Genomic DNA, 57,671 nt, shown 5'->3' on the forward strand with positions numbered 1-57,671 from the left:
GTTGATCGCGCAATTGCACGACATCCGGCGCGGCGCCTTCGTCGGCCAGCCAGTACGCGACCAGACGCTGATCGCCGGGGCTGTCTTCGCGGGCGATCACCACGGCTTCGCGCACGCCTGCGCAGGCAGACAGGCGTGCTTCGATTTCGCCCAATTCAATGCGGAAACCGCGAATTTTCACCTGATCGTCGTTGCGCCCCAGGTATTCGAGGCTGCCGTCGGCGGCCCAGCGCGCCAGGTCGCCGGTTTTATACAAACGCGCTTGGCCGTTTTCGCTGAACGCATCATTGATAAAACGCTCGGCGGTCAGCGCTTCGCGATTCAGATAACCGCGCGCCACGCCGGCCCCGCCGACGTACAACTCGCCAATCACGCCGACCGGCACCGGTTCGCGCAGCGCATCGAGGACATACAGTTGCAGGTCGGGAATGCGCACGCCAATCGGGCTGACGCCGAGCAACTGCGCGTCGGCGGCCTGCAGCGGCCGATAGGTCACGTGCACCGTGGTTTCGGTGATGCCGTACATGTTCACCAGCCGTGTACCGGCGTTGCCGACCCGCGCGTACCACGGTTTGAGCAGGCCCGGTTCCAGCGCTTCACCACCAAAAATCACTTCCCGCAAGGAGTGCTGCAACTGACTGCGACCCTGCGCGGCGATCAGTTGGCGAAACGCACTCGGCGTCTGGTTGAGCACGGTCACGCCGGTTTGGCAGAGCAATGCATAGCAGTCGTCCGGCGAACGGCTGACAGCTTGCGGGACCAGCAGCAATTGCCCGCCGAACGCCAGCGCGCCCCAGATTTCCCACACCGAAAAGTCGAAGGCGAAGGAATGGAACAGCGCCCAGGTGTCCTGTTGATTGAACTGAAACCAGTCATGGGTGGCAGAAAACAGCCGCGCCACGTTACGGTGCTCGACCATCACACCTTTGGGCAAACCGGTGGAGCCCGAGGTGTAGATCACGTAAGCCAGATGCGCCGGGGTCAGTTCGGGGATCTGCGGATTGCTGTCGAGTTCGGCCTTGAGCTGGCCGCTGTCGAGGTCGATCTGCGGCACGTCGAGATCGGCGACGCACTCGCGCGTCGCGGCTTGCAGGAGCACTGCTGCCGGGGCGCTGTCCTGCAAGGTGAAATGAATACGCTCCAGTGGATAGGCCGGGTCGATCGGCACGTAACCGGCGCCAGCCTTGAGTATGCCGAGCAGGCCGATGATCATTTGCGGGCCGCGTTCGACGCAGATGGCCACGCGGTCGTCAGGGCGAATGTTCAGAGCCAGAAGGTGATTGGCGACCTGATTGGCGCGGCGGTTGAGTTCGCCGTAGCTGAGCGTCTGCCCGTCGAAAATCAGCGCTGTGGCGTCAGGTCGGGCCTGCGCGTGGGCTTCGAATTGCTGGTGGATCAGCGGCTTTTCGGGGAACTGCGCCAGCGGGGAATTGACGCCGCGCAGCAGTTGTTCGCGTTCGCTGGCAGGGAGGATGTTCAGCGCTTGCAGTGCCACATCGGCGCTGGATTGCAGGACCGCCGTCAGACTTTCCAGCGCCGTGTTCAGGTAGGCGACCATGCGCTCGGCACCCAGTGCCTCATCCGCCAGCGCGGTGATGCGCAAGTCTTCGCCAAGGTCATCGATATTGATCGTCAGCGGATAGTTGGTGCGCTCGCGGGCGCCGAGCACCTGCACACCGGGGGCGATATCGACCACGTCAGCGACTTCTTCGACGCTGCTGTGCCGGTAGTTGAGGATCGCGCTGAACAATGGCGTCGGTACCGCGACGGCGCTGCAGCGTTGGGCCAGGGCCAGCGAGGCCTGCTCATGCGCCAGCAACGCTGTCAGGCGTCGATGGGTCGCCAAGCCCCCCGCGCGCACGCTTTGCTCGCCGACATCAACGCGCAGCGGCAAGGTGTTGATGAACATGCCCAACGCCTGCTCGCCGCCCTCGCCCGCGTCCATGCGCCCCAGCAGCACGGTGCCGAACACCACCGCCGTGCGCCCGGACAATTGCCCGAGCACGCGGGCCAGGGCCAGATGCGTCAGGCTCGCGACACTCACGCCGAGCTGCCGCGCCTGCTCGCGCAACCGCCGGCTCAAGCGACTGTCGAGCAGCAACGCGGCTTCCTCGATGGCGTGGCCGTCACCCTGCACATCCTGCAAACCACACGGCAGCGTCGGCTCGTCGATGTCGGCGAGCATCTCGCGGAAAAACGCCTCTTTCGCCTGTTCATTGCCGGCACTGCGCGCCATCGCCAGGTGATCACGGTACGGCACGGCCGCAGGCACTTGCGTGGTTTGCCCGAGCAGAAATGCCTGGATTTCCCGGCGCAGCACATCCAGCGCCACGTGATCCATGATCATGTGATGAAACAGCAACAACGCAACTACGCGGCCCTGAGCGGGATCCTGCGCGTAGACCATGCGCAGCAGCGGTGCTTGCTGCATGTCGAGGCGGAAATGCTGCGGGTCGTGACGCTCCAGCAACTGCGTGAGCACATCGCGGTCGCCGTCGACGCTGATTGCCTGACACACCAGCGGCGCCTCGCGCCAGACCACTTGCACCGCTTCGTCGAGGTATTCCCAGACAAACGAGGTGCGCAGAATATCGTGACGCTTGACCACCCAGCGCAGCGCGTCGGCGAAGGCGTTCAGCCGTTGCTGACTGTCGAACACGAAGCGCGCCTGAGAGATGTAGGGATCGCCGGCAACCGCCGAGAGATGGTGATAAAGCATGCCCTCCTGCAACGCGGACAGCGGATAAATGTCCTGCACGTTGGCCGCACCACCCGGCACTGTGGCGACGATGCGGTCGAGGGCATCCTGCGCCAGGTTCACCAGTGGCAGCATGTCCGGGGTAATGCGAAAGGCCGGGCTCAGCCAGTCACCGCCGTGTTCGGCGACCAGTTCCAGCAATTGCGCCTTGTGCGCCGAGAGGCTGTCCCACAACGCGTCATCCAGCGCGTCGTCGCTGCCCAGAATGACCAGGTCTTCATCTTCCTGTTGAAGGCGGATCGCATGGGTGGAAATAACAGCCATCAGTTCGCTGAAATGCATGAGGTAACCTGCTGTAAATACGAAAAAAAGGAGCGCGCAGCAGCGAGTCCGTGCACGCGGCGCGCAGCCTGGAAAAACTAAAACATCGGGGCGTGGGTGTCTGACATGGGAAGCGGGGACAAGCCGCCCTGCCCGCTGTTCGCCTCTGTAGGAGCTGCCGCAGGCTGCGATCTGTTGATTTGCTTTTAAAAACAAAATCAACAGATCGCAGCCTGCGGCAGCTCCTACAGGGAGAGGTCAGAGGCGGCGTTTGCGGTTGAGGTTGGGGATGGTGGTCTGGGCGATCTCGACCTGCCTGGCCTGCCGCGAGGTCTGGGCCGCCAGCGCGGCCAGTGTCGGCTGGCTGAACAGCGTCCGCGCATCGACATGCAGCCCGGCCAGACGCATGCGCGCAACCAGACTCACCGCCAGCAACGAATGCCCGCCCAGTTCGAAGAAATTGTCGTCGCGCCCCACCTGCTCGACCTTGAGCACCTGCGCCCAGATCTGCGCCAAAGCCGTTTCAACGTCCCCTTCGGGTGCGGCATAAGGCCGACTGAGCAGTGCCTCCGCCCCCGGTTCCGGCAAGGCCTTGCGATCAATTTTGTCGTTGGGTGTCAACGGCAGCGCCGCCAGCAGCACGTAAGCGCCGGGCACCATGAACTCCGGCAACCGCGCCAACACATGCGCGCGCAACGCTTCAAGCGTCGGAGCAGCCAGCCCGGCACGGACGCTGTAATAAGCCACCAGTCGCTCATCGCGCACCAGCACCACCGCCTCACGAATGGCCGGGTGTTCGAGCAGACGCGCTTCAATCTCGCCCAGCTCAAGACGAACCCCGCGCAGCTTGACCTGAAAGTCATTACGACCGAGGAACTCGAGATTGCCGTCAGCGCCGTAACGCACCAGATCCCCGGTGCGATACAAACGATCTCCGGCCACGAACGGGCTGTCGATAAAACGCTCGGCCTGCAGTTGTGGCAGTCCCAGGTAGCCGCGCGCCACGCCCACTCCGCCAATGTGTAAATGCCCGCTGACGCCAAGCGGCACCGGTTGATCGCAGGCATCAAGGACATACAGCCGCGTGTTGCTCAGGGCCTTGCCTATCGGCACCAGTGTCGGCGGCAGCGGCTCGCCGGGCTCCAGGGTCCAGCCGCTGCTGTCGACCGTGGTTTCGGTCGGCCCGTAGACGTTGTGCAGGCGCACCCACGGCAGGCGTTCACGCACTTGCCGGGCCAGCGCAACAGTCAACTCGCCACCACCGTTGAGCACGTCGGTGAGGCTGGTGCACTGGCTGACGTCGTCCTGTTCGATGAACTGCTGCAACAACGCCGGGACGAACTTGACCACCGTGATGTTCTGCTCGCGAATCACTTGCGTCACATAGGCCGAATCGCGATTGCCATCGGCGCGCGCAAGGACCAGGCGCATGCCCGAACACAGCGGCCAGAAAATCTCCCACACCGAACTGTCGAAACTGTACGGGGCCTTTTGCAGCAACGCGCCGTGTTCAGTCGGCGGAGCCAGTTGCGAGCCCCAGTGCACCATGTTGCAGGCACTGCGGTGCTCGATCATCACGCCCTTCGGCGTACCGGTGGAGCCGGAGGTGTAGATCATGTAGGCCAGATTGGTCGCGCCGAGACCCGGCACCTGCGGATTGTCGTGCGGCTGCTCCTGCCAGGCGCCGAGGTCGAGATCGATCAGCGGCACGCCGGGTTCGCCGAGCAGATCGCGCGTCGCGGCATGCACCAGCAGCACGACCGGCGCGCTGTCCTGCAGCATGTAGTTCAGCCGTTGCAGCGGGTAATCCGGATCGAGCGGCACATACGCACCGCCAGCCTTGAGAATGCCCAGCAGACCAATCACCAGTTCCAGCCCGCGCTCGACGCAAATGGCTACCCGCGAATCTGGCTGAACGCCCAGCCCGCGCAGGTGATGGGCCAAGCGGTTGGCTTGCTCGTTCAGTGCGCGATAGGTCAGGCACTTCTCGGCGAATTGCACCGCAATGGCATCCGGCTTGCGCAGAACCTGTTGTTCGAACAGCGCCTGCAGCGGCTGATCCATCGGGCAATCGACTGCCGTATCGTTGAACTCGATCAGCAGTTGTTGTAGCTCGTCTTGCGGCAGCAACGGCAGACTGCTCAACGGCCATTGCGGGGTAGTTTCCAACGCCTCGACCAAACCGTTCAAAGCGGCCTGCACGTAAGCGCAAATCCGCTGCGCGCCAATGCTCGACAAGGTTCTGCTGGTCAGCCGCAAGCCGCTGCCGAAGTCATCGACACTCAAGGTAAACGGGTAGTTTGTGCGTTCCTCGTTGGCCAGCGTCTCGATGCCCTGCCAGGTCTGCCGGGAGGTGTCTTGCTCGACATCATCGCTGTGCCGGTAGTTGAGCAAGGCGCTGAACAGCGGCGCGGGTGCGGCGACGCCACTGCAACGCTGGGCCAGCGCCAACGAGGCATGTTCATGGCCGAGCAAAGCGCTCAGCCGTGCATGGGTGGATTTCACCGCGTTGCGTGCGCCTTCGCCGACATCGACCCGCAGCGGCAAGGTGTTGATGAACACCCCCAGCGCACGGTCGGCCCCCGCGCCACCCTGCATGCGGCCCATCAGCACCGTGCCGAACACCACACTTTGCTGGCCGGACGTCGCCGCCAGCACCTGCGCCCAAGCGAGGTGGATCAGGCTGGCAACGCTCACGCCGGCCACACGCGCCTGTTGTTGCAGGCGCTGGTAAAGGTCGCTCGCCAGGGTTTGCTCGGCTTCTTCGATGTTGCTGCCGTCGCCCTGGACGTTCTGCAGCGCGAACGGCAAGGTCGGTTCGTCGATGTCGCCGAGCATCTGCCGAAAGAACTGCTCATGCTCCTGCTCGCTGACGCCGAATCGCGTTTGCGCCACATAGTTGCGGTACGGCACCGGTGCTGCCAGCGGTTCGCCGTGCCCGGACAGGCTGGCGTGAATTTCTTCGCGCATTGCCTCCAGTGCGACGTGATCCATCGCCAGATGATGGAACAGCAAAATGCCGACCACGCGGTTATGTGCGGGATCGCGGGCAAACATCAGGCGCAGCAGTGGAGCCTGACTCACATCGAGGCGATAGCGCCGCGCGTCAAAACGCTCGTGCAATTGATCGATGATCGCGCCGTGAGCAGGATCCAGTTCGACCTCCTGCACCGGCAAAATCGCCTCGCGCCACACCACTTGCACCGGTGATGTCAGCCCTTCCCAGACCACTGCCGTGCGCAGGATGTCGTGGCGCGCCATGACCTGACGCAACGCAGCGGCGAAGGCCTCGACCCGCTCGATGCTGTCGAACGCCAGCAGTGATTGCAGCAGGTACGGATCGCCCTGTGCGGCGGTGATGTGGTGATAGAGAATGCCTTCCTGCAACGGCGCCAACGGGTAGATGTCCTGCACATTGGCGGCACCGCCTGGCACGGTTGCGACGATACGCTCGATCATCGCCTGATCCAGTTGCACCAATGGCAACAGGTCCGGCGTGATGTGCGTGCAATCGGCGGCAATGCGGTTGGCCGGCACCTCGACTTCACGGCCGCTGCCCTCCGCCGCGGCCAACGCGGCCAGAGTCGGTTGGTTGAACAGCACCCGAACGTCGCTGCTCATGCCGATCTGACGCATGCGTTCGATCAGGCCGACGGCCAGCAACGAGTGGCCGCCCAGCTCAAAGAAATGATCGTGACGCCCTACCCGCTCGACCTGCAGGACTTCGGCCCAGATCTGCGCCAAAGCGATTTCGACATCACCCTGTGGCGCCTCGTATTCGCGACGGATCAACGCTTCCGGCCCCGGTGGCGGCAGGGCCTGGCGGTCAAGCTTGCCGTTGGCGGTCAGGGGCAGACTCGCCAGACGAACGTAAGCGGCCGGCAACATGGCGGCTGGCAAGCGCGAGGTCAGGTGCGCATGCAGTTGCAGGATGTCCAGCGATTCACGTTCGGTGAACCACGCCAACAGCTGGCCGTCACGCACCAACACCACGGCTTCCTGCACAGCGTCATGGCTGGCGAGTGCCGCTTCGATTTCACCCAACTCGACACGCACCCCACGGACTTTCACTTGGTCATCGTTGCGGCCGACGTATTCAAGGTTGCCGTCGGCGCGCCAACGGGCGAGATCGCCGGTGCGGTACATGCGCGCGCCTGGCAGTGCGCTGAACGGGTCGTCGAGGAAGCGTTCGGCCGTCAACTGCGGGCGATTCAGATAACCCCGGGCCACCCCGGCGCCACCGACATACAGCTCGCCGATGATGCCGATCGGCAGTGGGCGCTGCTGATCATCGAGCAAATAAGCCGTGGCATTACTCACCGGTTTGCCGATGTGCAACGTCTGCCCCGGCATGATCAGTCCTGAGGTGGCGACCACTGTGGCTTCGGTCGGGCCATAGTTGTTGATCACCGCAAAACCCTGCGCGCGGTTGAACTGACGCAGGCGATCGCCGCCGATCAGCAAGGTGCGCAAGGTCGGATGATCGAGTTGTTTGCTGAAGGCGTATTCGGCGACCGGCGTGGGCAAGAAGCTGACATCCAGCGGCTGCGCCCGCCACCACGCCAGCAGCGCATCGATGACTTCGCTGCCGTCGGATGCCGGTGAAAAATGCACCGTTGCCCCGGCACACAGCGCCGGCCAGACCTCCCACGCCATCGCGTCGAAACCGAACCCGGCCAGGCTCGACGTGTGCTGCCCCGGGCCGAGACCGAAAGCCTCACAGTGCCAGTCGACCAGATTGCACAAGGTGCGGTGTTCGACCATCACGCCCTTGGGCAACCCGGTCGAGCCCGAGGTGTAAATCACGTAGGCGAGGTTGCCAGGGTTCAGCCCGGCCACCTCAGGATCGGTGACGCTGTCGAGCGCCCACTCGCGCCGATCAAGCTCAATCACTGGCAGCGCTGTGGCGGGCAAACGCTCGCGCACATCGCTTTGCGTCAGCAGCGCCACCGGCTCGCTGTCGCCGAGCAGATAACTCAGGCGCTCGGGTGGATGCGCCGGGTCGATCGGCACATAAGCGGCGCCAGCCTTGAGAATCGCCAGCAGCCCGACCAGGGTTTCCAGGCCTCTGCGGGCGACAATCGCCACCCGGTCATCGGGCCGTACGCCGAGGCCCAGCAAATGATGGGCCAGCGCATTGGCTTGCCGGTTCAGCTCGGCGTAACTCAGCGACCGCCCCTGATAAGTCGCGACCACGGCGTCCGGCTGTTCGGCCACGCGCGACTCGAAGCGTTGATGAATTGTCCGGTTTTGCGGATAGCTGACTCGGGTGTCATTCCACTCATTCAACCGGGCGAGTTCCGCCGGGCTGTTCAGGTTGAAATCGGCGACGATCCGCTCAGGAGACTCCAGGCCTTGCTCCAAGATCAGCAACAAGTGCTCGGTGAACGACGCGATCTCGTCAGCCGTGAAATAGCCTGGCGAATACACCAGATGCAGCCAGGCCTTGTCGTTGTACCGGTTGCTGCGCAGGTGAATGGCCAGCGGTGTCGCTTCGTGCTGGTTGGAGACCTTGACCACGTGCCCCGGTGCCTCGCCGTAACGGTAGTCATGGTCGTCCTGCTCGTAGGACACCGACAGTTCGAACAGCTGCGAACGGTCTTCGCGCAACAGACCCAGCGCACGGTTCATCTCGCTCAGCGGGTAGCGCTGATGACGGAAATCCTGCTTGAGGCCATCGCCGATTACCTTGATCAATTCGCCAAAGGGCAACGCTCGGCCAAAGCCCATGCGCATTGCGCTGACCTGGGTGAACAGGCCCAGTGTGCTTTTGAAGCGGGCACCGGAGCGATTGAGAATCGGCAAGCCGACCACCCACTCGTCGCGTTGCGCGGTGCGACTGAAATACACGTGCAGCGCCGCCAGCAACACATGAAACGCCGAGCAGCCCAGCTGCCGCGCCGAGTCTTTCATGCGCTCGTGCAACGGGGTCGGGAACGCCTCGACATGGATGCGACCGGGCGCCGCTTCAGGGTCAAGGGGTTCGTGATGACGGGGGGTCAACAAGGGCTCGGGGACGCTGCGGTATTTGTCCAGCCAGTAGCGTTGATCAAGCTCATAGCGCGGTGATTGCTGGTAACGCGCGTCATCCTCGATGAAGCCGACATAGGACGGCGCTGCCACCCCTGATTGCTCGCCGCGGCATAACGCGCTGTAGATTTCGCCCACCGACTTGAACAGCAGGCCGAACCCCCAGCCATCAATAATCAGATGGTGCGCCTGTGCCGCCAACCAGTGACGATTGTGATCGAGGCGAATCAGACCGAAGCGGAACAACGCCTGTCCGTTCAACGAGTAAGGCTGAGCCATCTGCTGTTCGACCAGCGCCTGTGCCGCCGACTGTGGATCGCGCTGTTCACTGAAATCATGCAGCGGCATAACCACCGGCAACGCCCGCGCAAATCCCTGCAACGGCAACCCATCGTCACTGACGTCGCAGAGCAGAATCGTGCGCAAGGCATCGTTGCCTGCAACCAGTTGCTCAAGCGCCGAATGCAGCAACAACGGATCCAGCGGCCCGCTCAGTTCGACATAACCGCCAATGTTATACAGCGGCGAATCTCCGCGACTCAGTTGGTCCAGCCAGATATCCCGTTGGGCGGCAGTCAGCGGGAATGTCTCGACAGGCACGGACAGATCGTCCGCCACGTTGGCAGAAGTAGGCTGCATAAGATCCTTCTCATGTGATTTTGCCGGTATTCAAGCATCGGCCCTGACGCCGACATGACACCTGAAACCCGGACATCACTGCGCGCTTGGGCGTCCATCGACCTGATTGGCCTGACTGGCGCAGGTATTGTCGAAAAATTCGGAGAGGAAATACTGAAAAGCTTGTAGGAAAAGAGCCACACACCAGCGCTGCCATTTGCCCGCGCGCTGTTGAACCGCGATCACGTCGCACCCGGTTTTACGGGCTCGGACGTGACCGAGCAGTCACTTCCCGCCTGTCGACAGCCCCAGACCCCGTCAGAACCCCGGCGCCAATCTTCAGAAATAGTGGCACTTTGTGTCCCTGTTTTCCCCTACAGACGTAGGACAAAGCCATGGGCTTAAATCCCGCCTCAGATCATGTTCAAGGAGAAATGACTGCGTGGGCGGCTTTTGCATAGACGGCGGACGATTCAGCGACGGCTCTGAACCAGGGATGACAAGGATATGAATCTGACCGGCAGTATTCGCAACATGGAAAACCCGCATTTTTACTGGCAACTGGGCGAACTGATTGCCAGCACCGGCAACGATCACTTCGCCACGAACATGTTCCAGTTGGTCGACACGCTGGTGCCGGTCAACCGGGTCGATCTCAGCGAGTGGACGCTGGACGAGCGACAGGCCAGCGTCGTCGAGATCAAGGCACTGGGCAGTGCCGGATTGCCGCAGACCTTGCCGCCGCCGGATCCGCTGGAGCGCCCGGACGATCATCCGCTGCTGGAAAAGATGATCGAAATGAACGACTCGCTGTTGATTCAATTGAGAGCTTCGCTGCAATCGCAACACCCCTCGCACAGTGCTCATCAATGCAATCTGGTCTCGCGCACTTCCAACCGGCGCTGCGTCATTTCGTTTTACCGTCCGCGCACCCAGCGAGTGTTTTCCCTCCCGGAACTGTCGTTTCTCAAGAGTCTCTCCGACACCCTGCTGCCGCTGATCGAACGCCATGCGCAGATCAGTCGGCAAACTCTCGCCAGGCAACCGCGCCAACCTTTGGCCGAACTGGATCAGGCGCCGCTGGCGCAGGTGTTTGACGAGCGTCTCGGGGTGAACGGGATTGTTCTGTCAGCGCGCGAGAAAGAGGTGTGTCTGGGCTTATTGACCGGCGGCACCGTGCCGCAGATGGCGGAAAAACTGCGGGTCAAGAACAGCTCGATCGAGACTTACCTGAAACGCGCCGCGGCGAAACTGGGAGTCAGCGGCCGGCATGGGCTGGCGAAATGGATGGCTGGGGCCTGAGCCGGTTCAAAATCCCCCACTGACTTCAACCCCCCCCTGTAGGAGCTGCGGCACGCTGCGATCTTTTGATCCTGCTTTGTTAAAAACCAGATCAACAGATCGCAGCGTGCCGCAGCTCCTACAGGGGGGAGTGTCTGGTTACGGGTTGTTCACTACAAGCATCTGCTCTTTCTTGAACGAGGCTGTTCGATGTCGACGTTGCGATTTTCTCTGCTGTCCATGGCCATGCTGATGGCCGGCTGCTCCCTGATTCCTGACTACCAGCGGCCCGCAGCCCCCATTGCCGCGCAATACCCGACGCCGACGCTGGCCTCGGCCAGCACTGAAGACTGGCGCACGCTGTTCAACGATCCGGCGCTGCAACAACTCATCGCAAGCGCCTTGGTCAACAACCGCGACCTGCGCGTCGCGGCGCTCAATGTCGAAGCGTTCCAGGCGCAATACCGCATTCAACGGGCCGACCTGTACCCGGCGGTGTCGGCCAATGCCAGCGAATCACGCCAGCGCATGCCGCCGAGCGTGACCCAAGGCAAAGCGCTGATCAATTCGACCTACGCGGTCAACCTTGGCATCAGTGCCTACGAGCTGGACTTCTTCGGGCGGGTGCGCAGCCTCAGCGAGCAGGCGCTGCAAACCTGGCTGGCGACCGAGCAGGCGCGGCGCAGTGCGCAGTTGAGTCTGGTGGCGAACGTTGCCAACGCTTACCTGACCTGGCGCGCCGATCAGGAACTGCTGGAGCTGACCCGCGACACCCTCGCCGCCGACGAGCAGAGCCTGCACCTGACCACGCGCAACCGCGAGGCCGGCAAATCTTCGGCGCTGGAACAGGCTCAGGCGCAAACCAGCGTCGACAGTTCACGGGCCAATCTGGCGCGCTATCAGCGCCAGGTCGCGCAGGACCTGAACAGCCTGACCTTGCTGGTCGGTACGCCGGTGTCGGCGTCCTTGCCCGGGCAACCACTGGCCAGCGATCTGGTCGAGCAACTGCCGGCCGGCTTGCCCTCGGACTTGCTGCAACGACGCCCGGACATTCTCCAGGCCGAATACAAACTCAAAGCCGCCAACGCCAATATTGGCGCGGCGCGCGCGGCGTTTTTCCCCAGTGTCAGCCTGACAGCGAACGCTGGCACTTCGAGCCGCGACCTCTCCGGGCTGTTTGCGGGCGGTTCTGGCGCCTGGACTTTTCAGCCACAAATCAGCCTGCCAATCTTCAACGCCGGCAGCCTGCGCGCAAGCCTCGATTATTCAAAGTTGCAGAAAGACGTCGCTGTCGCCGAATACGAAAAATCGATTCAAACGGCGTTTCAGGAAGTCGCCGACGGGCTCGCGGCGCGCGCCACCTATCAGCAGCAATTGCAGGCGCAACGCGATCTGGTTGCGGCCACGCAAACCTATTACAACCTCGCGCAGAATCGTTACAAGAACGGCGTCGACAGCAGCCTGACGTTCCTCGATGCGCAGCGTTCGCTGTTCAGTTCGCAGCAAGGTCTGATCACCGACCGCCTCGCGCAACTGGTGGCCGAGGTCAACCTGTACACCGCGCTGGGCGGCGGCTGGCGGGGCGATGAATCGCGCGTGCAGTGAGCCTACGTCACTTTTTCTTACACCTTTTGTCGCCCTATCCCACACCGCATGGCGATCCGCAGCCGTCGTCTGGTCTCAGTTTGGTATCATGCGCCGCTTTTACGGTTAACCCCCCGCCAGTCCTGTCGACTGACGGGCTGCAAAAGGCGGTATTAGATGACGGCTTTGTTGACTCGCCGCAAGGTGCTTGCGGGAATGGGCGTACTCGGGCTCGGCCTGCTCGCCGGCTGCGACACCCGCGGCCAACTGTCGTACAAGTACGGCAAGGATCTGAGTAACAAGATCATGGGGCGCACCTTCAAACTGAAGAACACCGATGGCGAAACCATGACGCTGTCGAGCTTTCGCGGCATGATGCCGATGGTGTTTTTCGGCTTCACCCAGTGCCCGGCAGTCTGCCCGACCACCCTCGCCCGCGCGGCAAAAATCAAGAAGCTGATGGGCGCCGATGGCGACCGCTTGCAGGTGATTTTCATCAGCCTCGATCCCGAGCGCGACACGCCGGAAATCCTCGACGCCTACATGAAAGCCTTCGATCCGACCTTCGTTGCGCTGTACGGCACGCTTGAGGAAACCGCGGCCACCGCCAAGGAATTCGACGTGTTCTACGAGAAAGTCCCGGCCGGCGACACCTACACCATCTCGCACACCGCCACCAGTTACGTTTACGACTCCAACGGCGGTCTGCGCCTGGGTCTGTCCACTTCGCTTTCGGCAGAACAATGCACGGAAGATTTGCTTACTGTTATGGAGGTTTGCTGATGCACCCTGTTCTGAACCACATCAAACGCGCCGCACTGACCCTGTCGCTGATGGGCCTGGCGTTCCAGGCGTCGGCCCAGACCAAAGTCGACGACGCCTGGGTCCGCGCCACGGTGCCGACCCAGACCGCCAGCGGCGCATTCATGACCCTCACCGCCGACAGCGACAGCAAACTGCTCAGCGTCGCCACGCCGGTGGCCAAAGACGTGCAGATTCACGAAATGACCATGAAGAACGACGTCATGAGCATGGGCCCGGTGAAATTCGTCGAGCTGCCGGCCGGCAAAGCCGTCAAGCTTGATCCGAACGGCTACCACGTGATGCTGATGGGCCTGACCGGTCAACTGAAAGAAGGCGAAAGCGTGCCGCTGACCCTGACCGTCGAGAACGCCAAGGGCGAGAAAGAAACCATCGAGGTCAAAGCCCCGGTGCGCGCGCTGACCAACATGGAAGGTCACGATCACAGCAAAATGCACTGATCTGACTGACTGAAACACCTGCGGGGCGGCATGATTAACGATCATGCCGCCCCGTTTTTTTTGCGCTGATGGAAAGCGTGCTTTACATCAGGAAATTCTTCGGCGAGGATGTAAAGGGTCTTTTACATAGGAAGTGAAGCATGAACCGCTACTACCTCGAAATGGGCGCCGCATTGGTTCTCTATGTGCTGGTGTTGAGCCTTTCCCTGATCGCCAGCCAATCCCTGCTGGACGCCAACATTTTTCTGCGATCCGTGGTGGCTCTGGCCCCGATCCTTCCGGCAGGCCTGATGTGTTGGGCCATCGTGCGCAACATGCGCCGCATGGATGAAATGCATCTGCGCATCCAGTTCGAAGCCCTCGGTTTTGCCTTCGCCGCCTCGGCACTGCTGACCTTCAGTTATGGCTTTCTGGAAAACGTCGGCGCGCCGCACATTCCGTGGACATGCGTGTGGCCGGTGATGGGTCTGATGTGGATTGTTGGTCTGCAGATTGCGCGACGCCGCTACCAATGAAAAATCGCCTGAAGGAACTGCGCGCTGAGCGTAAGTGGTCACAGGTCGATCTGGCGGAACGCCTGAACGTGTCGCGCCAGACCATCAATGCGATCGAAAACGAACGCTACGACCCAAGCCTGCCCCTGGCGTTCCTGATCGCCCGGGCATTTGAAATGCCCATAGAAAGCATCTTCAACGACCGAGAGAGTTAACACCGCCCCCTGTGGCGAGGGGATTTATCCCCGTTGGCCTGCGCAGCAGGCCCATCTTTTTCTGAATCAAAAGAGGGGCCGCTGCGCGACCCAACGGGGATAAATCCCCTCACCAGAGGTTATCTCATTCCGGAAACCCCCATCACCGGGCTGCTTGTTACAGTGATTACTGGGCGGCGCACTGCTCGATGTATTGCGTGTATCAGCTCCCCGCCCCTTCATGCGCCTCTTCAAAGAAGTAATCCTTCCAACTCCCCGCCTTATTCTTCAGCACGCCCAGCTCCTGCAATTTCTCCGCGTAGATGAATGTGCGCTGCGGCACCACGGTGAAATCGATTTCCGGGTCCTTGACGATTTGTTCGACCAGCGCCAGCGGCAACTTCGACTGTTCGACGCGGATGTAGGCCTGAGCGGCAGCGGGCTTGTCAGCCTTGATGATTTTCTCGGCTTCAGCCAGTGCGGCGTAGAACGCCTTGTAGGTCTTCGGGTTTTCGTCGTGGAATTTTTCCGTGGTGTAAAGCACGTTGAACGTGGCCTGACCGCCAAGGATGTCGTAGGAACTCAGCACCTTGTGCACGTTGGGGTTCTGCAGCGCCTGGTACTGGAACGGCGGGCTGGAGAAGTGCGAGTTGATTTCCGAACCGCCGGCTATCAATGCCGCCGTGGCGTCGGGGTGCGGCAGGCTGACCGAGATGTCGTCGAATTTCTTGTACTGGGCGTCGCCGAATTCCTTGGCGGTTTCAATCTGCAAGGTGCGCGACTGGAAGCCCACGCCGGCCGCCGGCACGGCAATCCGGTCCTTGTCGCTGAAGTCCTTGAGTGTCTTGATGTTCGGGTTGTTGGTCAGCAAATAATTGGGCATCGAACCGAGCGCGGCGATGGCTTTGACGTTCTGTTTGCCTTTCGTGCGGTCCCACACGGTGAGCATCGGCGGCACGCCTGCCGAGACCACATCGAGCGAACCGGTCAGCAGCGCCTCGTTCATCGCGGTGGCGCCAGAGATGCTGTTCCAGTCGACCTTAATGTCGAGGCCCTGTTCTTTACCGTGCTTTTCGATCAGTTGCTGATCACGCACCACATCAAGAATCAGGTAACCGATGCCGAATTGCTGGGCGATGCTGATCTTGCCTTCGGCCTGGGCGCCGGCGCTGAACAGCGCGCTGGCTGCCAGGGATGCGGCCAACAGAGTCAGCGCGGAACGTTTGAACGGTGTGGCCATGACAACCTCGCAGCAGGGGGTGGTGTGCTGAAAGGCCTGACTTTATCGCTATAAAAAATAGAAATTAAATACCTTTATCGCATATCGATAGCACGGGGACGTTCAGCGGGCCGAAAACGTCGCGCTGCCTCGACGAAGGGCGTGACGGTCAGGCTGTACAGCGTCAGGTAACGTTGGCAGTCAGCCTCACCGCCCCCCCGTAGGAGCTGACGAGTGCAACGAGGCTGCGATCTTTTGATCCTGACTGTTAAAAAACAAGATCAAAAGATCGCAGCGTGCCGCAGCGCCTACAGGAGATTTGGGTACGGGTTAAACAGCCTGAAACAATAAAACCATCGACAGCAATATCGCCAATTGCCGAGGCAGACGAGAGCCACTCAGGGCTGCAAGCCATCCAGCACCTGCCAAAACCAGATCACCCAATTGTTTTAAAAGACGATCAGACCGCTCACCCTTGGTATCATCGCGCACACTTTTATGACGTTTTAATGGCTGGAAGGTCTTTTTTTGTGAGCGCTCTTTTTAACCGGTTACGGCGGCCGTCTGCCCGCCTCTTTTCGCTGACTCTCCTGGTGCTGATCGTGCCGGTGTGCCTGCGCGCGGCGCTGGGTTGGTCGACGCCGTTGGGCTATTTGTCAGACTTGGCCATCGGCAGCCTGTTGATTGTGTTGCTGCATCGTCGGGCGTGGTGGCTGGCGCTACCGGTCTTGATGTTCTGGGGCCTGCTGGCGGTGGCGACCGCCGAACTCGTCAGCGCGGTCGGGCGTCTGCCGACGCCTTCCGACATTCACTACCTGATCGATCCGCAATTCGTCGAAAACTCCACCGGCGGCGGCCTCGCCCATCCGGCGCTGGGCCTCACGCTGCTGCTGGCCCTGCTGTTCTGGCTGCTGACGCAAGTCACCGCGCGCGGCACACCGAATCCAGCCCTGCCGCGTGCGCTCTGGAGCGCGCCGCTGGTGTTGTTCGCCGCTCATTGGGGCGTGCAGAACCTCTGGCCGAGCGAGGCTGATCCTTGGCGCGCCTACAACCTGCCGCATCAACTGATGGCCAGCGAAGTCGCGGATCTGCAGATCCGCGCCGAGGAATGGCTGGACGGCGATGTCGAAGAACCTGCGCCGGCCATGACCGGGCTGACCGATGTCGACCTCAACGGCCAGAAACTGCTGGCGGCACCGGGTCAGGCGCGCAACGTGTTGATCATCGCGCTGGAAGGCATTCCCGGCGCCTACATCCGCGCCAACCGCGAAGCCATCGGCAGCCACTATCAGGAAGACCTGATGCCCAACCTCAGCCGTTGGGCCGAGCGCGGCATGAACACCCCCGATTACGTGCTGCACACGCACCAGACCATTCGCGGTCTGTACGCGATGCTTTGCGGCGATTACGACAAGCTCAATAACGGCACGCCAAAAGGCGTGGAAATGCTCACCCTCAACGAACGCAATCAAGCGTGCCTGCCGGCGCAATTGCGTGAGCACGGTTTCAGCACTCACTACCTGCAAGGTGCCGGGCTGCGCTTCATGGCCAAAGACAAGATCATGCCGCACATCGGTTTCGATGTGACCCACGGTCTTGAATGGTTCACCAACAGCAACTATCTGGAATTCCCCTGGGGCAAGGACGACAAGGCCTTCTTCGAGGGTGCGCTGGACTATGTCGGCCAACTGAAAAAACAGAAAAAACCGTGGATGCTGACGCTGCTGACCGTGGGCACGCACCAGCCCTACTCCGCACCGGAAGACTATCTGGAGCGTTTTGAAACGCCCAAGCAAGCCGCCGTCGGCTACCTCGACGACGCGCTGGAGCAGTTCCTCAGCGGTCTCGAACGCCAAGGCGTGTTGAAAGACACGCTGGTGGTAATTACTTCGGATGAATCCCATGGCATCGATGGCGTTCGCCTCGCCTCCTCCTGGGGTTTCAACCTGACGCTGGCGCCGGAGCATGAACAACTGCCACGGCTGAACAAAGGCGTGTATGGCCACGTCGACTTGAGCACGTCAATTCTCGACTATTTCGACCTGCCGGTTCCGACCGCGCTGAGCGGTCGTTCGTTGTTCCGCGACTACGAGACTGGCCGCGAGATCATGTCGTTCACCAACGGCAAACTGCGCTATCACAACGGTCAGGGGATCTTCGCCGAATGCGACATGCCGCGCCGTTGCCGTTATTACGAAAGCGCCGGTTTCATCGCTGAAAGCGCTACGTACAAGGGCAACTATAGCGGTCACCCGGCGCGCCAGATCGCCGCCCGCGCCAACGCGCTGGACCTGTCGCTGCTGCGCACCCCGCTCAATCACCGCTACCAGTTCGGCAGCACCAACGTCATCCCGCTGCAGGCGCAGATCAAGGACGACTGGGCCGACAACCTGATCGGTGCGCAGTATCTGGAAATGCCCAAGGGCTCGCACACCCGCGTGCGCCTGACCGTGCGCTCGGTTGATCCGCAGCAAGCAGCGTACATTCAACTCAAGGCCAAGGAGTTTGAACAGGACGTGCAGATCGGTTTGCCATCGGAGATGGTGGCAACCCCCGAGCAACCACTTCAAATGAATTTCAGCTTCGACAATCCGAAAGAGCGCAAGGCGTTTTCCTTCCACTTGCTGGGCTATGGAGAAGGTGCAGTTGAGGTGACAGATTTCAGCGTGATCACTGAATTGCCGGGGCAGGAGGATTTGCTGGATGAAATGCCGGTGGATGACACCGCTCAATCCAGCTAATCAACTTGTTGCTCAACGAATATCGGGGCGCGCTAACGCCCTGATATTCAATTAATCGGACCTGGAAATATCAAAACTTCCACTCACTCTCCGACCATCTGGAAGAACAAAATCAACAGTCCCTTTTACACCGAGTTGGTCATCATTAAAGGTGACAGTTACCGAGCCTGATTTGACCCGATGAGACTGAGAGTCGATCAAGACTTCCCACGTCTGCCAACTGTTGTAGAGCGATACAACATGAGGGCCACCTTGTAAGGAACTGGGAACCGCAAAAGCCACCCAGTGCTTGTTATTGTCGTTTCCCACGACGATAAATTCCTTGCTCGTACCGTGAAATACGAAGCTGGTACCTACAAGAAATGGTTCACCATCTATAGAAGCGACAAATTTCCCTGACGCCCGTTCTTTATCTTCGAACAGTTTTCGAATTTGCTCATTCACCATATCGATTGCTCCTTTCACCCATTGATATCGTCTTTACCCCCCTAAACTAACGCCATGTAAATGACATTACACCTGTCACAAATGACAGTGAAGTATTTCTATTCAAAGTAAAAAACTGGCCGCTAATAACTAAATTAAAAATCCTGAGAGAGTCGCCCTATCACCGCCCAATAGTCGGCCTATTAGCTGACTTGCCCAGTCGGGTCTAGCCTTACAAGTCCGAAGTCGGCACGAGCCGGCCGTAGCAGACCTGATAAGGACCCGAACATGGCAAACGAATCGAAATGCCCGTTCAACCACGCCGCCGGTGGTGGTACGACGAACCGTGACTGGTGGCCGAATCAACTCAACCTGAAAATCCTGAGTCAGCACTCGCCCAAGTCCGATCCGTTGGGCAAGGACTTCGACTACGCCAAAGCCTTCAAGAGCCTCGATTTCCAGGCACTAAAACAAGACCTCACCGCGCTGATGACCGACTCCCAGGACTGGTGGCCGGCGGACTTCGGCCACTACGGCCCGCTCTTCGTGCGCATGGCCTGGCACAGCGCCGGTACCTATCGAACCGCGGATGGTCGTGGTGGCGCCGGTTCCGGCCAGCAACGTTTTGCACCGCTCAACAGCTGGCCGGACAACGTCAGCCTCGACAAGGCCCGACGCTTGCTGTGGCCGATCAAACAGAAATATGGCCGCAATATTTCCTGGGCTGACCTGATTGTGCTCACCGGTAACGTTGCGCTGGAGTCGATGGGCTTCAAGACGTTCGGCTATTCCGGCGGCCGTGCCGATGTCTGGGAACCGGACGAAGATGTCTACTGGGGCTCGGAACACGAATGGCTGGGCGGCGACAGTCGCTATGGCAAAGACAAGGCGCCCATGCAGGAGCCCGGTGACGGCACGCTGGTCGCCGAGCCGGACTTGCACGGCAAAGAAGAAAGCCGCACCGATCAGGGCGAACGCAATCTGGAGAACCCGCTCGCCGCCGTGCAGATGGGTTTGATCTATGTGAACCCGGAAGGCCCTGAGGGCAATCCCGATCCCGTCGCTTCCGCTCACGACATTCGCGAAACCTTCGGCCGCATGGCCATGAACGATGAAGAAACCGTGGCACTGATCGCCGGCGGTCACGCCTTCGGTAAAACCCACGGCGCCGGCCCTGCCGACAATGTCGGGCCTGAACCGGAAGCGGCTGGGCTGGAAGAACAAGGCCTGGGTTGGAGAAACGCGTTCGGCACCGGCAAGGGCGCTGACACCATTACCAGCGGCCTGGAAGTCACCTGGACCACCACGCCAACGAAATGGAGCAACAACTATCTGGAGAACCTGTTTGGCTTCGAATGGGAATTGAGCAAGAGCCCGGCCGGTGCCCACCAGTGGATTCCGAAGAACGGCGCCGGTGCCGGCACGGTTCCACATGCCCATGACCCGAGCAAAAAACTCTCGCCGACCATGCTCACTTCCGACCTGGCGCTGCGTTTCGATCCAGCTTATGAGCAAATCTCGCGGCGCTTCCTGGCCAACCCCGATCAACTGGCCGACGCCTTCGCCCGCGCCTGGTACAAATTGATCCACCGCGACATGGGCCCGCTGTCCCGCTACCTCGGCCCGGAATTGCCCGCCGAAGAACTGCTCTGGCAGGACCCTATTCCGGAGGCGACTCATCCGCTGATCGACGACAGCGACGCCGCCGCGCTGAAAAGCAAAATCCTCGCCTCAGGCCTTTCAGTTTCCCAGTTGGTTTCCACCGCCTGGGCGGCACTTTCGACGTTCCGTGGCTCGGACAAACGCGGCGGCGCCAATGGCGGGCGTCTGCGTCTGGCACCGCAGAAGTTCTGGCAGGCCAACCAGCCTGAGCAACTGGCCAAAGTGTTGCAAACCCTTGAGGGCATCCAGAACGAATTCAACGGCGGTGCCGCTGGCAAAAAAGTTTCGCTGGCGGACCTGATCGTGCTGGCGGGGAACGCCGGGGTCGAGCAAGCAGCGAAAAACGCCGGGCATTCGATCAGCGTGCCATTCAGTCCAGGACGCACCGATGCCACTCAGGAGCAAACCGACGTCGACTCGTTTGGTTTCCTTGAACCGATTGCCGATGGTTTCCGCAACTACAGCAAAGGCAAATACACGGTTTCGGCGGAGGCACTGTTGATCGACAAGGCGCAACTGCTCACCCTCACCGCGCCGGAAATGACTGTGTTGCTGGGTGGTTTGCGGGTGTTGAACACCAACGTCGGGCAAAGTCGCCATGGCGTGTTCACTTCCCAGACGGAAGCGTTGACCAACGACTTCTTCACTAACCTGCTGGACATGGGGGTGGAGTGGAAACCGACTTCGCGGGATGCGGATGAGTTCGAAGGGCGTGATCGCAAAACCGGTAGCGTGAAATGGACGGCGACGCGGGTGGATCTGGTGTTTGGTTCCAATGCGCAATTGCGGGCGTTGGCCGAGGTGTATGCCAGTTCGGATGCGAAGGAGCAGTTCGTCAAAGACTTCGTCGCTGCCTGGACGAAAGTCACCAACCTTGATCGTTTCGACCTGAGAAACTGAAACCTGAAACATGTAGGAGCTGCGGCACGCTGCGATCTTTTGATCTTTAACATCAAGATCAAAAGATCGCAGCCTCGTTGCACTCGTCAGCTCCTTCAGAACGCGATGAGTTGGTGACGCAAAAACCTGTGGGATTGTTTTTAGATCGGGTTACGCCAAGCTCTTGCTCACCACTTCGTATACATCACTCGACAACTGCCCCGACGCCCGAATCCGCTCCAGCTCAGCTTTCATCAACGCCTGACGGGCGCTGTCGTATTTGCGCCAGCGCGTCAGCGGCGCCAGTTGGCGCGAAGCGATCTGCGGGTTGAACCCGTTCAACTCAATCACCAGATCCGCGAGGAAGCGATAACCCGAACCATCCGCCGCATGGAAGTTGATCAGGTTCTGCCCGGCAAACGCACCGACCAGCGCACGCACCTTGTTCGGGTTCTTGATGTTGAACGCCGGGTGCTGCATCAGCGCTTTCACACGCTCCAGACCGCCCGGCAAAGTGCTGCCGGCCTGCACGCTGAACCATTGATCCATGACCAGCGGGTTATCCTTGAAGTGCTCGGCAAAACTGGCCAGCGCCAGTGTTTTCTGCTCTTCGAATGGCGAGTTGACCAACACCGCCAACGCGGTCAAACGCTCGGTCATGTTGTCAGCCGCTTCGAATTGCTCCAGCGCCACCGCCAACACTTCTGGCTTGCCGCTGAGCATCAGATAAGACAGCGCAATGTTCTGCAGCGCGCGACGGGCAAAATGCTCGGCCTCGGCCACGTACGGGGTTTGCTTGGACAGGTCACGATTGGCCTGATAACGCAGCCACAGCGCCTCGAACAACCCTTCCGACAATTGCTTGCGCGCGAACTCACGGGCGATATGGATCGCATCAACATCCGCCACTTCGCTGATTTCCGTGAGGTACGCCTCACCCGGCAGCGAAAGCATCTCGGCAACCATCGCCTGATCCAGCGATTCGTCCGACAGCACGGTACGCAGTGCCGACACCAGACGCGGATCGAGCTTCAGGCTCTCGCCCTTCTGTTGCTGAGCGATCAGCTCTTGCAGTACCTGTACCGACAATTGCTGGCCAGCATCCCAGCGGTTGAAACCGTCGCTGTCGTGCTGCATCAGGAACATCAATTGATCACGGTTGTACGGGAAGCTCAGTTTCACCGGCGCCGAGAAGCCGCGCAGCAGCGATGGCAGCGGCTGTTCAGCGATGTCGACGAAGGTGAAGGTCTGCTCGGCTTCGGTCACCGAAATCACGCGGGTGGTGCCTTGCGCCGATGCTTCGCCGCTCAGACGCAGGGCAATTTCGTTGCCTTGGCTGTCCAGCAGACCCAACTCGACTGGAATCACGAACGGCAGTTTTTCAACTTTGTCCGGGGTTTCCGGGCAGCTCTGGCGGAAGGTCAGGCTGTAGGTTTTCGCCGCAGCGTCGTAAGACTCGCTCACCGCCAGACGCGGCGTGCCGGCCTGGCTGTACCAGCGCTTGAACTGGGTCAGGTCGACACCGTTGGCATCTTCCATGGCTTTAATGAAATCGTCGCAGGTCACGGCCTGGCCGTCATGGCGATCGAAGTACAGATCGCTGCCCTTACGGAAGCCTTCGGCGCCGAGCAAGGTGTGGATCATGCCGACCACTTCCGAGCCCTTTTCGTACACGGTGAGGGTGTAGAAGTTGGAAATCTCGATGAAGCTGTCCGGGCGCACGGCGTGGGCCATGGGACCTGCATCTTCGGCGAACTGGTGGGTACGCAGGTAAGCCACGTCCTGAATGCGCTTGACCGTGGCCGAGTTCATGTCGGCGGAGAAGCCGGAATCACGGAACACCGTGAAACCTTCCTTCAGCGACAATTGGAACCAGTCGCGGCAGGTCACGCGGTTGCCCGACCAGTTGTGGAAGTATTCGTGGGCAACGATCGCCTCGACGCGCTGGTGGGCAGCGTCGGTGGCGGTTTCGGCGCGAGCGAGCACGGCGCTGGAGTTGAAGATGTTGAGGCCCTTGTTCTCCATCGCGCCCATGTTGAAGTCGTTGACGGCGACGATCATGAAGATGTCCAGATCGTACTCGCGACCGTAAACCTCTTCGTCCCAGCGCATCGACTTCTTCAGGCTGTTCATCGCGTGCTGGCACTTGTCGATGTTTTCCGGCTCGACGTAGATGCGCAGCGCGACGTTGCGCTCAGTCATGGTGGTGAAGGTGTCTTCGACGCACCACAAATCACCGGCCACCAGCGCGAACAGGTACGCCGGTTTCATGAACGGGTCTTCCCAAGTCGCCCAGTGCCGGCCGTCTTCGCCCGGGCCCGAGGCAATCGGGTTGCCGTTGGAGAGCAGCACCGGATAGCTGTGCTGTTCGGCGACCACGGTGGTGGTGAACTTGCTCATCACGTCCGGGCGGTCGAGGTAATAGGTGATCTTGCGGAAGCCTTCGGCCTCGCACTGGGTGCAGAACATCGTGCCGGACTTGTACAAGCCTTCCAGCGCAGTGTTGGTTTCCGGGTGGATCTTGACGCTGGTGTCGACCGTGAAGGTTTCGGCGGTCGGCTGCAGGGTCAGGTGGTTTTCGGACAATTGATAGTCAGCGGCGCCAAGCTCCTGATCGGCCAGGGTCACCGAAAGCAGTTCCAGCTGCTGGCCGTCGAGCACCAGCGGCGGCAGGCCCGGGCCACGCGCCGGGTTGCGGCGCATGACCAACTGCGCGTGCACCAGGCTGTGATCCTCGAACAACTCGAAGGTCAGGTGTGTTTCGTCGATCAGGTACTCGGGCGCCTGATAGTCCTTCAGGTAAATCATCTTCGGTTGTTCGGTGCGCATGCTGGAGTCCTTATTGATGCACGGCGAGTTGATAAGCCGTGTACTTGCGAATGTTGATGACGCCGGTGTCGAAGATCAGGTACTGGCCTTTGATCCCCATCAACGTGCCTTCGGCAATCGGGTTCTTGTCCAGGTTGAAGCTGACGATTTTGGCCGGGTATTGCTCGATCGGATAGCGGATTTCCAGCGGTTGCACGTCGGGAATCGTCTGAATTGCCTGTAGGCCGAATCGCTGTTGCAAAGCCAGCAAGCCTTCGGCGCAGCTGTCGAACAGTTGATCGCGCACCTGCGCCAGATCCACCGCCGCCGCATCGCCCTTGAGCAATGCCCGCCAGTTGGTTTTATCCGCGACCTGACTGCGAAACAGGTCTTCGACGAAGCCCGACTGCTGCCGCGTCGACACGCGCATGATCGGCAAGGCCTGACACGCGCCCTGATCGATCCAGCGGGTCGGCAGTTGCGTTGCACGGGTGATGCCAACCTTGATGCCCGACGAATTGGACAAGTAAACCACATGATCGGTCATGCAGAACTGCTCGCCCCACACCGGATCGCGGCACGTGCCGGCGTCATAGTGGCAACGCTCCGGGCTCATGATGCACAGGTCGCACTGCGCCAGTTTGGTCATGCACGGGTAGCAATAGCCCTGACTGAAACTGGTTTTGGTCTTACGCCCACAATGGGTGCAGTGGATCGCCCCCAGGTATTCCAGACGCACCGTCGTGCCGATCATGGGGTTGACCGGCACCTCGACGTCATCCAGACGAAACGCGTATTGCACGTTCGGCCCGTCGAGGCGCGCCGACATTTTGCTGATTGCACCGCGGCCAATCTCGATCAATGGATAGCGTCCGACTTGAACAGGATGTTCGGCACTTCGATCGACTTCGACGCACACTCTTGCGGGCCCATGTAACCGGTGCGCTGATCTTCAGGCAGGTTCTGGATTTCCCAGGCGATCATCGCCTGCAACGACAGCTCGCGCTGCTCGGCGGTGAGCTTGCCACCGTCGGACCACTTACCGATTTCCACGGCCAGTTTCAGGCTCTCGTAGATGTCCGGGGTGATGTTTTTGATCATTTCGGCAAAAGACGACATGTTTGAACACTCTCCAATGAATGTCGCTAGTTTAACGGCGCTGAAGCGGCAAGACACTGCCGGGCATCAGGTCAGCGAGCGGAGCGCCGGGCGCAAGGCCCGGCGTCCTAGAACTCCCTTGAAAGTTTTACCTGGGTCAGTTCTTTCTCCAGCGCACGGCGGAAAATCTGCGGTGCGGTGAAGGTATACAGCGCGAAGGCCAGCCACACCCAGTCAATCACCTCGGCAGCCCCGGGGTAGCCTTGGGCGGTGACGGTGATCACGGTGACGCGATAAACCACAAACATCGCCAGCAACAGAATGATCGCGCCAGTCGCACTGCGCTCGGTCATCCAGCTGTTGAACCGCCACCAGAAACCCATGAACACATTGCTGCGCGCCTTGACGGCGGTCAGCAGGCTCAGCGCCGAGACATTGCTGGCGTTTTCCTGCAGGGCCCAGATCGCGTGTTCGCGCGCACCGTTGATATCACCCTGGCGCAGCAGCAAACGACCAAGCACCACCACGGCCCCGGCATGCCCGGGATCAGCCTGCAGCGCCTGGCGGGCAAAACTTTCCGCCTGCTGCCAATGACCACAGGCCTGATGATATTCAGCCATCGCCACCAGGTTGGCCGGATCGTCAGGTTGCAGCTCGAGCGCTTTTTCCAGCAGCGGCTGACTCTGCGCCAGGCGTCCGGTCAGTTGAAACAGGTCGGCGAGGCTGCGGTAGTAGCGCGGCTCCGTCGGCTCCATGTCGAGCAGTTGCAGCAAGTGCTGCTCGGCGGTCTTGAATTGCCGCGCGGCCATGTCGATGTGCGCGGCGGCGTAATGCGCCAACGGCAAGGCCGGGTCCATCGCCAACGCCATTGAGGCTTCGTGCCGCCCGGCATGCAGACGACGCATGTTGAGCAGACACAGCGCCAGCAAGGCGTGGGCTTCGGCACATTCCGGGTCATCGGCCAGCAGCTGTCGCAGACTGTCGATGGCGCCGTCATTGTGGCCGGACTGCAAACGCTGATAGGCCACTTGCAACAGATAGGAGGTATTCATCAGCTCACCACCAGGTACCAAAGGGTCGCCGGCACCAGCGTGACCACGATCCCTTTGAGCAGGAAGGCGCCGGCGAGCGCGACCAGCGGCGCGAAGCGATTGAGCACGCCGCCATAATATTGGTACAGCTCGATGGTCGAGTTCTGCAGGGTGTACAGCACGTAACCGACGCTGAGTTTCCACACCACCAGCACCAGCAAGGCGTACTGGATCTGTGCCTGAGTGCTCAGGTAGCCGTTGTTCAGCAAGCTGATCAAGGCCAGACCGATGAGCACGCTGCCCACGGCACCGACGCCGACCCAGATCCACTCACGCTTGCGCGTCGGGCTGCCCACCGCCACCGAGTTGAGCACGAACCACGGTAAACCCAACCACAGTCCGCCCATCATCAGCGCCAGCAACGGCCAGAACGGCGACACGGCAAACCGCGCCAGACCGCCCGGACGCGGCTCGTCTTCAATGCGGTAAATATTCTGGGTACCCATCAGCGTCCCTTGCCATGTTTGTCGAGGAAGGCCAGCACTTCATCGTACTGATTGCCTTCATTGGCATAGCGCGCGTAGTTGCGCGCGGTGGTCAGCCATTCCAGCGTCGTCGCGCGGACTTCTTTCAAGGCCTGCTTGAAGTGACGGTCGCAGATCGGCTGCTCGGCGCCTTCGCTGATCGATGCTTCAATGGCTTCATCGGCAGCGGTTTCCACCAGCTCACTGAGGTCGGCACCGGAGAAGCCTGAAGTGTGTTTGGCGAGGAACGCGAAATCGATATCCGCCGCCACCGGACGGCCCTTGACCATCAGTTGCAGCATGTTTTCGCGGGCGGCACGATCCGGTGGCGGCACGAACAGCACGCGGTCGAAGCGGCCGGGACGGCGGAACGCCGAATCCACCGACCACGGCACGTTGGTCGCGGCGAGGATCAGTACGCCGTGATTGTCATGGGTGAAACCGTCCATTTCCGAAAGGAACTGGCTGACCAGTTTCGACGACGTCGACTCACGGGTATTCGAGCGTTTGCAGCCCAATGCCTCGACCTCATCGAAGAACATCACCGCCGGAGCCTGCGCACGTGCCTGCTCGAACAAGGCGTGCAGCTTGCGCTCGGATTCGCCGATGTACATGTCCAGCACATCGGAAATCGCCACATTGAAGAACTTCGCCTTGCACTCGCCGGCCGTCGCTCGCGCCAGCAGAGTCTTGCCGCAACCCGGTGGCCCGTAGAGCAGCACACCGCCACCGACGCGCTTGCGAAAGCGCTCGAACAGCCCGGGTTTCTGATACGGCAGGATGATCTTTTTATGGATGGTCTTCTTCAGATCGTCCAGACCACCGATGTCGTTGAAGGTCACGGTTTCGCTGTCGGGCACCAGCAGGCGGCGCACTTCCGTCTGGTCGGTGTCATCGTTGGAGATCACGCGCAACTTCGGGCGACCTTCGCCGGCGGCGAAATCCACCACCGACACGTTCAAGCGACGCCACAGCGCCATGTCTTCCAGCGCCGGGTTGGCACTGATGGCCGCGCGGTATTCGACCAGCGCTTCCTTGAGGCGGTCAAGGTCGGCCAGTGCCCGTGCGCGCAACAGTTGCAGCGAGGCGCCCTCACCGTCCGCCAGGCTCAGGGCTTTATCAGCCTTGCCGGCAGCCAGATACAACTGGGCGGCGATCGGCTTCAGTGCCTCGGCGTCCGGCAGTTGGTGCAGGTCGGCGGGCACCAGCTTGAGGCCGCGCTCGTGGTCACCGCGCTCAAGGCAGGCCTTGAGCACCAGCGTGAGCAGCGCGACGTTTCCCGGCGAGGCGCGCAAGGCGGCCTCGAGTTGATCCAGCGTCGTGTCATCCATGGTGAATCCTTGTGACAGCCAGTTGCGAATTGAAATAGCAGAACGAGCAGGCCGCGATCATTGCAGCACCTCCGGCCGCTCGACATCGACCCAGACAAATTTATGCGGATCCAGGCGGGTTTCCTGATCCAGACGGTAGGCGACGAGTTTGCCGTAGAGCACCGCGCTGTAATCCAGGCAGGCGAGGTTCGGGCGGATCGGCGCCGGTTTGCCGCTGCGCCAGTAGTGGCCGACGAACAGCAAAGGCTCGTCGACGCCGTAGCGCAGCAGGGAATTCTTTTCGGTGGAGGTCAGCGGCGTCTGCGCCACTGGCTCCGGCAAGGCATCGGGCTGAAAGACGATGTCGCCGTAGGTTTTCGGATCGTCTTCCCAGAACTTGGTGCGGAAGAACGAACGCACCAGACCGTCGCCGCTGGTCATGGTCAGACCATCGGGCAGACGCATGTCGGTGCCGCGCAGCAGGCGATCGAACACCGTGCAGGCAAAGCTGTCCGGCACGGCCGAAGCCTGGAGGAAGTGTTCGTCGATGCAACCATTGGGGAACAGCGCGCGCAACGGCTCGATCAGGCCGGCATCCCAACAGGCGTGGACAACGCGGAATCGTCCGGCGTCGACAAACAGCGGCAACTCGTAGAACCAGCGCTGGAAATCGTGCCAGTCACCGGGGTGGCCTTCGAACTGGGTCAGGGTTTCGTGCAGCAGACGCGCATGGCGTGGCGTGTGCTCGCGGACGAACTGCTTGCCACTGCCCGGCAGCGCCGGGGTGCTCCAGCCGAGGGCGTTGAATTCGTGGTTGCCCATGATGCACAAGGCCTGACCGGCCTCGACCATGTCGTGGACGATGTGCAGTGCCTCGCGAATCCGCGGGCCACGGTCGATGATGTCGCCGACGAACACGGCCATGCGCGATGGATGCCGCCAGACCCCGCCCTTCTTGTGAAAACCGAGTCGGTCAAGCAAGTGTTCGAGGGTCAGGGCGCATCCGTGCACGTCACCAATCAGGTCATAACTGCGCGCGGGATCGAGCATCAGTCGCCTCCACCACCCAACTTGCTGCCCCAGCCGAGCTTGGTGCGGCAGACTTCGTAGTAGTTGTGGTCGAGCGGGTGAATCAGCCGTAGCTTCTGCGCTTTTTTGCTGACGGTGATGGTGTCGCCCGGCGCGCAGGTGAAGTGGTTCTGGCCGTCGCAGGACACCTGCGGGTAGATCTGCATATCTTTGGACACGACGATTTTCAGCTCACTGTTGCCATCGACCACAATCGGCCGTCCCGACAAGGTATGGGGGTACATCGGCACAATCACAATAGCGTCGAGCTTGGGATGCATGATCGGCCCGCCGGCAGACAGCGCGTAGGCGGTGGAACCGGTCGGGGTCGCGACGATCAGGCCGTCGGCCTTCTGGCTGCAGACGAACTGGCCGTCGATGTACAGCTCGAACTCGATCATCCGCGTCGATTTGCCCGGGTGCAGCACCACATCGTTGAGCGCATCGCCCTGACCGATGGCCTCGCCATGGCGGCGGACTTCGGCTTGCAGCAGGAAGCGGTTTTCCACCAGATAGTGGCCGTCGAGCACTTCGGCGACTTTGACTTCCAGCTCGTCCGGGCGAATGTCGGTCAGAAACCCGAGGCTGCCCCGGTTGATCCCGAGCACCGGAATATTGTGCCGCGCCAGCGCCCGCGCGGCGCCAAGCAGGCTGCCGTCACCGCCGACGACGATGACCATGTCGCAGACTTCGCCGAGCATCTTGCGTGACGAGGTTTGCAAGCCGTGGCCGGGCAGGACTTCAGCGATGGTGTCTTCGAGAATCACATGCAGGTGACGATCGAGCAGAAACCGTTTCAGTCGGCGGACGGTATCCAGCACCTGGGAACTGCCCAGGCGACCGATGATGCCGATATTACGAAATTGCTCCATGGGACCTCTGCGGACAATCGAAAACGCGAAAAGCACGATTATGGGCGAAAGCCTGCGATAGACAAAATCCTTTCAGCCTCAGGGGTGCGCGCGTGTTTAAGGCTATGCTCGCAAGATGATCCTATTTCCCGACTTGCTGCAGCTGCCCCACCAATTACGCCATCCGGAAGTGCGTGATCTGGCGTGGGTGATCCTCGCCCCGCCAATGCTCGCGGCCACACCATGGCCACAGCGCCACCCGCTGGCCGGCAGCGACTGGGTGGCTGATCCCGAGCGGCTGGAACGCTGGTTGCGTCAGCTCGACCGCGACAGTTATGGCTTGCTGCACTGGTTGTCGCAGGCACGCACGCGGCGGCTGGGCTTGTATTACGAGCGCTTGTGGCAATTTGCCGTTCAGCAGGCGCCGGGGATCGAGTTGATTGCCGCCAACCTGCCGATCCGGCGCGAGGGGCATACCCTCGGCGAACTGGACATGCTGCTGCGCGACCGCGACGGCGTGCATCACCTAGAACTGGCGATCAAGCTCTACCTCGGCCCGCAAAACGGCAACGGGCGCGATCCGGCGCAATGGCTGGGGCCGGGTTGTCATGATCGGCTGGATCGCAAACTGGCGCACCTGGCCGAGCATCAACTGCCGATTTCCGCGCGCCCGGAAAGCCGTGAAGTGCTGGCGGCACTGGACATCGAAGTGTTCAGCGCGCAGCTGTGGCTGGGCGGTTATCTGCTGTATCCGTGGCCTGGCCAGGCCGAGTCACCGGTTGGCGCACATCCACAGCATTTGCGCGGCAGTTGGTTGCATCAGAAGGACTGGCCGGCGTTCGTGGCGCAGCGACCGGCTGGACGCTGGCAACCTCTGCCCCGCCACGCCTGGCTGGCGCCGGCGCATTATCCGGCGGATCAGACCTGGACTGCGGAGCATTTGCGAATGTGGCTGGAGGATCTTGAGCCGCTGGCGCCGGCGCAACTGATGGTGCGCCTGATTGAAAATACGCGTGGGGAATGGGAAGAGGCGGAGCGCTTGTTTCTGGTCTCGGACCTTTGGCCGAACGTTCCCGGCCAGGCCTGAGTTTTTGGGGCGTTTGTACCGGCCCCATCGCGAGCAGGCTCACTTCTACGGGGGAACGCATTCCAATGTAGGAGTGAACCTGCTCGCGATGGGGCCCACTCGGTCTACAGGGAAAGCCGCACAGCCAAAGCCGCCAACGTCACCAACAACACCGGCACCGTCAACACAATCCCGACCCTGAAGTAATACCCCCAGCCAATGTGAATGCCCTTGCGCTCCAGCACATGCAGCCACAACAACGTCGCCAGGCTGCCAATCGGCGTAATCTTCGGCCCCAGGTCGCTGCCGATCACGTTGGCGTAGATCATCGCCTCCTTGATCACCCCGCTCGCCTGACTGGCATCGATCGACAGCAAACCGATCAGCACCGTCGGCAAGTTGTTCATGATCGACGACAACAACGCGGTCAGCACCCCGGTGCCCATTGCCGCGCCCCACACACCGTGACCTGCGAAAACATCCAGCCAACCGGCCAGATACCCGGTCAGCCCGGCATTGCGCAGCCCATAGACCACCAGGTACATGCCCAGCGAAAAAATCACGATCTGCCACGGCGCCTCTTTCATCACTTTGCGCGTGGAAATCTTGTGACCACGCGCGGCAATGCCCAGCAGCAGCGCGGCGCACACGGCAGAAATCGCGCTGATGGGAATGCCCAACGGCTCCAGCGCGAAACAGCCGATCAACAGAATCGCCAGAACCGCCCAGCCGGCATAGAACGTGGCCTTGTCGTGGATCGCGGTTTCAGGATGTTCGAGTTGCTCGGGGTCGTACGCTTTGGGAATGTCGCGACGGAAAAACCACAGCAACATGCCCAGCGTCGCCGCCACACTGACGAAGTTCACCGGCACCATCACCGCTGCGTAGCGGTTGAAGCCGATGTGAAAGAAGTCTGCGGAAACAATGTTGACCAGATTGGACACCACCAGCGGCAGGCTCGCGGTGTCGGCAATAAACCCGGCGCCCATGACGAACGCCAACGTCGCCGCAGGGGAAAAGCGCAGCGCCAGCAGCATCGAAATCACGATCGGCGTGAGGATCAGCGCCGCGCCGTCATTGGCGAACAACGCCGACACCAGCGCACCGAGCAGCACCATGAAGGCAAACAGCTTGCGCCCGCTGCCACGCCCCCAGCGCGCCACATGCAACGCGGCCCAGTTGAAAAACCCGGCCTCGTCGAGCAGCAGACTGATGATGATCAGCGCGACGAAGGTGCCGGTGGCATTCCAGATGATCTGCCACACCAGCGGGATATCGCTCAGGTGCACGACGCCGAAGATCAACGCCAGCACGGCGCCAAGCGTCGCGCTCCAGCCGACGCCGAGGCCTTTGGGTTGCCAGATGACAAGGGTAATGGTCAGCAGGAAAATCAGTGACGCAGCCAGCATCCGCAATAGCCTTGTTCAATAGAAAATTTTGAGAAACGGCAGGATACCTGTGGTGAGGGGATTTATCCCCGATGGGTTGCGAAGCAGCCCCCTGCGCCATTCAGTCAAACCGTGCTCGCAGGTTTTGCGACTGCTGCGCAGCCGATCGGGGATAAATCCCCTCACCACAAGGAATTCACCAATGTGCATGGATTATTTTTTGTGTTGCTCGACGAATTGTCCGTAAGCATTGATAAAGCTTTGCAGGAAAGGTTTCACCGTCTCGCTCAACTTGCCTGATTCATCGAACGCCGAGCCGGCGCCGCCCAGATAGGCCTCCGGCTGCTGCATGCATGGCACATTGAGGAACACGAACGACTGGCGCAGATGCTGATTTGCCCCGAATCCCCCAATGGCACCGGGCGATACACTGATCACCGCCCCCGGCTTGCCACTCCAGACTGCCTTGCCATAAGGCCGCGAGCCAACGTCGATCGCGTTCTTCAACGGCGCCGGCACCGAACGGTTGTACTCAGGCGTCACAAACAGCACCGCGTCGGATGAACCCACTTTTTGCCGGAAAGTACTGTAGGCTGCCGGCGGTGAATCGCCGTCGATGTCTTCGTTATACAGCGGCAGATCGCCAATCTCGACGATCTCCAGCTTGAGGTTGGCCGGTGCCAGCTCCGCCAGTGCCAGGGCGACCTTGCGATTGATCGACGCTTTGCGCAGGCTACCGACTACTACGGCGACGTTGTAGACATTGCTCATGGAAGACTCTCGACTGTCCGTGGGAAGGAGCCTGTAGTTATAGATGATTCAATGACGACTCCACCAGTCGACGAGGGAAATTCCCGCGTCCGGATTATTTTTTTCCTGTAGGAAAACTTACCGCGCTTGATGACGGTCTACCAAGCCGCAAATCAAGCGTTTTATCTCCAGAGGTTCTAAGCAGATGGCAGCAGTACTCGTCGGTCAGTTCCATGCAAGAGATGCGGAAGGCCGCGTTTATTCCGTGCATGAATTCCAGGAATCCACCCCGTCGGTCGACGGTCTCACTGGCTCGGAGCCGATTTACAAACTGGCCATTGGCGATCGCATCAAAAAGATCGATGACCAGACGTTCGAACTGGTTCAGTCGGGCATCACCCTGATTCGCGAACCTGAGCCAACCGTCGCTTCATAACTGGCCGTTATGAGCAGAAGTCATATGCGCAGACTTGGGGTAGGATTCAGCCACTGACCCCACCTGCTGAACATGGACTTCACGCATGCGTTTACGTCATATCGAAGTGATTCAGGCGCTCTTGCAGACTGGTCACCTGGGCACTGCCGCCGAATGGCTGCAGTTGCCAGTGACCGAGGTTGAAGAGCGCTTGCGCGAAGCCGAGAGTCAGCTGGGGTTCATGCTGTTCGCCAGCGTTCGCGGACGCCTGCAGTCAACGCCCGAAGCGCGGGCGTTGCAGGTCGAGATCGCCCACGTGTATGAGGCGCTGGAGCCCGTCCAGCGTCTGGCCAGCAGCCTCAAGCAATACCTCGCCCCGCCCCTGCGCATCATCGGCACCCCGCCGCTCACCCAACAACTGTTACCGCAAAGCCTGGCCGCCCTGCGCCGACGCCTGCCCGATGCACCGTGCAGCCTGCTGAGCGCGCCCACCCGCGACATCGTCCGCAGCCTGCTGCTGCGCGAGAGTGACCTGGGCCTGAGCCTGCACGATCCCGAGCATCCCGATATCGATTGCCAGCCGCTGGCCCAAGGCAAGCTGCAACTGCTCGCGCCCCACGGCTGGCTGCAACCGAAACAGAAATACATTTCCCTGCAGGATCTCGCCGGCCAGGCCATGGTCGGCCTCGAAGGCCAGGACCCGTTGAGCCCGGCGCTGGAAAACAAACTCCAGGCGCTGCGCCCGTCGCCGAGCATCCAGACCCGCGTGCAAACCCATCAAATGATGCGCAGCATGGTCGAGGCCGGCGAAGGCCTGGCCATCGTCGACCCGTTCACCGCACTGGGCGCGCGTGCCGCCGGACTCGACGTGTGCCCGCTGTCGCCGGCCGTGCCGATCAGCCTCTATGCCCTGACCTTCAAGCACGCCGCGCCGTCATCAGCGATTCAGACGTTGCTGGCGATCATCACGGAACAAGCCGAGGCGATGCTGTCGAGCTGAGCGAATTTTCCAACGGGTTATCAAACAGGCGATACCAGAACAACGCTACTTCGGCAGTGTTCGGGTCGATGCCGCGATAGCGCAACTGGTCGACCCCGCCAATCACATAACCGCAGCGCTCATATAACCGACAGGCCCCGAGGTTGTTGTTCTGGGTTTCGAGCATGATCCCCGGCAGCTTCTTCTTGCGACTCCAGAATTGCGCGACATCGAGCAATGCCTTGGCCACGCCGTGACGGCGGGCCGGCGCATGCACCGCCAGTTCGTCGATGTGGGCAAAGCCGTTCCAATTGGTACTGATCACCAGATGGCCGACCGGCTCGTCATCCAGATAGGCCATGAAAATGGCGCTGTCGGTGGCGTTGTGGAAGCTGCTGAATTCTTCGGGATCAATGCCGTAGCACTTGCGGTACGGCACGATCGACGTGACCCGCCATTGCTCGACCGGCATGCCGATCACCGCCTCACCGTAGGCGCCGACCTCGAAACTGAAGTCGCTGCCCCAGATATACGGCGCAAAACCTTCATCGGCGACCCGCACCGACAACCCTGGGTATTTCGGATTCATGACCGGTTGCATACTGGGAAAAGTCCTCATTCCTTGACGCAATCGACGGTGTAGTGCCGTCCATTGCCTTCGTCTTCGTGCTGCAATCCATGCACATCCGCGACAAAACCGGGGAAGCTGCTATCGAACGTGCGAGCAAATTTCAGGTAATCGATGATCGAGCGGGTCGCCTCGGTAAAGCGTTCGCCGGGCATGATCAAGGGGATGCCCGGCGGGTACGGTACCAGCATCACGGCGGCGATCCGCCCTTCCAGTTCATCGATCGGCACCGCTTCGACTTCGCCACGCACCAAGTGGTCGTAGGCGTGGGCCGGCTTCATGGCGATCTCGGGCAGCACGGTGTACATGCGCTTGAGGTGTTTGGCCGTGGCATTGCTGCGGTAGCAGGCGTGCAACTGATCACAGAGGTCGCGCAGGCCCATGCCGCGATAGCGCGCAGTGTCTTCTTGCGCCACGCACGGCAGGCAAGTGTCGAGGCGGACGTTGGCGTCGTAACTGCGCTTGAACTCCAGCAGTTCGGTGAGCAACGTGCTCCACTTGCCTTTGGTGATGCCCATGGAGAACAACACCAGAAACGAATACAGGCCGGTCTTTTCGACCACCAGTCCGCGCTCCCAGAGGAATTTGCTGACCACCGCCGCCGGAATGCCCTTCTCGCTCAGCGCGCCACCGGCATTCAGCCCCGGCATCACCAGCGTGACCTTGATCGGGTCGAGCAACACGTAGTCGTCGCTGACCTCGCCGAAACCGTGCCAGTCGGCCTCCGGCTTCAACAGCCAGTCTTGAGTCTGTACACGATCAATGCCTTCAACACCCGGCGGCTGCCAGATCGAAAACCACCAGTCATCGGCGGCAATGTGCTGGCGCAGATTGGCCAGCGCACGACGGAAGCTCAGCGCTTCGTCGAAGGTTTCCTGCAACAGCGAACGCCCGGCCGGTCCTTCCATCATCGCCGAGGCCACGTCCAGCGAGGCGATGATGCTGTACTGCGGCGACGTCGAAATGTGCATCATGAACGCTTCGTTGAAGCGGTCACGATCCAGCTGTCGCGCCCCGCCATCCTGCACGTGGATCATTGAGGCCTGGCTGAACGCCGCGAGCAGTTTGTGCGTGGAATGGGTGGTGAACACCAGCGGACTGTCTTCGCCGCGCGAGGTGGCCATGCCGTAGCGCCCGGCGAAAAACTCATGAAACGCCGCATAGGCGTACCAGGCCTCATCGAAATGCAGCACTTCGACGCTGTTGCCGAGGCTTTGCTTGATCAGCTCGGCGTTGTAGCAGAGGCCGTCGTAGGTCGAGTTGGTGACCACCGCGAGCTTGACCTTCGGCGCACGGCCCTTGGTCAGCGGACTCGCGTCGATCTTGGCCTGGATCGATTCACGGCTGAATTCGCTCAGCGGAATCGGGCCGATGATCCCCAGCTCATTGCGCTCCGGGCACAGGTACAACGGGATCGCGCCGGTCATGATGATCGCGTGCAGCACTGACTTGTGGCAGTTGCGATCGACCAGCACCAGATCGTCGCGCGCGACCATCGAGTGCCAGACGATCTTGTTGGCGGTCGAGGTGCCATTGATCACGAAAAAGGTGTGATCGGCGCCGAAATTACGCGCCGCACGCGCCTCAGCTTCGGCGAGTGGCCCGGTGTGATCGAGCAATGAACCGAGTTCCGGCACCGAGACCGACAAGTCCGAACGCAGGGTGTTCTCACCGAAGAACTGATGGAACGCCTGCCCCACCGGACTCTTGTGATAAGCCACGCCGCCGCCATGGCCCGGTGTATGCCAGGAATAATTGGAGTCGGCGGTGTGCTGCACCAGCGCTTTGAAAAACGGCGGCAGCAAGCCATCCAGGTACTTGCGCGCCGCTCGCGCGACCTGCCGGGCGAGGAATGGCACGGTGTCTTCGAACAGGTAGAGAATGCCGCGCAATTGATTGAGTTCGGCCATGGCATCGGCCGGGGCGTTTTCCAGGGTGACCTGCTCGCCCAAGGCAAAGATCGGCAGATCCGGGGCACGCACCCGCGCCAGGCCGATCAGTTCGGCCATGTTCTGCAAGAGATGGGAGTTGGTGCTGGCGTCCTCGGCGGCAATCAGCATGCACGCGAGGCCATGATGGGTCGACGCGACCAACCGCCCTTCGGCGTAGTCGGTGGCCGAGACGATACTGAAACCTTCCTGCTCCAACTCCCGGGCGATGCCACGGATACGGTCACCGGCGACCGTGTCGGTCTTGATGTCGCGGTGGACGATCAGCACCGGAAACTTCAAATCTTTGTACATGGGGCTCAGTGTCCTGAGGCGGCAGGTTTGCGGCTGCCAATGCACTCAGGGTAGAGGGTTGCAGCGAATGTGGCGAGGGTGGCCAGTTGTCAGTATTTCCAGAAACAAAAAGATCGCAGCCTTCGGCAGCTCCTACATTGGAATGCAATCCCCTGTAGGAGCTGCCGCAGGCTGCGATCTTTTGATCTTCAGGCTTGGGCGTCGGCTTCGGCGATCTGCGTCCATAACGCTGGGCCACCGGCAGACTTGGCAATAATCTCCAACCGCACCAGATGCGCCGCCAATTCATCTTCAGTCGCGCGAATGATCCGCGCCGGCTGACGATCCGCCGGCAGGCGGCGAATCTCGGTCGCCGAGTTGTCCGCACCCTCGCCCGAGCCATTACCGTCCGAGGCGTTGCCGGCCAGCGACAGGCTGGTCTGGCCACCGGTCATGGTCAGGTAAACGTCGGCGAGAATTTCCGAGTCGAGCAAGGCGCCGTGCAGTTCACGGCCGGAGTTGTCGACGCCATAACGTTTGCACAACGCATCGAGGCTGTTGCGCTGCCCCGGGTGACGTTCCCGGGCCATCATCAGGGTGTCGAGGATCGAGCAGTGCTGGGTGATGTCAGCACGATCCTTCTGGCCCATCAGCGCGAATTCGTTGTTGATGAAGCCAACGTCGAACGCCGCGTTATGGATGATCAGCTGCGCGCCTTTGATGAACTCGAAGAACTCGTCGGCGACTTCGTTGAAGCGCGGCTTGCCGACCAGGAACTCGTTGGTGATGCCGTGGACGCCGATGGCGCCTTCATCACTTTCACGATCCGGTTGCAGGTAAACGTGAAAGTGCCGGCCCGTCAGGCGCCGACCGATCAGTTCGACACAGCCGATTTCAATGATCCGGTGACCATCGGTCACCGGCATGCCGGTGGTTTCGGTATCGAGTACAACGGATCTGGTGGCCATCAGTGCTCAGCTCTCAACGGGGTCAATCGTGCAAAAACGCGGATGTTAACACGCGTATTTCTGAGTTAGCGCGTCTTCATTCATCGCGAGCAGGCTCACTCCTACAGGGAAATGCATTCCAATTGTAGGAGTGAGCCTGCTCGCGATTGGGTGCACCACGGTGCAACGGAGGGAATCAGGTCTGTTTGTAACCGCGCACTTCGTCAACGCCACGGTTGGCCAGTTGGTCCGCCCGTTCGTTGCCGTGATGGCCGATGTGGCCGCGCACCCATTTCCAGGTGACCTTGTGGCGGTTGACCTGCTCATCCAGCTCTTTCCACAGGTCAGCGTTTTTCACTGGCTCCTTCGCTGCGGTTTTCCAGCCGCGCTTCTTCCAGTTGGCCATCCACTCGTTGATGCCCTTCATCACGTATTGCGAGTCGGTCACCAGCAGCACTTCACACGGACGCTTGAGCGCTTCAAGGCCGCGAATCGCGCCGAGCAGTTCCATGCGGTTATTGGTGGTGTTGGCTTCGCCGCCCCACAGTTCCTTTTCGACACCCTTGCACACCAGCAAGGCGCCCCAGCCACCCGGGCCGGGGTTGCCCTTGCAGGCGCCGTCGGTGAACAGTTCTACGCTATCGACGCTTTCGCTCATGCCACTCTATCCAGAAAAAATGCGTGTCTTGCCGATCACGGATCGACAATGACCTGGACCGGGACAAACCCGGTCACAAATAAAAGAAGGTTTACGGTTCGATGCGGCGGCGATTGACCTTGGCCATCGGCAGCGGAATCAGCTTGCCCATCGGCTCGCGACGTTCCTGACGCAACGGCCGCAGCCCTACGACGATCTTGCGCGCGACCAATAAATAGAAGCCGCCGCCCGACAGTTGCCAGTCACCGGCCTTGCGTTCCCAGCCGGCCAGGCGGGCCTGCCACTTGGGTGACGCGAGCGGCGGACGATAGCACCCGAAGCGGCGTTTCTCCAGCGCAAAGCCCAGCAGGTTGAGCCAGTCGGCGACCCGCGACGGCGAGATGCAGCGCGCCTTTCGCAGGGCGTCGTGGGCGAAAACATGCCGCAGCCCCCAAGTGCTCCAGGGGTTGATGCCGATGATCAGCAAATGCCCGCCGGGGCGCACGCTGCTCGCTGCCTCACGCAGCAAACCGTGGGGCGACAGGCAGAAATCCAGACCGTGCTGCATCACCACCACATCGGCCGCGTGCTCGCTCAATGGCCAGGCTTGCTCTTCGCAGACGATCTCGACGCCGGGCAACGGCGCACCGAGGCGCACATTGCGCTGCACCTGCGGGGCCGACGGCGGGGTTTCGGCGGACGGGCCGTAATGCACCAGGTAACCGCCGAAGAACCGACCGAGCTCGTCTTCGAGCATGCGCCGCTCTTCATCGAGCAGAAATTGCCCGAGCGGGCCGGACAGCCATTCACGGGCTGCACCGATCAGGGCCAGCCAGTCAGGATCAGCCTGTGCGAACGCTTTATCACTCATCGCATTCTCCAAAGCGCCAGGAACTACTAAGATGCGCCAATGTTTTCCGCTTGGCGAATTCCGACGATGATACAGATCAGTGCCCTGCCCGCGTTCACCGACAACTACATCTGGTTGTTACAGGATCACCGCACCCAGCGCTGCGCGGTGGTCGATCCCGGCGATGCCGCGCCTGTGCTGGCGTGGCTCGACGCCCATCCGGGCTGGGTGTTGAGCGATATCCTGATCACCCACCATCACCATGATCACGTCGGCGGCGTCGAACGCCTGAAAGCGGCGAGCGGCGCCAAAGTCTACGGACCTGCCAGCGAAAGCATCCCGGCGCGCGACGTGGCGTTGAAGGATAACGACAGCGTCAGCGTGCTCGGCTGGGACTTCGCGGTCTATGCGGTGCCCGGTCACACCTTGGGACACATTGCCTATTACCACCACGGCCTGCTGTTTTGCGGCGATACGCTGTTCGCCGCCGGTTGCGGCCGACTGTTCGAAGGCACGCCTGAGCAGATGCATCACTCGCTCGGCCGTCTTGCTGCGCTACCCGAAGATACGCTGGTCTACTGCACTCACGAATACACCCTGAGCAATCTGAAGTTTGCCGCCGCCGTCGAGCCGGGCAACCCGGACATTGCCGCCCGTCTGGAAAAAGTCAGCCAGCAACGGCAAAACGGCGTCATGACCCTGCCCTCTACTTTGGCTTTGGAATTGCTCACCAACCCGTTTTTGCGTACCTCTGAAACATTAGTTAAACAAAAAGTGGACGAACGGGAAGGCGCTCAAAACCGGGCGCCGAGCGAGGTTTTTGCGGCGCTGCGGGCATGGAAAGATAAGTTCTAAGTGGCTCATGGCTTGGTACAAAAATTCTGAATGGTTGACCGCAGGGGGTGCGCTTTCTAGAATCGCCCGACATTTTTGCCCGGAACTTACTTCCAGCCAATGTCGTCATCCATACGTAAGTCCGTCAATTCAGACGCATTGACCCGCCTGGCGCAAGCCATCGCGGTGGCTGTGTCCGCCACGCTGGCGGGCTGTTCCAGCCATGCTCCGCAGACTGAAGCGACCCATACGCCCAACATTGCTGCGCGAGCCAAGCAGAAGCCGATCTGGCTGACCGAGAAGCCCAGCCCACAGGTTCCCCAGGACATCTGGGAACGCATGCGCCAGGGTTTCCAGCTGCAGGAAGGCTTGGGCGTGAACCCGCGCATCGAGCAACAGCGCTTGTGGTTCGCCAGTAATCCCTCTTTCCTCGAGAACGCCGGCGAACGCGGCAGCCTCTATATTCATTACATCGTTGAACGCCTCGAAGAACGCAACATGCCGCTGGAACTGGCTCTGCTGCCAGTGATTGAAAGCGCCTACAATCCGATGGCCTATTCGCGGGCCGATGCATCGGGGCTGTGGCAGTTCATTCCGTCCACCGGGCGTTACTTCAACCTGCGCCAGACCCGCTTCTACGACGGCCGCCGCGACATTACCGCGTCGACCACTGCGGCCATGGACTACCTGACCCGTCTGCACGACATGTTCAACGGTGACTGGCTGCTGGCCCTGGCGGCATACAACGCCGGCGAAGGCACGGTCAGCCGCGCCATTGAGCGTAACGAGAAGCTCGGCCTGCCGACAGACTACTGGAACCTGCCACTGCCGGCGGAAACCCAGGCGTACGTGCCGAAGCTGCTGGCGCTGTCGCAAGTGGTGCTGGCGCCGGAAGCCTATGGGGTCAACCTCAACCCGATCGCCAACGAACCGTACTTCCAGGTCGTCGAAATCAACCAGCGCATGGACCTGTCCAAAGTCGCCGCGGTTGCCAACATCGACGAAGACGAACTGTTCCAGCTCAACCCGGCGTTCAAGCAGCGCACCACCATCGACGGACCTCAGCATTTGCTGGTGCCAACATCGAAAGCGCAATTGTTGACCGCCAGCCTGCAGACCATGCGTCCTGACGAGCTGATCAGCAAACGTTCGCTGAAACCAGTGTTCGAAGGTGCCGATCCGACGGAAGTGGCCAAGCTCAAGCGCGCCTATCGCGTCAAGCGTGGCGACAACCTCGGCTCCATCGCCAAGGCCAACAAGGTCGAAGTGAAGGATCTGCAGCGCTGGAACAAGCTCAGCGGCAAGAACCTCAAGGTCGGCCAGACCCTGGTCATGCAGGACACCACCAAGCGCAGCCCGGCACGCAAGTCCGGCCGGGTCAACACGGTGGTTGCCGCCAACAGCAAGACCAAAGGCAAGGACGACAGCGCGCAGCAGACCCAGTACAAGGTCAAGCGCGGCGACACGCTGTACGTGGTGGCCAAGCGTTTCAACGTTGAGATGCAACATCTCAAACGCTGGAATCCGGGTGCGGGCAAGGCACTCAAGCCTGGGCAGATGCTCACGGTTTACCAGCCGCACTGACAGAAGAGCCCCTGACAATCAGGGGCTTTTTTATTGCCGATTGCTTCGTGCCAGCCGGAACCCTGTGGCGAGGGGATTTATCCCCGATGGGCTGCGCAGCAGTCCGCTTCTTCAAGAGCAAAGAAGGGCCGCTCCGCACCCCATCGGGGATAAATCCCCTCACCACAGAATCAAATCGGCTCAACATCGCGTAGCGATTAACCCCGCATTAACCCGTGATCTTTTTCCTGTCCAGACAAGCTGTTACTGTACGGCCCACAAAGCCCAAGCCGCCTGGATCAGATCTGACTTGAAGCGTCCCCTCCTCCTGCTCCTGATCAGCCTGGCCTTGAGCTCAACCGCAAGCGCGACGATTACCGAAAGCCACGGTTATGCGCAGTTCGGCACGCTCAAGTACCCGGCCAGATTTACCCACTTCGACTGGGTCAACCCGCAAGCGCCCAAGGGCGGTACGTTGCGGGTGATGGCGTTTGGCACCTTCGATACGGTCAACCCGTACACGTTCAAAGGCACCAGCCCGGTGACCACGCCGAATTTCCTCCAGTACGGCATCAACGAGCTGAACGAGCCGCTGATGGTCGGCACCGGCCAGTATTCACCCTCCGGTGACGAACCCGCGTCCAGCTACGGCTTGATCGCGCAATCGGTGGAGTACAGCGAAGATCGCAGCTGGGTGGTGTTCAATCTGCGCCCCGAGGCGCATTTTCACGACGGCACGCCGATCACTGCTTATGACGTGGCGTTCTCTTATCGAACGCTGCTCAAGGACGGTCATCCGCTGTACCGCACCGCCCTGCAGGAAGTGTTGCGCGTGGACATCCTCAACAAACAGCGCATTCGATTCGTGCTGAAGCGTTCGGGCAACCCGCTGCTGATCCTGCGTCTCGGTGAATTGCCAGTACTGCCGCAGCATTACTGGAAAGGTCGGGACTTCAAGGCCACCACGTTCGAACCGCCACTGGGCAGCGGCCCGTATCGCATCACCTCGGTGACGCCGGGGCGGCAGTTGATTTTCGAGCGGGTCAAGGATTACTGGGGCAAGGACTTGCCGGTCAATCGCGGCAAGTACAACTTCGATCGCATGGAAGTCGAGTTCTACCGTGACAGCGATGTCGCCTTCGAAGCGTTCAAGGCCGGCGAGTTCGACATCTACATCGAGCACCAGGCGAAGAACTGGGCCAACGGCTACAACTTCCCGGCGATTCGCCGTGGCGACGTGATCAAGGCGCAGATCCCGCATCAGATCCCGACCCAGAGTCAGGGCCTGTTCATGAACACCCGCCGCGCGACATTCTCGGACGTGAAAACCCGCGAAGCGCTCGGCCTGATGTTCGACTTCGAGTGGACCAATCGCGCCCTGTTCAGCGACGCCTACAAACGCACCACCAGTTACTACCCGAACAGCGAATTCAGCGCCAGCGGCCTGCCGGTCGGCCATGAATGGCTGATGCTCAAGCCGTACAAGGAGCAACTGCCGGCCAAGCTGTTCACCGAGCCGTTCACCCTGCCGAAAACCGACGGTCGCGGCATTCCCCGGGAAACCATGCGCAAGGCATTGGCATTGCTCGCCGAGGCCGGCTGGAAGCTCAACGGTCAGCGCCTGCAAAACGCTGACGGCCAACCGTTGCGGTTCGAGCTGCTGCTGGTCAATCCGAACCTGGAACGCCTCTACCAGCCCTACATCGAGAACCTCAACAGCATCGGCATCGACGCGCGCCTGCGCACCGTGGATCGGGCGCAGTACAAACAACGCCTCGATCAATTTGATTTCGACATGATCTCGATGACGCTCAACCAGACCCTCAGCCCGGGCCTTGAGCAGTGGCAGTACTTTCACTCCAGCCAGGTCGGGGTCAAGGGCAGCAAGAATTACGCGGGCATCGCCAACCCGGTGGTCGATCACCTGCTCGAACAGTTGCTTGCCGCGCGCACTCGCGACGAGCAGGTCGCCGCCGGCAAGGCGCTCGACCGCGTGCTGCTCTGGCAGCATTACAGCATTCCCAACTGGTACCTCAATTATCACCGTCTGGCCTACCGCAACCGGTTGGCCTTCGTCACCACGCCGCCCTACACCCTGGGCCTGAGCGCATGGTGGCTTAAGTCTTCGGAGAAAGATCGATGAAACCCATCCGCGCCCTGCTCGTGCAGGCCAGCGGCTTGCTGTTCGCCGGGCTGGCCTTTGCCGCCCCGCAACACGCCGTGACCCTGTACAACGAGCCGCCGAAATACCCGGCCGATTTCAAGCATTTCGATTACGTGAACCCCGATGCGCCCAAGGGTGGCGTCTTCCGTCAGGCCGGTTTTGGTGGCTTCGACAGCCTCAACCCGTTTATCAGCAAAGGCGTGCCCGCCGATGACATCGGGCAGATCTACGACACGCTGACCAAGCACAGCCTCGACGAGCCCTTTACCGAATACGGCTTGATCGCCGGCAAAATCGAAAAAGCCCCGGACAACAGCTGGGTGCGCTTCTATCTGCGCCCCGAAGCGCGTTTCCACGACGGCCATCCGGTGCGCGCTGACGATGTGGTGTTCAGCTTCAACACGCTGACCAAGGAAGGCTCGCCGATGTTTCGCGGCTACTACAACGACGTCGCCGAAGTCATCGCCGAAGACCCGCTCAAAGTGCTGTTCAAGTTCAAGCACAGCAACAACCGCGAACTGCCGCTGATCCTCGGCCAACTGCCGGTGTTGCCAAAACATTGGTGGGCCGATCGTGATTTCACCAAGGGCAATCTGGAAATTCCGCTCGGCAGCGGCCCGTACAAGGTCGCCGAAGTGAAGGCTGGTCGCTCGATACGTTACGAGCGGGTCAAGGATTACTGGGGCAAAGACCTGCCGGTCAATCGCGGTTTCTACAACTTCGACACGATGACCAGCGATTACTACCGCGACAACACCGTTGCCGTCGAAGCGTTGAAGGCCGGGCAGTTCGATTACTGGCTGGAGATGACCGCGAAAAACTGGGCCAACGCTTACAACATCCCGGCGGTCACCGAGGGGCGCCTGATCAAGGAACAGATCGCCAACAGCAACCCGACCGGCATGCAGGGTTTCGTCTTCAACCTGCGTCGCCCGCTGTTCCAGGACGTGCGCGTGCGTCAGGCGCTCGGCCTGCTGTTCGATTTCGAATGGACCAACAAGCAACTGTTCAACGGTGCCTACTTCCGCACCCGCAGCTATTTCGAGAACTCGGAAATGGCCGCCACCGGCCTGCCCGACGCCGATCAACGGGCGATCCTCGAGCCGTTCCGCAGCAAGCTGCCGGCGCAGGTATTCAGCGAAGCGTTCGACAACCCGAAGACCGACGCCAGCGGCATGATCCGCACCCAGCAACGCGAGGCCTATCAGCTGCTGCAAGAGGCCGGCTGGAAGATCGTCGACGACAAAATGGTCGATGCCACCGGCAAACCGGTGGTCATCGAGTTTCTTCTGGCGCAGACCGAGTTCGAACGCGTCTTGCTGCCGTTCAAGCGCAACCTCAGCGACCTCGGTATCGATCTGGTGATCCGTCGTGTCGACGTTTCGCAGTACATCAACCGCGTGCGTTCGCGGGACTTCGACATGATGGTCGGCAGCTTCCCGCAGTCCAACTCGCCGGGCAACGAGCAGCGCGAATACTGGATGAGCGCCGCTGCCGACAAGGCCAGCAGCCGCAACACCATGGGCCTGAAGGATCCGATCGTCGATCAACTGGTCGAGAACCTGATCAATGCCGACTCGCGCAAAAGCCTGGTGGCCCACGCCCGTGCGCTGGATCGTGTGCTGCAATGGGGCTACTACGTAGTTCCCAACTGGCACATCAAGACCTGGCGCGTGGCTTACTGGAATCACATCGGTCACCCGAAGGTCTCACCCAAATACGACATCGGCATCAACACCTGGTGGGTCAAGCCTGACGCGAAACCGGCGATAGAAGTCGAAACCAAACTGCAAGCCGACCCTGTGGGCACGGAGTAATCAGATGCTGGCGTATATTTTTCGGCGACTGCTGCTGATCATCCCGACGCTGTTCGGCATCTTGCTGATCAACTTCGTGATCATTCAGGCCGCGCCCGGTGGCCCGGTGGAACAGATGATCGCCAAGCTCGAAGGCTTCGAGGGCGCCACCAGCCGCATTGCCGGCGGCGGTGCCGAGGTGTCGGTGGCGGGTTCGTCCTATCGCGGCGCGCAGGGTCTGGACCCGGCGCTGATCAAGGAAATCGAGCACATGTACGGGTTCGACAAATCGGCCCCGGAACGTCTGTGGATCATGGTCAAGAACTACGCGAAGCTGGATTTCGGCGACAGCTTTTTCCGCGACGCCAAGGTCATCGACCTGATCAAGGAAAAGATGCCGGTGTCGATCTCGCTGGGGCTGTGGAGCACGTTGATCATGTACCTGGTGTCGATTCCGCTGGGGATCGCCAAGGCCACGCGGCACGGCAGTCACTTCGATGTGTGGACCAGTTCGGCGATCATCGTCGGTTATGCGATCCCGGCGTTCCTGTTTGCGATCCTGCTGATTGTGGTGTTTGCCGGCGGCAGTTATCTCGACTGGTTTCCGTTACGCGGGCTGACCTCGAACAACTTCGATGAACTGAGTTTCGGCGGCAAGATCCTCGATTACTTCTGGCACCTCGCGTTGCCAGTGACGGCGCTGGTGATCGGCAACTTCGCGACCATGACCCTGCTGACCAAGAACAGCTTTCTCGATGAGATCAACAAACAGTACGTGGTCACCGCCAAAGCCAAAGGCCTGACCCGTCATCGCGTGCTCTACGGCCACGTGTTTCGCAATGCGATGTTGCTGGTGATTGCCGGATTCCCGTCGGCGTTTATCGGTATCTTCTTCACCGGCTCGCTGCTGGTGGAAGTGATTTTCTCTCTGGACGGTCTCGGCCTGATGAGTTTCGAAGCGGCGATCAACCGCGATTACCCGGTGGTGTTCGGCACCCTGTTCATCTTCACCCTGCTCGGGCTGGTGGTGAAACTGATCGGCGACCTCACTTACACCCTGGTCGATCCGCGTATCGACTTCGAAAGCCGGGAGCATTGAGATGAACCTGTCCCCTCTCAACCGCCGCCGCTTCGAACTGTTCAAGGCCAACAAGCGTGGCTGGTGGTCGCTGTGGCTGTTTCTGGTGCTGTTCGGCCTGAGCCTTGGCGCCGAGCTGATCGCCAACGACAAGCCGCTGGTGGTGCATTACGACAACAATTGGTATTTCCCGGCGATCAAGCGCTACCCGGAAACCACCTTCGGCGGTGAATTCCCGCTGGAAGCCAACTACAAGAGCCCGTACATCCGCGAACTGCTCAAGGCCAAGGATGCGTGGGTGTTGTGGGCGCCGATTCCGTATAACTACCAAAGCATCAACTACGACCTGAAAGTCCCGGCCCCGGCGCCACCGTCGGCGGACAACCTGCTCGGCACTGACGATCAGGGCCGCGACGTGCTGGCGCGGGTGATTTACGGCTTCCGCATTTCCGTGCTGTTCGCGCTGACCTTGACCGTGTTGAGTTCGATCATTGGCGTGATTGCCGGCGCGTTGCAGGGTTTCTATGGCGGCTGGGTCGATCTGGCCGGGCAGCGTTTCCTGGAGATCTGGTCGGGGTTGCCGGTGCTGTACCTGCTGATCATTCTCGCCAGTTTCGTCCAGCCGAATTTCTGGTGGCTGCTGGGGATCATGCTGCTGTTCTCGTGGATGAGCCTGGTCGACGTGGTGCGCGCCGAGTTCCTCCGGGGTCGCAACCTTGAATACGTGCGCGCGGCGCGGGCGCTGGGCATGCAGAACGGCGCGATCATGTTCCGCCACATCCTGCCCAACGCGATGGTCTCGACCATGACCTTCATGCCGTTCATCCTCACCGGCGCCATCGGCACCCTGACCGCGCTGGACTTCCTCGGTTTCGGTTTGCCGGCCGGCAGTCCGTCGCTGGGTGAATTGGTCGCCCAGGGCAAATCGAACCTGCAAGCGCCGTGGCTGGGCATGAGTGCCTTCGCCGTGCTGGCGTTAATGTTGAGTTTGCTGGTGTTTATCGGCGAGTCCGCTCGCGATGCCTTCGACCCGAGGAAGTGAAATGAATCAGGACAATCTGATCGAAGTGCGCGACCTCGCCGTCGAATTCGGTTTCGGCGAGCGCGTACACCGGGTCGTTGAAGGCGTGAGTTTCGACATCAAGCGTGGCGAAACCCTCGCGTTGGTTGGCGAATCCGGCTCGGGCAAATCGGTTACTGCGCACTCGATCCTGCGCCTGCTGCCCTACCCGATGGCCCGTCATCCGGCCGGCAGCATCAATTACGCCGGGCAAAATCTGCTAGGGATGAGCGAAAAGACCATCCGGCATATTCGCGGCAATCGCATCGCAATGATTTTTCAGGAGCCGATGACCTCGCTGAATCCGCTGCACTCGATCGAGAAGCAGATCAACGAAGTGCTCGGCATCCACAAGGGCCTGACCGGTAAAGTCGCGACCAAGCGCACTTTGGAGCTGCTGGAGATGGTCGGCATCCCCGAGCCGCACAAGCGCCTCAAGGCCCTCCCCCACGAATTGTCCGGCGGCCAGCGCCAGCGCGTGATGATCGCCATGGCGCTGGCCAACGAGCCGGAACTGCTGATTGCCGACGAACCGACCACGGCGCTGGACGTGACCGTTCAGCTGAAAATCCTCGATTTGCTCAAGCAATTGCAGGCCAGATTGGGCATGTCGCTGCTACTGATCAGTCACGATTTGAACCTCGTGCGAAGAATTGCGCATCGTGTATGTGTCATGCAGCGCGGTTGCATCGTCGAACAGGCATCGTGCGCAGAGCTGTTCCGTTCGCCGCAGCATCCGTACACTCGGGAATTGCTCGGCGCGGAGCCCAGCGGAGGCCCGGCGAGCAATAAAATCGGCGCGCCGCTGCTTGAAGTCGAGGACCTGAAAGTCTGGTTCCCGATCAAGAAAGGCCTACTCAAGCGCACGGTGGATCACGTCAAGGCAGTGGACGGCATCAATTTCAGCCTGCCTCAGGGTCAGACTCTGGGGATTGTCGGCGAAAGCGGTTCCGGCAAATCCACGCTGGGTCTGGCGATTTTGCGGCTGATCGGCAGCAAAGGCGCGATCCGTTTTGAAGGCAAGCAGCTAGACTGCCTGACGCAGAACGAGGTTCGCCCGTTGCGTCGGGAGATGCAGGTGGTGTTTCAGGACCCGTTTGGTAGCCTGAGCCCGCGCATGTGTGTCAGTGACATCGTTGGCGAAGGCCTGCGGATTCACAAGATGGGCACCGCCGAGGAGCAACAGGCGGCGATTATTGCGGCATTGAAGGAGGTAGGTCTGGATCCGGAAACCCGGCACCGCTACCCCCACGAATTTTCCGGTGGGCAACGGCAGCGAATCGCCATTGCCCGGGCCTTGGTGCTGAAACCGGCGCTGATCCTGCTGGACGAGCCGACTTCGGCGCTCGACCGGACGGTGCAGCGGCAAGTGGTGGAGCTGTTGCGTTCACTGCAAGCCAAGTACAACCTGACGTATTTGTTTATCAGCCATGACCTAGCTGTCGTCAAAGCGCTGAGCCACCAGTTGATGGTGGTCAAGCATGGCCAAGTGGTCGAACAGGGAGACGCGCAAAGTATTTTTGCCGCCCCCCAACATCCGTATACACAGCAGTTGCTGGAAGCCGCTTTTTTGGCACCAGCCACTGCGCAATAACCTGAAAGAGGAGCAACACATGGGTTTTCTCGCCGGTAAGCGCGTACTGATCGTCGGTGTCGCCAGCAAGCTGTCCATCGCATCCGGCATCGCTGCCGCCATGCATCGCGAGGGCGCTGAGCTTGCCTTCACTTATCAGAACGACAAACTGAAAGGTCGTGTTGAAGAATTCGCCCAAGGCTGGGGTTCGAGCCCTGAGCTGTGCTTCCCGTGCGACGTGGCCAGCGATGAAGAAATCGCCAAGGTCTTCGAAGCACTGAGCAAGAAGTGGGACGGTCTGGACTGCATCGTTCACTCCGTTGGTTTCGCCCCGGGCGACCAACTGGACGGCGACTTCACCGAAGCCACCACCCGTGACGGTTTCCGCATCGCGCACGACATCAGCGCCTACAGCTTCGTGGCCCTGGCCAAAGCCGGCCGCGAAATGATGAAAGGCCGCAATGGCAGCCTGCTGACCCTGTCGTACCTGGGCGCCGAGCGCACCATGCCGAACTACAACGTAATGGGCATGGCCAAGGCTTCGCTGGAAGCTGGCGTACGTTACCTGGCCGGCTCCCTGGGCCCGGACGGCACCCGCGTCAACTGCGTATCGGCTGGCCCGATCCGTACCCTGGCAGCCTCGGGCATCAAGAACTTCCGCAAGATGCTGGCCGCCAACGAAGCGCAAACCCCGCTGCGTCGCAACGTCACCATCGACGAAGTCGGCAACGCCGGCGCTTTCCTGTGCTCCGACCTGGCGTCGGGCATCAGCGGCGAAATCATGTACGTCGACGGCGGTTTCAACACCACCGCCATGGGCAACATCGAAGAGTAATCTTCGCTTAGCCGATAAAAAAACCCGCCTCTTCAGGCGGGTTTTTTATGCCTGCTATTTCTTGAACAACCCAAATCCCTTGTAGGAGTGAGCCTGCTCGCGATAGCGGTGGGTCAGCCAATGAAGAGGTTGAATGTGCGGACGCAATCGCGAGCAGGCTCACTCCTACAGGGGATCTGCGGTGCATTCACTAACAACGCTTCAGGGCCTGCTTGTGCGCATACATCGCGCCATCCGCGTCGGCGAGCAGGCGATCCACGGTTTCGTGGCGTTTGCCGTCGTATTCAATCTGCCCAACACTGAAGCGAATCGCATAACCCCGGTGCAACGTCGCATTACGCTCTTCAAGGATCTCCTTGAGCCGCGCCATGATCGCGTTGGTTTCGATATGGCTCGACCCCGTCAGCAGCGCGACAAATTCATCGCCGCCCAAGCGCCCGACCACATCGCTCTCGCGAAAGGCTATGCGCAACACATCAGCAAAGGTCTTCAGCGCACTGTCGCCCTCGGCATGCCCATACAGATCATTGATCTGCTTGAAATCATTCAGGTCAAAAAACAGCAACGTCGCCGGCCGCTCCAGCCGGGCGCAGGCGTCCAGCGCATGCTGCGCCAGTTGCTTGAAGCCGCGACGATTGGACAGCAACGTCAACTCGTCCATGCTCGCCATCTGCACGGCGGTCAGCTCTTGCTCGGCCATTTCCGCGAGATCACGCAACAGCGCGCGTTCCTCATCGTCGAGTTCACGGGGCTTGGTGTCGATCAGGCACAAGGTGCCCATTTTATTGCCATTGGGCACGGTCAGCGGATAGCCGGCGTAAAAGCGAATATTCGGTTCGCCCGTGACCAGCGGATTGTCGTGGAAACGCACGTCCTCGCGGGCATCGGGCACCAGCAACAAATCGTTTTGCAGAATCGCGTGGCCGCAGAACGACACATCCCTCGACGTTTCAGTGGCGTCCAGGCCCACGCAGGACTTGAACCACTGCCGATCCTTGTCGACCAGCGTCACCAGCGCGATCGGCACATTGAACAGGCGTTTGGCCAAGCGCGTCAGCCGATCAAAACGCTCCTCGGGCGCCGAATCAAGCAGATCGAGCCCGTGCAACACCTGAATCCGCGCAGCTTCATTGGCAGGTTTTCCTGGAACCAGCATTCGTACACTCCATTGTCATCAATGCACTTGAGCGTAGCGCAAATCAGCGAGGCTTCACCCCGTCAGATCCCCGCCACCGGACACGGCCCGCCGGCATCGGCCCAGAGTTTGAATTGCGCGACGAAAATATCGTGCGGCACCGGCACCGGCGCGCGCCCTGCCCCGGGATTCCAGCCCCAGAGCACCAATTTATCCTCACTGACGTGTTTGATCAGCGCGGCGAAGTCGCGATCGCCATTGCTCGAACGGTCCTTGATCATCGCGCAAAGCTTGTCTGGCGGCAGGCCAATCCAGGCCATTTTGTGCGACGCCGGCGGCAGGCTCCAATGCGGCGCCCCCGGTGGCGCATGCGGGCCGTAACTGGCCGGCGGATTGTTTTCCGCGTGACAGGTTGCGCACGGCAGACCGGCCGCGCCCTTGCCATCCATGCCGCGTACCACGTTCATCGCATGTGGCTTACCGGCGTCGAACTGCAGCGGTGAATCACCGGGAATGTGGCAGTTCTGGCAGCGCGGGCTCTGGAAGACTTTCTGCACCGTGCCGAAGGCTCTCAAGGCCTCCTGATCCTCCGCGAACAAGTCTGACGCATAACCGCCGAGCCCCAGCAGAGTCACCGTCCCCAACAACAGATGTCGTTTCATCTCACACCCCCGACAGTTGCAGTGGCAGTTCACGCAAGCGTTGCCCGGTCAGGGCGAACACCGCGTTGGCCACCGCCGGTGCGGTCGGCGGCACACCGGCCTCGCCGATGCCGCCGGGTTTGTCGCTGCTGGGCACGATGTGTACTTCGACCACCGGCATCTCGTTGAGCCGCAGCACCTGATAATCGTGATAGTTGGACTGCAACACCGCACCGTCCTTGAGCGTCAGTTTGCTGTGCAGCGCCATGCCCAGGCCAAAGGTGATGCACGATTCCATCTGCGCGGCGATGCTCTGCGGGTTCACCGCAATCCCGCAGTCCACCGCACAAACCACGCGGTGCACACGGATCGCCAGATTGTCCTGCGACACTTCGGCGACCTGCGCCACGTAACTGCCAAATGATTCGTGTACGGCGACGCCGAGGGCATGACCGTCCGGTAACGGTGCTTTCCAGTTGGCTTTCTCCACCGCTAGATTCAGAACGCCTAAATGCCGTGGATGATCCTTGAGCAAGGTGCGTCGGTACTCGACCGGATCCTGACCGGCCGCCGTGGCCATTTCATCGATCAGCGATTCCATGACGAAACCGGTATGGCTATGGCCCACCGAGCGCAGCCACAACACATTGATGCCGGTCTGCGGCGAATGCAGATCGACCTGATGATTGGCCAGGCCTTTGACGTAAGGGCTATCGGCAACGCCTTCGACCGAAGTCGGGTCGATGCCGTTCTTGACCATCGTCGCCTCCATCAGCGTGCCGGTCATGATCGACTGCCCGACCAGCACGTGTTGCCAGCTCGACGGCAACCCATCAGCGCCCAAGCCGATTTTCGCCTGATGCAGGAACATCGAACGGTAATAACCGCCACGAATATCGTCTTCGCGCGACCACACGGTTTTCACCGGCATCGCGACGGCTTTCGCCACTTGCACCGCTTCGGCGACGAAATCCGAGGTCGGGTTGGCGCGACGGCCAAAACCACCGCCGAGGAATTCAGTGTGGATTTCCACCTGCTCCGGCTTCAGCCCGGTGATCTTGCCGGCGACCATTTGATCGAGGGTCTGAAACTGGGTGCCGGTCCAGATTTCGCATTTTTCAGCGCTGATCTTCACTGTGCAGTTGAGCGGCTCCATCGGCGCGTGAGCCAGATACGGCACGCTGTATTCGACGTCAATCTTCTTCACGGCTTTGCCAAAACTGCCCTTGGCATCCCCGGCCTGACTGGCTGACGTGCCTTGCGTCGTGGCCAGTTTGCGGAAACTCTCCAGCAATTTTTCACTGCTCAGATCCGCATGCGGGCCCAAGTCCCAATCAACTTTCAGCGCATCCCGGCCCAATTTCGCCGCCCAATAATGATCGGCAATCACCGCGACACCGGTCGGCACCTGCACCACTTTGTGCACGCCCGGCACGGCCAGTGCTTCGGCGCCTTCGAAGGATTTGACGCTGGCACCGAACACCGGCGCGCGCGCGACCATGGCCGTCATCAAACCTTCAAACTGCACGTCCATGCCGAACTTCGCGCGGCCGGTGATTTTCTCCGGCGTGTCGAGGCGCTTGGTCGGTTTGCCGATGACTTTCCAGTCCTTGGCTTCCTTGAACGTGATCGACTTCGGATCCGGCACCGGCAGTTGCCCGGCGGCATCCGCCAATTCGCCGTAAGTGGCGCGTTTGTCGCCAGCAATCACCACGCCTGACTCGGTGCGAATCGCCGAGGGCGCCACTTCAAAACGCTTCGCCGCTGCTTCAACCAACATTTGCCGAGCGGTCGCGCCCGCCAGTCGATAGCGATCAAACTCCATCCAGGTCGACGTCGATCCGCCGGTAATCTGCATGCCGCCAAACCCCGGCATGCCGTAATCCGCCGCCGATGCGGGGGAATGCTCGACGTGGATTTTCGACCAGTCAGCGTCCAGCTCCTCGGCAATCAACATGGTCAGGCCGGTCCAGATGCCCTGACCCATCTCCGAATGCCCGAGCAGCACGGTGACGCTGTTGTCCGCCGCGATGCGCAAGAACGCATTCGGCGCAAAGACCTTGCCTTCGTTCTCGGCGGCATAGGCAAACTTGTGCCCGCCGGGGACGACAAACGCCACCACCAGGCCGCCGCCCAACACGGCACTGCCTTTGAGAAAACCCCGACGCGATACAGGACTGTTCATCGTCTATCTCCCAACACAATCAGCCGATTTCCGAAGCACGCTTTACTGCCGCGCGGATTCGCGGATAGGTGCCGCAGCGGCAGATGTTGCCGGAAAGCGCCTGATCAATATCGCTGTCGGTGGGTTTGGGGATTTTCGCCAGCAGCGCGGCAGCAGACATGATCTGCCCCGACTGGCAGTAACCGCACTGCACCACATCGAGTTCGGCCCAGGCTTGCTGCACCGGGTGCGAACCGTCGGTGGACAGGCCTTCGATGGTGAGAATTTTCTGGCCGTGGGCCACAGCCGTTGCGGGCGTGATGCAGGCCCGTAGCGGTGCCCCGTCAACGTGCACGGTGCAGGCCCCGCACTGGGCCATGCCACAGCCGAATTTGGTACCGGTCAGGTGCGCGACGTCGCGCAGGACCCAGAGCAACGGCATGTCCGCGGGGACATCGAGCTCCTGATCCTTGCCATTGATATTCAAGGTCAGCATCGGGGGATTTCCTCAGACTCACGGTGTTCTGAAGGGGCGCCGCTGTGGCCATCAATGCCTACGCGCGCCTCGGCTTATCCCTTTCAGCAAAGCCTAATTTGCGCTTGAAGCCAGACGTTGCGACCACCGGTCATGCAGATGTCGACTTTAATCCTACAGTTGATAACGGCTCGCACCTGAGCCATTAGAAGCCACGTCATGAGCGAAACCGGTCCGCGCCCACCACGCGGGTTATCCATCACATTGGTCTGGAGTAGCGAACATGGGATTTGTCACCACCAAAGACGGCGTCGAAATCTTCTACAAGGATTGGGGTCCGAAGGACGCGCCGGTGATCCACTTCCACCACGGCTGGCCGCTGAGCTCGGACGATTGGGATGCGCAGATGCTGTTTTTTCTCGGCAAAGGCTTTCGGGTGGTTGCCCATGATCGCCGTGGGCACGGGCGTTCGAGCCAGGTCTGGGACGGGCACGATATGGATCACTACGCGGATGATGCGCTGGCGGTGGTCAATCATTTGGGCCTGAAGAATGTTGTGCATGTCGGCCATTCGACCGGTGGCGGCGAGGTCATTCATTACATCGCCCGGCATGGTCAGGACAACGTCGCCAAAGGCGTGCTGATCAGTGCGGTGCCGCCGCTGATGGTGCAGACCGAGAGCAATCCGGGTGGGCTGCCGAAATCGGTGTTCGATGAATTTCAGGCGAATTTGGCGGCGAATCGCGCGCAGTTTTATCGGGATATTCCGACCGGACCGTTTTATGGCTACAACCGGCCAGGGGCTACACCTTCAGAGGGGATTATTGCCAACTGGTGGCGTCAGGGCATGATCGGCGGCGCAAAAGCCCATTACGACGGGATCGTGGCGTTTTCGCAGACGGATTTTACTGAGGACTTGAAGAAGGTCACGGTGCCGGTGCTGGTGATGCATGGCGAGGATGATCAGATTGTGCCGTATGCGAACTCGGGGCCGTTGTCAGCGAAGTTGCTGCCCAATGGCACGCTGAAGTCGTATCCGGGGTTTCCGCACGGGATGCCGACGACAGAAGCGGCGACGATCAACGCGGATCTTTTAGCCTTTATTCGCGGCTGAACAATGTAGGAGCTGCGGAACGCTGCGATCTTTTGATTTTGCGCCTTGAAAATCAACGTCAAAAGATCGCAGCGTTCCGCAGCTCCTACACAGGCAGATTGTGGGCTGCAATTAATCTTCGGTTCGGCCAGTGTTTTCGCGATCACGGTCATAGTGGTGAGCCAGTGGCAGCGCCGGCAGCCACGCCTCGCGGCGAATCGTCCAGAGTTCGTAAGTGGGTTTGAACTGATCCGGTTCATCCAGCGATCCAACGTTGATTTCAACTTCGTCTGCCGAGCGCGTGAACACGGGTGAACCGCAGCGTGGGCAGAAAAACCGGCCGTTGTAGTCGCGGGTTTTGCCAGTGACCTTCAACGCATCCTCGGGAAATATTGCCGAAGTGTGAAAGAGCGTGCCGTGGCGTTTGCGGCAGTCGAGGCAGTGGCAGATGCCGACACGGTAGGGCTGACCTGTCACTTCGAAGCGGACATCGCCGCATAGGCATCCCCCGGTAACTCGGTTCATAGTACCGGTCCTCTGTTTACCTGTTTCACCGTTGAAACATAGCAGTTGTGCAAACCTCGGCAGCTATCCTTGAAGTACTAAAAAGGCCGCTTTTAAAAAACGGCCTTTTCTCAATCCCGTCAGCATCAAGGCAGTCTTGTTTTTTCAGCTAGACCAGCCACTTGCGTTGACATTCAGCGACGGCGCCGAGGAACATTTACAGGCTGTGCTGGTTCATGCGCTTTTAAGCCAGCATCCCCTGTCAGAATTTCAACTGAGTACCCGGCCTTGGCATAGTACTCCGCCACGTCCTTGATGGTGGTGTCACCGATGGTCAGTTTCTCGGCAGCAAGCTTTGGCCATGCATCAGCGAGGGCGTGAAGGTTCTCCGATTGCCACAAGACTGTTTGCTCTGTGAATGCCACCCAAGGCGATGTAGCACTTGCGGCTTCGCGAAGATAACCCGCCAAGGCTGTGGCGCACTCGAACCGCTCAGCAGGGGCTTGGGCTATATGGTTACCCGTCTCGATCAGAGTCGCTAAAGGCAGAACCAACGTGCTCTTTGACTCAAGTTCCAAAGCGATCAACTTACTGATTCGCTCATGGTTCCAGCGATCCGCTGCCGGACCTGCTTCTGCTTTCCCCGGAACTTGTAGCCAGCGACACAGTACTGAGGTGTCCATGATCAAAATGCGCTTACTCATTCGGCAACTCCTTCTGCCAATGCGGTTTGCGCGTTGGAAATACTCTCCTCAATCAGTCCTTGGCTAGTAAG

Annotated in this window: 46 protein-coding genes (2 of these 46 cut by a window edge); 20 read left to right on the plus strand and 26 right to left on the minus strand. The window is 60.5% G+C overall.

Features of this window, described 5'->3' with window-relative positions:
- Together ACQ4MY_RS19285 and ACQ4MY_RS19290 are read right to left on the minus strand one after the other, a co-directional pair.
- On the minus strand, nt 1-3,040 hold the 5' end (the start) of the coding sequence (locus ACQ4MY_RS19285; protein WP_440096150.1) for an amino acid adenylation domain-containing protein. Its footprint begins 9,971 nt before the window's first position; the window shows 3,040 of its 13,011 coding nt (coding positions 1-3,040); it begins with the start codon at nt 3,038-3,040; the stop codon falls past the left edge of the window.
- A gap of 237 nt (nt 3,041-3,277) precedes the next feature.
- Nucleotides 3,278-9,688, minus strand: coding sequence for an amino acid adenylation domain-containing protein (locus tag ACQ4MY_RS19290; RefSeq protein WP_440096151.1), 6,411 nt, complete (start codon nt 9,686-9,688; stop codon nt 3,278-3,280).
- A 486-nt stretch (nt 9,689-10,174) separates the two neighbouring features.
- Between ACQ4MY_RS19290 and ACQ4MY_RS19295 the strand changes: the two genes are divergently transcribed.
- From ACQ4MY_RS19295 to ACQ4MY_RS19320, 6 genes are all read left to right on the plus strand, one after another.
- Nucleotides 10,175-10,969, plus strand: coding sequence for a helix-turn-helix transcriptional regulator (locus ACQ4MY_RS19295; protein ID WP_440096152.1), 795 nt, complete (start codon nt 10,175-10,177; stop codon nt 10,967-10,969).
- A 189-nt stretch (nt 10,970-11,158) separates the two neighbouring features.
- A complete protein-coding gene (locus ACQ4MY_RS19300) occupies nt 11,159-12,553 on the plus strand; it encodes an efflux transporter outer membrane subunit (RefSeq protein ID WP_440096153.1) in 1,395 nt (464 codons plus the stop codon).
- 156 nt (nt 12,554-12,709) lie between these two features.
- On the plus strand, nt 12,710-13,315 hold the full coding sequence (locus ACQ4MY_RS19305; RefSeq protein WP_008079652.1) for an SCO family protein: 606 nt from the start codon (nt 12,710-12,712) through the stop codon (nt 13,313-13,315).
- Nucleotides 13,315-13,794: a copper chaperone PCu(A)C gene (locus ACQ4MY_RS19310; protein WP_008079651.1), complete on the plus strand. Its 480-nt coding sequence runs from the start codon at nt 13,315-13,317 to the stop codon at nt 13,792-13,794. The genes ACQ4MY_RS19305 and ACQ4MY_RS19310 overlap by 1 nt, the downstream gene beginning before the upstream one ends.
- A 140-nt stretch (nt 13,795-13,934) precedes the next feature.
- Complete coding sequence (locus tag ACQ4MY_RS19315) at nt 13,935-14,309, plus strand: hypothetical protein (RefSeq protein WP_440096154.1); 375 nt, start codon at nt 13,935-13,937, stop codon at nt 14,307-14,309.
- Complete coding sequence (locus tag ACQ4MY_RS19320) at nt 14,306-14,503, plus strand: helix-turn-helix transcriptional regulator (protein ID WP_440096155.1); 198 nt, start codon at nt 14,306-14,308, stop codon at nt 14,501-14,503. The genes ACQ4MY_RS19315 and ACQ4MY_RS19320 overlap by 4 nt, the downstream gene beginning before the upstream one ends.
- 202 nt (nt 14,504-14,705) lie before the next feature.
- Here the strand turns inward: ACQ4MY_RS19320 and ACQ4MY_RS19325 are convergent, their stop codons facing one another.
- Entirely contained in the window at nt 14,706-15,722 is a 1,017-nt protein-coding gene (locus ACQ4MY_RS19325; protein WP_440096156.1) for an ABC transporter substrate-binding protein, read from the minus strand.
- A 509-nt stretch (nt 15,723-16,231) separates the two neighbouring features.
- Here ACQ4MY_RS19325 and ACQ4MY_RS19330 point away from each other — a divergent pair.
- A complete protein-coding gene (locus ACQ4MY_RS19330) occupies nt 16,232-18,442 on the plus strand; it encodes an LTA synthase family protein (RefSeq protein WP_440096157.1) in 2,211 nt (736 codons plus the stop codon).
- Nucleotides 18,443-18,493: 51 nt separating this feature from the next.
- Here ACQ4MY_RS19330 and ACQ4MY_RS19335 read toward each other — a convergent pair whose 3' ends face one another.
- Nucleotides 18,494-18,889 carry a hypothetical protein gene (locus ACQ4MY_RS19335; RefSeq protein ID WP_440096158.1) on the minus strand — a complete coding sequence of 132 codons (396 nt, stop codon included), beginning with the start codon at nt 18,887-18,889 and terminating at the stop codon, nt 18,494-18,496.
- Nucleotides 18,890-19,156: 267 nt separating this feature from the next.
- On the opposite strand from ACQ4MY_RS19335, the gene katG reads away from it, so the two are divergent.
- Nucleotides 19,157-21,430 carry a catalase/peroxidase HPI gene (gene katG / locus ACQ4MY_RS19340; protein WP_440096159.1) on the plus strand — a complete coding sequence of 758 codons (2,274 nt, stop codon included), beginning with the start codon at nt 19,157-19,159 and terminating at the stop codon, nt 21,428-21,430.
- 150 nt (nt 21,431-21,580) lie between these two features.
- On the opposite strand, the gene pepN is transcribed toward katG, so the two are convergent.
- The 8 genes from pepN to ACQ4MY_RS19380 all read right to left on the minus strand — a co-directional run bounded on the left by pepN (nt 21,581) and on the right by ACQ4MY_RS19380 (nt 30,120).
- Nucleotides 21,581-24,238, minus strand: a complete 2,658-nt coding sequence (pepN, locus tag ACQ4MY_RS19345) for an aminopeptidase N (protein WP_440096160.1) — start codon at nt 24,236-24,238, stop codon at nt 21,581-21,583.
- 10 nt (nt 24,239-24,248) lie between these two features.
- Nucleotides 24,249-25,079, minus strand: a complete 831-nt coding sequence (locus ACQ4MY_RS19350) for a DUF2797 domain-containing protein (protein ID WP_440096161.1) — start codon at nt 25,077-25,079, stop codon at nt 24,249-24,251.
- A complete protein-coding gene (locus tag ACQ4MY_RS19355) occupies nt 25,076-25,336 on the minus strand; it encodes a YeaC family protein (RefSeq protein ID WP_008079610.1) in 261 nt (86 codons plus the stop codon). The genes ACQ4MY_RS19350 and ACQ4MY_RS19355 overlap by 4 nt, the downstream gene beginning before the upstream one ends.
- A 107-nt stretch (nt 25,337-25,443) precedes the next feature.
- Nucleotides 25,444-26,367, minus strand: a complete 924-nt coding sequence (locus tag ACQ4MY_RS19360; RefSeq protein ID WP_008079609.1) for a tetratricopeptide repeat protein — start codon at nt 26,365-26,367, stop codon at nt 25,444-25,446.
- Entirely contained in the window at nt 26,367-26,852 is a 486-nt protein-coding gene (locus ACQ4MY_RS19365) for a hypothetical protein (protein ID WP_008079608.1), read from the minus strand. The genes ACQ4MY_RS19360 and ACQ4MY_RS19365 overlap by 1 nt, the downstream gene beginning before the upstream one ends.
- Entirely contained in the window at nt 26,852-28,201 is a 1,350-nt protein-coding gene (locus ACQ4MY_RS19370; RefSeq protein ID WP_440096162.1) for an AAA family ATPase, read from the minus strand. Before ACQ4MY_RS19370 ends, ACQ4MY_RS19365 begins: the two co-directional genes overlap by 1 nt.
- A 57-nt stretch (nt 28,202-28,258) precedes the next feature.
- Nucleotides 28,259-29,230 carry a metallophosphoesterase gene (locus ACQ4MY_RS19375; protein WP_440096163.1) on the minus strand — a complete coding sequence of 324 codons (972 nt, stop codon included), beginning with the start codon at nt 29,228-29,230 and terminating at the stop codon, nt 28,259-28,261.
- Nucleotides 29,230-30,120, minus strand: coding sequence for an NAD(+) kinase (locus ACQ4MY_RS19380; RefSeq protein ID WP_008079605.1), 891 nt, complete (start codon nt 30,118-30,120; stop codon nt 29,230-29,232). The genes ACQ4MY_RS19375 and ACQ4MY_RS19380 overlap by 1 nt, the downstream gene beginning before the upstream one ends.
- A 115-nt stretch (nt 30,121-30,235) precedes the next feature.
- Between ACQ4MY_RS19380 and ACQ4MY_RS19385 the strand changes: the two genes are divergently transcribed.
- The gene (locus ACQ4MY_RS19385; RefSeq protein ID WP_440096164.1) at nt 30,236-31,186 is read left to right on the plus strand and encodes a DUF1853 family protein; all 951 of its coding nucleotides are present in this window, start codon (nt 30,236-30,238) and stop codon (nt 31,184-31,186) included.
- 104 nt (nt 31,187-31,290) lie between these two features.
- On the opposite strand, the gene ACQ4MY_RS19390 is transcribed toward ACQ4MY_RS19385, so the two are convergent.
- Together ACQ4MY_RS19390 and ACQ4MY_RS19395 are read right to left on the minus strand one after the other, a co-directional pair.
- On the minus strand, nt 31,291-32,574 hold the full coding sequence (locus ACQ4MY_RS19390; protein ID WP_150707268.1) for an arsenic transporter: 1,284 nt from the start codon (nt 32,572-32,574) through the stop codon (nt 31,291-31,293).
- 192 nt (nt 32,575-32,766) lie between these two features.
- On the minus strand, nt 32,767-33,324 hold the full coding sequence (locus ACQ4MY_RS19395; RefSeq protein ID WP_008079602.1) for an NADPH-dependent FMN reductase: 558 nt from the start codon (nt 33,322-33,324) through the stop codon (nt 32,767-32,769).
- Nucleotides 33,325-33,508: 184 nt separating this feature from the next.
- Between ACQ4MY_RS19395 and ACQ4MY_RS19400 the strand changes: the two genes are divergently transcribed.
- Complete coding sequence (locus ACQ4MY_RS19400; protein WP_008079601.1) at nt 33,509-33,739, plus strand: hypothetical protein; 231 nt, start codon at nt 33,509-33,511, stop codon at nt 33,737-33,739.
- Between the two features lie 85 nt (nt 33,740-33,824).
- The gene (locus ACQ4MY_RS19405) at nt 33,825-34,718 is read left to right on the plus strand and encodes a LysR family transcriptional regulator (RefSeq protein ID WP_440096165.1); all 894 of its coding nucleotides are present in this window, start codon (nt 33,825-33,827) and stop codon (nt 34,716-34,718) included.
- On the opposite strand, the gene ACQ4MY_RS19410 is transcribed toward ACQ4MY_RS19405, so the two are convergent.
- The 5 genes from ACQ4MY_RS19410 to ACQ4MY_RS19430 form a co-directional block, all read right to left on the minus strand.
- Entirely contained in the window at nt 34,684-35,298 is a 615-nt protein-coding gene (locus tag ACQ4MY_RS19410) for a GNAT family N-acetyltransferase (RefSeq protein ID WP_008079598.1), read from the minus strand. The genes ACQ4MY_RS19405 and ACQ4MY_RS19410 overlap by 35 nt on opposite strands.
- A gap of 14 nt (nt 35,299-35,312) precedes the next feature.
- On the minus strand, nt 35,313-37,568 hold the full coding sequence (locus ACQ4MY_RS19415; RefSeq protein ID WP_440096166.1) for an Orn/Lys/Arg decarboxylase N-terminal domain-containing protein: 2,256 nt from the start codon (nt 37,566-37,568) through the stop codon (nt 35,313-35,315).
- Nucleotides 37,569-37,756: 188 nt separating this feature from the next.
- Nucleotides 37,757-38,515: a DNA polymerase III subunit epsilon gene (gene dnaQ / locus ACQ4MY_RS19420; RefSeq protein WP_008088528.1), complete on the minus strand. Its 759-nt coding sequence runs from the start codon at nt 38,513-38,515 to the stop codon at nt 37,757-37,759.
- Nucleotides 38,516-38,690: 175 nt separating this feature from the next.
- The gene (gene rnhA, locus ACQ4MY_RS19425; RefSeq protein ID WP_123532078.1) at nt 38,691-39,152 is read right to left on the minus strand and encodes a ribonuclease HI; all 462 of its coding nucleotides are present in this window, start codon (nt 39,150-39,152) and stop codon (nt 38,691-38,693) included.
- Between the two features lie 91 nt (nt 39,153-39,243).
- A complete protein-coding gene (locus ACQ4MY_RS19430; RefSeq protein ID WP_008088524.1) occupies nt 39,244-40,002 on the minus strand; it encodes a class I SAM-dependent methyltransferase in 759 nt (252 codons plus the stop codon).
- A gap of 66 nt (nt 40,003-40,068) precedes the next feature.
- Here ACQ4MY_RS19430 and gloB point away from each other — a divergent pair, with 66 nt between their 5' ends.
- The 8 genes from gloB (at nt 40,069) to fabI (ending at nt 50,884) form a co-directional block, all read left to right on the plus strand.
- A complete protein-coding gene (gene gloB, locus ACQ4MY_RS19435) occupies nt 40,069-40,836 on the plus strand; it encodes a hydroxyacylglutathione hydrolase (RefSeq protein WP_440096167.1) in 768 nt (255 codons plus the stop codon).
- Between the two features lie 99 nt (nt 40,837-40,935).
- The gene (locus tag ACQ4MY_RS19440; protein ID WP_008088520.1) at nt 40,936-42,399 is read left to right on the plus strand and encodes a LysM peptidoglycan-binding domain-containing protein; all 1,464 of its coding nucleotides are present in this window, start codon (nt 40,936-40,938) and stop codon (nt 42,397-42,399) included.
- A gap of 289 nt (nt 42,400-42,688) precedes the next feature.
- Nucleotides 42,689-44,521, plus strand: a complete 1,833-nt coding sequence (locus ACQ4MY_RS19445; protein ID WP_440096168.1) for an extracellular solute-binding protein — start codon at nt 42,689-42,691, stop codon at nt 44,519-44,521.
- On the plus strand, nt 44,518-46,359 hold the full coding sequence (locus tag ACQ4MY_RS19450) for an extracellular solute-binding protein (RefSeq protein ID WP_008088517.1): 1,842 nt from the start codon (nt 44,518-44,520) through the stop codon (nt 46,357-46,359). Before ACQ4MY_RS19445 ends, ACQ4MY_RS19450 begins: the two co-directional genes overlap by 4 nt.
- 4 nt (nt 46,360-46,363) lie before the next feature.
- Nucleotides 46,364-47,437: a microcin C ABC transporter permease YejB gene (locus tag ACQ4MY_RS19455; RefSeq protein WP_008088514.1), complete on the plus strand. Its 1,074-nt coding sequence runs from the start codon at nt 46,364-46,366 to the stop codon at nt 47,435-47,437.
- Between the two features lies 1 nt (nt 47,438).
- Nucleotides 47,439-48,458 carry an ABC transporter permease gene (locus tag ACQ4MY_RS19460; RefSeq protein ID WP_008088512.1) on the plus strand — a complete coding sequence of 340 codons (1,020 nt, stop codon included), beginning with the start codon at nt 47,439-47,441 and terminating at the stop codon, nt 48,456-48,458.
- 1 nt (nt 48,459) lies between these two features.
- On the plus strand, nt 48,460-50,070 hold the full coding sequence (locus tag ACQ4MY_RS19465) for an ABC transporter ATP-binding protein (RefSeq protein WP_440096169.1): 1,611 nt from the start codon (nt 48,460-48,462) through the stop codon (nt 50,068-50,070).
- A gap of 19 nt (nt 50,071-50,089) precedes the next feature.
- Entirely contained in the window at nt 50,090-50,884 is a 795-nt protein-coding gene (fabI, locus tag ACQ4MY_RS19470) for an enoyl-ACP reductase FabI (protein WP_007910591.1), read from the plus strand.
- A 190-nt stretch (nt 50,885-51,074) separates the two neighbouring features.
- Here fabI and ACQ4MY_RS19475 read toward each other — a convergent pair whose 3' ends face one another.
- The 4 genes from ACQ4MY_RS19475 to ACQ4MY_RS19490 all read right to left on the minus strand — a co-directional run bounded on the left by ACQ4MY_RS19475 (nt 51,075) and on the right by ACQ4MY_RS19490 (nt 55,320).
- Nucleotides 51,075-52,040 (minus strand): GGDEF domain-containing protein, encoded by a 966-nt coding sequence (locus ACQ4MY_RS19475; RefSeq protein WP_038366049.1) that lies wholly within the window; start codon nt 52,038-52,040, stop codon nt 51,075-51,077.
- A gap of 62 nt (nt 52,041-52,102) precedes the next feature.
- A complete protein-coding gene (locus tag ACQ4MY_RS19480; RefSeq protein ID WP_440096170.1) occupies nt 52,103-52,681 on the minus strand; it encodes a hypothetical protein in 579 nt (192 codons plus the stop codon).
- Between the two features lies 1 nt (nt 52,682).
- Nucleotides 52,683-54,845 carry a molybdopterin cofactor-binding domain-containing protein gene (locus tag ACQ4MY_RS19485; RefSeq protein WP_440096171.1) on the minus strand — a complete coding sequence of 721 codons (2,163 nt, stop codon included), beginning with the start codon at nt 54,843-54,845 and terminating at the stop codon, nt 52,683-52,685.
- A 19-nt stretch (nt 54,846-54,864) separates the two neighbouring features.
- Nucleotides 54,865-55,320, minus strand: a complete 456-nt coding sequence (locus ACQ4MY_RS19490; protein WP_003224136.1) for a (2Fe-2S)-binding protein — start codon at nt 55,318-55,320, stop codon at nt 54,865-54,867.
- 262 nt (nt 55,321-55,582) lie between these two features.
- Here ACQ4MY_RS19490 and ACQ4MY_RS19495 point away from each other — a divergent pair, with 262 nt between their 5' ends.
- Nucleotides 55,583-56,413 (plus strand): alpha/beta fold hydrolase, encoded by an 831-nt coding sequence (locus tag ACQ4MY_RS19495; protein WP_440096172.1) that lies wholly within the window; start codon nt 55,583-55,585, stop codon nt 56,411-56,413.
- 111 nt (nt 56,414-56,524) lie between these two features.
- Here ACQ4MY_RS19495 and ACQ4MY_RS19500 read toward each other — a convergent pair whose 3' ends face one another.
- The 3 genes from ACQ4MY_RS19500 to ACQ4MY_RS19510 all read right to left on the minus strand — a co-directional run.
- Nucleotides 56,525-56,917, minus strand: a complete 393-nt coding sequence (locus ACQ4MY_RS19500; RefSeq protein ID WP_440096173.1) for a GFA family protein — start codon at nt 56,915-56,917, stop codon at nt 56,525-56,527.
- 173 nt (nt 56,918-57,090) lie between these two features.
- Nucleotides 57,091-57,600: a hypothetical protein gene (locus tag ACQ4MY_RS19505; protein ID WP_440096174.1), complete on the minus strand. Its 510-nt coding sequence runs from the start codon at nt 57,598-57,600 to the stop codon at nt 57,091-57,093.
- Nucleotides 57,597-57,671, minus strand: partial view of an AAA family ATPase gene (locus ACQ4MY_RS19510; protein WP_440096175.1) — the 3' end only. Its footprint extends 1,209 nt past the window's final position; the window shows 75 of its 1,284 coding nt (coding positions 1,210-1,284); its start codon lies beyond the right edge, outside the window — the gene reads right to left on this strand; its stop codon occupies nt 57,597-57,599. The genes ACQ4MY_RS19505 and ACQ4MY_RS19510 overlap by 4 nt, the downstream gene beginning before the upstream one ends.

The organism is Pseudomonas sp. SM4 (assembly GCF_051913165.1).
In the GTDB taxonomy this organism is placed as follows: domain Bacteria; phylum Pseudomonadota; class Gammaproteobacteria; order Pseudomonadales; family Pseudomonadaceae; genus Aquipseudomonas.

Coding starts and splice junctions, on each gene's coding strand:
- ACQ4MY_RS19290 (WP_440096151.1), bottom strand. CDS start 9,688: ATGCAGCCTACTTCTGCCAACGTGGCGGACGATCTGTCCGTGCCTGTC.
- ACQ4MY_RS19295 (WP_440096152.1), top strand. CDS start 10,175: ATGAATCTGACCGGCAGTATTCGCAACATGGAAAACCCGCATTTTTAC.
- ACQ4MY_RS19300 (WP_440096153.1), top strand. CDS start 11,159: ATGTCGACGTTGCGATTTTCTCTGCTGTCCATGGCCATGCTGATGGCC.
- ACQ4MY_RS19305 (WP_008079652.1), top strand. CDS start 12,710: ATGACGGCTTTGTTGACTCGCCGCAAGGTGCTTGCGGGAATGGGCGTA.
- ACQ4MY_RS19310 (WP_008079651.1), top strand. CDS start 13,315: ATGCACCCTGTTCTGAACCACATCAAACGCGCCGCACTGACCCTGTCG.
- ACQ4MY_RS19315 (WP_440096154.1), top strand. CDS start 13,935: ATGAACCGCTACTACCTCGAAATGGGCGCCGCATTGGTTCTCTATGTG.
- ACQ4MY_RS19320 (WP_440096155.1), top strand. CDS start 14,306: ATGAAAAATCGCCTGAAGGAACTGCGCGCTGAGCGTAAGTGGTCACAG.
- ACQ4MY_RS19325 (WP_440096156.1), bottom strand. CDS start 15,722: ATGGCCACACCGTTCAAACGTTCCGCGCTGACTCTGTTGGCCGCATCC.
- ACQ4MY_RS19335 (WP_440096158.1), bottom strand. CDS start 18,889: ATGGTGAATGAGCAAATTCGAAAACTGTTCGAAGATAAAGAACGGGCG.
- katG (WP_440096159.1), top strand. CDS start 19,157: ATGGCAAACGAATCGAAATGCCCGTTCAACCACGCCGCCGGTGGTGGT.
- pepN (WP_440096160.1), bottom strand. CDS start 24,238: ATGCGCACCGAACAACCGAAGATGATTTACCTGAAGGACTATCAGGCG.
- ACQ4MY_RS19355 (WP_008079610.1), bottom strand. CDS start 25,336: ATGTCGTCTTTTGCCGAAATGATCAAAAACATCACCCCGGACATCTAC.
- ACQ4MY_RS19360 (WP_008079609.1), bottom strand. CDS start 26,367: ATGAATACCTCCTATCTGTTGCAAGTGGCCTATCAGCGTTTGCAGTCC.
- ACQ4MY_RS19365 (WP_008079608.1), bottom strand. CDS start 26,852: ATGGGTACCCAGAATATTTACCGCATTGAAGACGAGCCGCGTCCGGGC.
- ACQ4MY_RS19370 (WP_440096162.1), bottom strand. CDS start 28,201: ATGGATGACACGACGCTGGATCAACTCGAGGCCGCCTTGCGCGCCTCG.
- ACQ4MY_RS19375 (WP_440096163.1), bottom strand. CDS start 29,230: ATGCTCGATCCCGCGCGCAGTTATGACCTGATTGGTGACGTGCACGGA.
- ACQ4MY_RS19380 (WP_008079605.1), bottom strand. CDS start 30,120: ATGGAGCAATTTCGTAATATCGGCATCATCGGTCGCCTGGGCAGTTCC.
- ACQ4MY_RS19385 (WP_440096164.1), top strand. CDS start 30,236: ATGATCCTATTTCCCGACTTGCTGCAGCTGCCCCACCAATTACGCCAT.
- ACQ4MY_RS19390 (WP_150707268.1), bottom strand. CDS start 32,574: ATGCTGGCTGCGTCACTGATTTTCCTGCTGACCATTACCCTTGTCATC.
- ACQ4MY_RS19395 (WP_008079602.1), bottom strand. CDS start 33,324: ATGAGCAATGTCTACAACGTCGCCGTAGTAGTCGGTAGCCTGCGCAAA.
- ACQ4MY_RS19400 (WP_008079601.1), top strand. CDS start 33,509: ATGGCAGCAGTACTCGTCGGTCAGTTCCATGCAAGAGATGCGGAAGGC.
- ACQ4MY_RS19405 (WP_440096165.1), top strand. CDS start 33,825: ATGCGTTTACGTCATATCGAAGTGATTCAGGCGCTCTTGCAGACTGGT.
- ACQ4MY_RS19410 (WP_008079598.1), bottom strand. CDS start 35,298: ATGCAACCGGTCATGAATCCGAAATACCCAGGGTTGTCGGTGCGGGTC.
- ACQ4MY_RS19415 (WP_440096166.1), bottom strand. CDS start 37,568: ATGTACAAAGATTTGAAGTTTCCGGTGCTGATCGTCCACCGCGACATC.
- dnaQ (WP_008088528.1), bottom strand. CDS start 38,515: ATGGCCACCAGATCCGTTGTACTCGATACCGAAACCACCGGCATGCCG.
- rnhA (WP_123532078.1), bottom strand. CDS start 39,152: ATGAGCGAAAGCGTCGATAGCGTAGAACTGTTCACCGACGGCGCCTGC.
- ACQ4MY_RS19430 (WP_008088524.1), bottom strand. CDS start 40,002: ATGAGTGATAAAGCGTTCGCACAGGCTGATCCTGACTGGCTGGCCCTG.
- gloB (WP_440096167.1), top strand. CDS start 40,069: ATGATACAGATCAGTGCCCTGCCCGCGTTCACCGACAACTACATCTGG.
- ACQ4MY_RS19440 (WP_008088520.1), top strand. CDS start 40,936: ATGTCGTCATCCATACGTAAGTCCGTCAATTCAGACGCATTGACCCGC.
- ACQ4MY_RS19450 (WP_008088517.1), top strand. CDS start 44,518: ATGAAACCCATCCGCGCCCTGCTCGTGCAGGCCAGCGGCTTGCTGTTC.
- ACQ4MY_RS19455 (WP_008088514.1), top strand. CDS start 46,364: ATGCTGGCGTATATTTTTCGGCGACTGCTGCTGATCATCCCGACGCTG.
- ACQ4MY_RS19460 (WP_008088512.1), top strand. CDS start 47,439: ATGAACCTGTCCCCTCTCAACCGCCGCCGCTTCGAACTGTTCAAGGCC.
- ACQ4MY_RS19465 (WP_440096169.1), top strand. CDS start 48,460: ATGAATCAGGACAATCTGATCGAAGTGCGCGACCTCGCCGTCGAATTC.
- fabI (WP_007910591.1), top strand. CDS start 50,090: ATGGGTTTTCTCGCCGGTAAGCGCGTACTGATCGTCGGTGTCGCCAGC.
- ACQ4MY_RS19475 (WP_038366049.1), bottom strand. CDS start 52,040: ATGCTGGTTCCAGGAAAACCTGCCAATGAAGCTGCGCGGATTCAGGTG.
- ACQ4MY_RS19480 (WP_440096170.1), bottom strand. CDS start 52,681: ATGAAACGACATCTGTTGTTGGGGACGGTGACTCTGCTGGGGCTCGGC.
- ACQ4MY_RS19485 (WP_440096171.1), bottom strand. CDS start 54,845: ATGAACAGTCCTGTATCGCGTCGGGGTTTTCTCAAAGGCAGTGCCGTG.
- ACQ4MY_RS19490 (WP_003224136.1), bottom strand. CDS start 55,320: ATGCTGACCTTGAATATCAATGGCAAGGATCAGGAGCTCGATGTCCCC.
- ACQ4MY_RS19495 (WP_440096172.1), top strand. CDS start 55,583: ATGGGATTTGTCACCACCAAAGACGGCGTCGAAATCTTCTACAAGGAT.
- ACQ4MY_RS19500 (WP_440096173.1), bottom strand. CDS start 56,917: ATGAACCGAGTTACCGGGGGATGCCTATGCGGCGATGTCCGCTTCGAA.
- ACQ4MY_RS19505 (WP_440096174.1), bottom strand. CDS start 57,600: ATGAGTAAGCGCATTTTGATCATGGACACCTCAGTACTGTGTCGCTGG.